We start from the raw sequence: 57,671 nt of genomic DNA on the forward strand, positions 1-57,671 counted from the left end.
CCGCGTACCGTCTGCTCGCCGGTACGCGTCACATGCGCTATCTCCTTGTAGGGCAGGCCCTGCACCTCCCGCATGATCCAGCAGACCCGCTGTCCGGCGTCCAGCTCGGCGAGTGCGCGGAACAGGGCGGCCGTGGCCGCGTCCTGCTCGGCGGTCCGGGCGGGCTGGCTCCACGCGTCGCTCGCCGCGGGTTCGGCCACGGTGTCCAGGGGCACGGGCGGCGGCCGGCGGTGGCACATGGTCTGACAGCGGTTGACGGTGATCCGGTACATCCAGGTGCGGAACTCCGCCCTGTGGCGGTATTCCGGCAGGTGGCGCCAGGCGCTGATGAAGGCGTCCTGAACGGCCTCCTCGGCGTCCTGGGGGTTGCCCAGCATGCAGCGGGCCAGGGACAGGAGGGACCGGCTGTGCCGCTGGACGAGAACGGCGAAGGCGTCCTCGTCTCCCTCGGCCGCCCGCACCGCCAGCAGACGGTCGGGCAGGTCGCACCCCAGTCGTGGGGAAGCAGTGCGTTCGATCATGGCGCTCCCACGCAGGCTCGGAACGACCGTGTACCCCCGAAAAGAAATGTGATGCACGTCACACATCAGGGCACGTGAGGACTCCGCCGCTCGATATGTCCAACTTTCGACGGGCATCATTCCGGTGTCCGGCCGACCGATCGAGGCGACCGCCATGACGGACAACATCACCAGCGTCGGCGGGGGCAGCCGGTCCGAAACAGGCGTGAGCGCGCTCAAGGGCCGCACCGGGGCCGGGGCTCCGGCCGAGACACGGGGCAGGACCACCATCGCGGACGGTGTGGTGGCCAAGATCGCGGGCATGGCCGCCCGCGAGGTACCGGGCATCCACAGCCTGGGTGCGGGGATGGCCCGCGCCTTCGGCGCCATGCGCGAACGCGTCCCCGGCGCAGGCGGAGGCGGAGCGGTCACCCGCGGCGTCAAGGTCGAGGTCGGGGAACGGCAGGCCGCGGTGGACCTGGACGTCGTCGTCGAGTACGGCGTCTCCATCGTCGACGTCGCGGGCGGCGTACGCACCAACGTCATCAGCGCCGTGGAGCGGATGACGGGCCTGGAGGTCGTCGAGGTGAACATCGCCGTCGACGACGTCCATCTGCCTGACGACGAGGAGGAACAGACCGAACCGAACGAGGGCCGCGTGAGGTGACCGCTGCCAGGAGCACCGCCGTGTCCTCGGGCCCGAGCGGATGATCACGGCGAGAGGGACGCTCGCGAGACGGGTGAGTGCGAGATGAACACAGCAACGACGGGACTCGCGGCCGGCATGGCCCTCGGCTTCGCCGGCTACTTCGGCGGCTTCTGGGCCTTTCTGCTGGTGCTGGTCCTCGGTGCGGCGGGGCTGATCGTCGGCCTCGTCGTACAGGGCGACCTGGACCTCCGGACACGGAGGCAGCGGTGAAGACCCGGCCCGGTTCCCCTGGCGAGGGGTCGGGCCCGCCGGCGCCGGCCGCCGGGCTGCCGCCCCCGGCCGAGCGGGGCGCCACCGTCATCCCCGACAGGGTGGTCGCCCGTATCGCCGCCCAGGCCGCACGCACGGCTCAGTCCCGGCGCGCCGCCGTACCACCCGACCGCGGCGGACCGGCGGCACCCCACGCCTCCGCCGCCGTCCGTACCGGATCGGTGCGCCTGCATCTGACCATGGACCTGCCCTACCCCACGGACATCCCCCGTGTCTGCGAGCGGATCCAGCGGGACGTCGCCGAACGGGTCGCCCAGCTGACCGGGCTGCGAGTGGGAGAGGTCCTCCTCACCGTCCGGCGGCTGGTGACCGCCACCGACTCGAGCCGGGGGCGGGTCCGGTGAGCGGCCGGGCGGCCCGGGTCATCGGGCACGCCGTGCAGGAAGGGCGATCGTGATGACATCCGGTCCACGTCCCCCGGGCCGCGGCTCCGCGTCGTCGGCGCACCGTGCCGCAGTGCCGCTGACGAAGGAGCCCGATCCTCCCGAACGCGACGTGTCCACCTCGGACCTGACAGCCGGTGAGCGCGGAGGAGGGCACCGAACCCGTCGCAAGTGGTCGGCGCGCAGCGTCACGGCGGCGCTGGTCGCCGCGGTGATCCTCGTGGCCGCGGTCGCGACGCTCGTCGACGTCGTCGCCGTACGGGCGGGACGTCCGGCCGCGGCCTGGCGACGGCACCTGGCCGACGAACTGGCGACCCGCCCGGTGGACGACGTGTGGATGTTGACGGGAGCCGCCGTGGCCGCCGCCGTCGGCGTCTGGCTGATCGTCCTGGCCCTCACCCCCGGTGAGCGCCGCTGGCTGCCCCTGCGCTCACCCGCCGGCTGCCCGCGAATGCGGGCCTTTCTGGAGCGCGACGGCGCCGCCGCCCTGCTGCGCGACGCCGCCATGCGGGTCCCCGGAGTCGGCGCGGCGCACGTCCTGGTGCGCCGCCACCGCATCAAAGCCCGCGCGGACGTCCGCTTCCGCGACCCCCGACAGGTGAAGGACGACCTCACCGCCGTCCTCGGCGAGGAACGCGACCGGCTGGCCCTCGCCCGTCCTCCCCGCATCGCCGTACGGGTGCGGCGACGCACCCGCTGACACAAGACCGCAGCACCGGAGCCCGCCATGACGCCGCGATCCGCACTCAACCGCACCCTGCTGGCCCTCGCCGGACTGGTCCTCCTCGGCGGCGGACTGCTCATCCTCTTCGCCGGGCTCGACCTCTACCGGCGGCACGATCTGGCCCCACCCGCCGGCTGGCCCCTGACCACCCCGGCCGACGTCCTGCTCGGCTCCGCCGACCGGGCCCGCTGGAGCAGCCAGGGCTGGTGGTGGTGGCCCGCGGTCATCGCCGCCCTCGTCGTCGCGGCTCTGCTCGCCCTGGGGTGGCTGCTCGCCCAGCTGAGCCGACGTCGCCCCGGCTCCCTGCCCGTCGGCGGCACACCCCCACAGGAGGGCGTCGAACTGCGCGACCGCGCACTCAGCGAAGCGATCGCGAACGAAGCCGGTGCCCTGCCAGGGGTAGGCCGTGCGGCCGTACTCATCACCGGCCGACCGGGCCGGTACCGCACCCGCATCAAGCTCACCCTCACCCCCGAGGGCACGCCCGGCGCCACTCTCGGTGCCCTGTGCGAAGGCCCGATCGGCACCGCACGTCGGTCCACCGGCCTCACCGACATGCCCACCGAGGTCCGGCTACAGGTCAGCCGCCACGGACCACACCGCGTGGAGTAAGGAGGAGAGAGATCGGCCGTTCCCGCCGACGCCCTTGCGGCCCACAGCAGTTCACGGGCGCGTCGGCACCACTCCCCGAAGGAGAAACTATGATCATCCTGGGCGTCATTCTGCTCGTCGTCGGCTTCCTCACCGGCCTGTCCATCCTGTGGACCATCGGGATCATCCTGCTGGTCGTCGGAGCCATCCTGTGGATCCTCGGCGCGATGGGACACGCCGTCGCCGGTCGACGCCACTACTGGTAGGCGGGATCGTTGCCCAGCAGGGCAGTGATCCATGCTGCGGGCAGGCCGGCAGACGGCGCGGACCCCACCCGGACGGCCACGGCGGCGGACGACGACGGCGGAGAGGTCGATCCGCCTGAGGCCGCCGCCGGTGCGGCCAGCCGCCGCGGCTCGGAGCGCGGGGCGGCCGGTGGCCGTTGTGCCGGTCCTCGCCGCACGAGCGCACGGCCGACTCGTTGGGGAGTCGGTGGATCGGCCCCCACGGTCCGGGCGGAAGTTCCCCACGCGTCGGCCCGTGAGTCTCCGTCGGGAGTTCGTATGCACAGCACCTTCGTGAGGATCCGCCCGAACGTCCCCCGGGGCCACGGCGATGGCGGACGGTGAGCGGCAAGGACCTGCGGAAGGCTCCACCCGGTCGGAGCGCTTCGGGGAGGAGTTTCTGGGAGTCCTGCTGGACCAGGGGCACGAGTTGCCGCCGCACCAGCTCGGTCCGCTCGTCGCACGGCAGACCGGCAGGCTCGACGGCCGCGAGACCTCGCTCTTCCTGCAGGACTACGGCCAGGTGTGGCTCGTCCCCCTGCCAGGTGACGGGCTGGTGGCCGGGGAACCGCAGCCGATCGACGGCTCCGATGCCGGTCGTGCCTTCCAGGAGGCGCGTCCCGTAGAGGTGCCGCGGGCCGGCGGTGTGCGGGTCTATCTGCCCCTGCTGGACGGTGGCGACCAGATGGGCGTCCTGGCCGTCACCCTGGACCGCCTCCACGACGACGAGCGACGGCTGCTGCGCAGGCTCGCCTCACTCGTGGCCGACATGCTGGTGACCAAGCACGGATACACCGATCTGTTCTTCCGGCTGCGCCGCAGGGAACCGATGAGTGTGGCGGCGGAGATCCAGTGGTCGCTGCTGCCACCGCTGACGATGTCCACGCCCCGGGTCGAGCTGGCCGGGATGCTGGAACCCGCCTACGACGTGGCCGGCGACAGCTTCGACTACGCCCTCAACGGCGATGTCCTGCATGTGGCCATGGTCGACGCGATGGGCCACGGACTGGATGCCGCCACGATGGCCACGGTGGTCATCGGAGCGTACCGGCATGCCCGGCGCATCAGCGTCGGCCTGTCGGAGATCTATGCGTTCATGGACCGGGCCGTCGCCGAGCAGTTCGGCCCCGACCACTTCGCGACCGCTCAGATGATGCGGCTCAACACGGCAACGGGCAGACTTCAGTGGGTCAACGCCGGACATCCCTCTCCTCTGCTGATCCGTGGACACCGTGTCGTAGGACGGCTGCAGGGCCCGACGACGCTGCCCGTCGGCTTCGGCGGTCACGATCCCCGGATCAGTGAAGTGGCTCTCACCCCCGGCGACCGGATCCTGTGCTTCACCGACGGACTGATAGAGGAGCGCGATGTCGGCGGTGAGGAATTCGGTGAGGAGCAGCTCATCGGGTGGGTGAACCGCCTCGAGCCCACGGCGCAGCAGATCCGGACGGTGGCGCGCTCCCTCTCCCACACGCTGCAACGGGCGCGGGGCGGGATCACCACGGACGATGCGACGCTCCTGCTGATCGAATGGCACGGGAGCACCACCGACCACCTCGCACTGCCGGAGTGAGCCGGCCTCCCACCCCCAGGGAAAGGCCGACGGCACGCAGCCTTTCCCCCACCGCCGATCTCTCACACTCCTGCTGCCGCGGTGGGCCCGTGACCGGTGACCGGTCCGTCAGGAGTGCGTGAGGCGGGGTGGGGGGCGTCGTGTCCGCCTTCGGAGTCCCAGACCGCCTCCCCGAGCGAGTCCGAGTCGGCCGCTGCCTCTGCCGCGGCCCGGAAACGTTCGGCCTCATGGATCAGGCCGGTCGCCGTGAGGCCCCGTGACGGGTCGGTGGCCGCGGCCATGAGCCGGGTCGCGGTGGCCGGGGCTGTCTCCGGTGGGATCACCAGCAGGTCCCAGCGGCCGAAGGTGTGGGCCAGCAGCAACAGCGTGTGCGGATCCTGCCCGGCGTTGGACCAGCCGACGCGCACCATGTGGCCGTGCGCGGGCACTTCTCCCGGAACGACCGGCCAGAACGTGCGGCTCACCGCTACCCGGGTGATCCGCCCCCACAGCCGGTCGAGACATTCGACGAGCGCCGGGAGCTGCTCCGTCAGGTTGCGCGAACGGGGCCACCAGGCACCGTTGATCAGGGCCGCAGGGGTGCCGGCCGGCGCCAGCGTGAGTCGGAGCGGTGACGAAGAAGGGGCCCGGCCTCCGACTGCGGGTGTGAACGGAATGGTCGCGGTCATGGCGGGGGCCCAACCCCGGGCCGGTCACGGCCGGCCCGGCTATCATGAATCGCCGAGAGCGACCCGGCGTGGAAGCCGATGTACGAGATACTCTCGGTAATCACCGGGATACTCCCCGCCCACGCCCGGCGGACCGATGCGGAGCGACGGGTTGAACGGAATACGAGGAAAACCTCCCGCGCACTACATCCGAGGAGTCCGGCCAGGGCATGCGAGCCGTCGGGCGTGAGACCGGTCCGGTAACCGGCGTACGACGTGCCCGGGCGCCCTCAGCCCACTTCCCGCCGGTATCGACAGCCGCTTCACCGAATGCGGCGGCGTCTCCACAACCGCCCCGGCGTGTGCGGAGTACCGTGGACAGCACCGAGGGCATTTCGCACACCGGCTTCCACGCCGGGTCGTTCTCGGCGAGAGACGAAACCCGGGTCGTCGCCAAGGCGGCCCGGAGACGGGTCCGCATCATGTCGGCGACCTTGCACCAAGCCCTGCCACACCACGAGCCCGTCGCAGCCCCGGCCGCGCGTCTCGCGCTGAAGACCGACGGCCCGTCGCGCGGCCTCCTGGACGGTGCCTGGGGGCCCCGTTCCCGGGACCTGCTGAGCGAGCTGCCCGCACTGACCGATGTGCTGGACCCTCTGTGGGGCCGCATCACCCGCATCGCCGTCAACCCGAAGTACTGGCCGGTCATCCCGCACGAGATCCCCGTGGGCGGTCACGTCGTCAAGGCCGGATGGTTCACCCCGGAGATCGACCCGCACAAGCTGCTGCTGCTCTCCTACGGCACCGGCCGCTGGGACCTGCTGGTCATCCCGCCCGAGACCGAGACGGAGTCGGCGGCCCGCCTGATGGCGGCTGCGTCCGACTACGACGGCCCACCGCTGACCGCAAGCGCTCTCATGGCCGCGGACGAGACCCGGCACGCCGTCTCCGCCGCCGACCGGCCACTCGAACCGGACGAGGCAGGGAAGTACGAGGAGGACGGCCCCGCCTCCACGGCCGTTCCGGCACGGACGGGTCGCGCCAGTCGCCTGGTCATCGGTATGTGAGACGGCCGCACGACCGGTGCCTTGCCGGGTTTCGGCCCTGCCTCGCGAACCGGCGCAGGCACATGCAGGAGGCTCGACCGGCGGATCCCCGCCCCCCGTGGTCCTCGTCCCCAGGAGCAGCACATGCAAGCACTGATCGTTCCCATCGTCGTGATCGGCCTCCTGGCCGTCCTGGCCCTCGCCCTGTCCGTGAAGGTCGTCAAGCAGTACGAGAAGGGAGTGCTGTTCCGCTTCGGCCGACTTCTCGGAACACGCTCACCGGGGCTGCGGTTCATCATCCCGTTCGTCGACGTCCTGCACCGGGTGTCGCTGCGGGTCGTCACCATGCCGATCCAGTCCCAGGGCATCATCACCCGGGACAACGTGAGCGTGGACGTGTCGGCGGTCGCCTACTTCCGGGTCGTCGACGCCGTGAAGTCGGTCGTCGCCGTGGAGAACGTCAACGCGGCGATCAACCAGATCGCCCAGACCACCCTGCGGAAGGTCGTCGGCCGGCACACGCTCGACGAGACGCTGTCGGAGACGGACCGTATCAACCTGGACATCCGCCAGATCCTCGACGTCACCACCGTCGACTGGGGTGTGCAGGTCACGCTGGTCGAGCTCAAGGACATCCAGCTGCCCGACACCATGAAGCGCGCCATGGCCCGCCAGGCCGAGGCCGAGCGGGAGAAGCGAGCGAAGATCATCAACGCGGAGGGCGAGTCCCTGGCCGCAGCCGCGCTCGGCGACGCCTCGGACACCATGATGGCTCACCCCCTGGCGCTTCAACTGCGCAATCTCCAGAGCCTGGTGGAGATCGGTGTCGACCAGAACACCACCGTCGTCTTCCCGGCCCCCCTCATGAGCACGATCGGCGAGCTCGGCTCCTTCCTCGCCCGGGAAACCGCGGCCGCCGCACCCGCCGCGGCAGCGCCACCGGCCGGCACCGGCCGCACCGACACGTCCCTCAGCCCGGCAGGCAGCGCACCCGGCACCGCGGCATGAAGCCAGACCACGGCCAGAGCGATCCGTGGCACCAGGGAGGATTCGTGACCGTCGCCTGTCGCGCGCGTCCTCCGGGCACCGGCTGATGATGGGGGTACGGCCGAACACGCGGAGCTGATCATGACGGGTTGGCGGGTCAGGGACTACACCCAGGACGATCTCGAAGCGGTGATCCGTGTCGACATGCAGAGCGGCACGACCGAGGAGCCGCCGCTCTTCCCGCTCTCGGACGCCGTGACGGCCCTCCAGACCCGCCACCCGGCCGTGGTGGCCACGGCCGACGACGTGCTGATCGGCGCCGCGGTGAGCAGGGTGGAGGGCGAACGGGCATGGATCCTGCGCATCTGCATGGCGCCCGGCTGGCGGCAGCGCGGGCTGGGGAGTGCCCTGATCACCGCCCTTGAGCAACGGCTCTTCGCCGCCGGCGTCCGCGCGGTGCACGCCGCCCTGCCCGAGGGCGAGACCGGTGCCACCGCCCTGCGCAACTGCGACTTCGGCGCCCGCCCCGGGCTGGTCTTCTTCGAGAAACGCGGACCGGTGACCCCGCAGTCGGCCGGCACGCTGTCCTCGCTCGGAGCGGAGCTGCCGCCAGGGGGGCTCTGGCAGAAGGTCGCGGGCATGCAACGGGAGAAGCGGCTCATCGAGCGGCGCCTGGTCCTGCCGCTGGCCCATCCCGAACTGGCCGCCCAGCACGGAGTGGAACCGCCACGGGCGGTGATGCTGTTCGGCCCGCCCGGGACCGGCAAGAGCACGTTCGCGCACGCGATCGCCAGCCGCCTGGGATGGCCCTTCCTCGAACTGTTCCCCGCCCGTCTGGCCGCCGAGTACGGCCTGGCGACCGGGCTGAACCGGCGCTTCGACGAGATCGCCCGGCTCGACCACGTCCTCGTCTTCATCGACGAGGTCGAGGAGGTCGCCGGCGAACGCGGCGGCGCGGACGCGACCGCTGTCGGCGTCGTCAACGAACTGCTCAAGGCGATCGTCCGGTTCCGAAGCCAGGACGGACGGCTGCTCGTCTGCGCCACGAACAACGTGACCACGCTCGACTCCGCGTTCCTGCGGCACGGCCGCTTCGACTACGTGCTGCCGATCGGCCCTCCCGACCACACCGCCAGGACCGCGCTGTGGGAGAGCTACCTGGCCCGAGCAGGCGCACGGGCCGACAGCGCGGTACTCGCGTCCGCCAGCGAGGGGTTCACCCCCGCCGACATCGCCCACGCGGCACGCACCGTCTCCCAGGCCCAGTTCGAGCGCACCTTCGACACCGGAACCCGGACCACCCCCACCACCGACGACTACCTGGACACGATCCGCGACACCAAGCCCACGGTCAGCGCCGCCATGGCCCGGGAATTCGCCCAGCAGACGGAGGAGTTCGCCCGCATCTAGCGTCCAGGCCGGTGGAGAGTCGATCTGCGACGGACGTGTCAGGCCGGCGCAGGTGGCCTGTCGCTGCCCGTTTCGATGAGGATCTGCCTGGCCTCGGTGACGTTGTCGGCCCGTACGGCCCTGGCCATCGCGGCGCGTGCCGCGTCGGGCTGCGTGTCCGGAGGTACCAGCATCAGGGAGAAGTGGTCCCGGTCGCCTCGGGTGATGAGGACGGTGTCGTCACCGACCGGGAAGGAGTCGATGTGCACGACCCGGTCATCGACCGTCACCCGGGTCGGCAGTTCGTCCCAGGCGCTGCCGTCCAGACCGACCCGGGTGATGGGCCCGAGATGCTCGGTCAACGCGGAGATCAGCGAGGGAAGCTCGGCACCGATGTCCCGGGACCGCGGCCACCATGCGCCGTCCAGGATTCCCTCGCGTGCGTGTGTGGTCTCCAGCCGCAGCAGGGCCGTCCCGGGGTGCACCGACCGGTGGACGGCGTCCGGCAGGAACCTGGGGAGGTGGTCGGGGGTGTCGGAGTCGGTCATGGTGTCCGCCCGTCCCGTAGAGAGCAGTGCGACCGCAGGGCGTGCGACCACGATACGACCCTGCTACCTCACGGTACTCCGCACGACGCGCCCGCGAGCGCTTCGCCGCAGGCGCGGTTGCGGAAACAGGCAACGGCTCCGGCGTATACCCGCCGGAGCCGCCCTTCCGGGTCATTGCACGTGAGCGTGCGCCGACCCGCTTTCCAGGTTACGTCAAAGGGACTAATCCGCCATAAGCAATCCTTGCGAGGGTTCACTTCGGTCCGAGAAGCCGACGCGGCGGTTCAGCCACGCCCTTCCTCTTCCGTCTCCATCTGCCGGATCCCCTGGTGCGTCAGCGTGATCATCCCGGGCGTGTTGCCCCTCTCCCAGTCCACGACGACCCAGCCTTCACCTGCCAGGTACATACAGGCAGCGGCCATGTCCTGCTCAGGGATACCCAGGTCCGTGCGGAGCTTCGCCCCATCGACACCCAGGAGGCGATTGCCCTCGGCGGCCTGGTACAGAGCCTGCATGATCCTCTCGCGGTACGTCTTCCGGTCCCGCAACATCGCCATGACGCGCCTTCCTCTACTGCCCACGGTCGGGCCGAAGCCGATGTCATCCGCGGTCGCCGTCGCGGTGGGGCGCGTCGGAACGGTCGCGTCCACCGACCGACGGTGTCTCCGGGGCCGACGCCCGATCCCCGGCAGAACATCGCTGTAGTGGAAGGCAGCGATCCGTTCGGCGTGCTGGCCGTTGAGCCGGTGGATCAGAACGACTCCGACGGCGATCAGGACGAGCAGCACGGCCACGGCGATGACGAGCATGGGATCTCACCTCCGCCGACCGGCGGGCGAAGGCCCTGCCGAGCCGATGGGCCGGGGCAGGGACGACGGTCGACCTGCTCCGCCGTCGGCTTCCCAGGCTTCTTCCCTGATTCGTGCATCGATCCTGTCTGCTGCTTGCTCCCGGGCCGAGGCATCGACGCCGTCGCCGGCCATCAGCTGCGCGGCAACATCCGCACCGGTTTCCGGCGGAATCACCAGCACGTCCCGGCGGCCGTCAGCGGAGAAAAGAGTGAGTCTGTGGGGATCCTGTTCCTCGGTGGACCAGCCCACCTGCACGGTGCGCCCGGCGTAGGACACCCAATGCGGCAGGACGGGCCAGTAGGCCGGGTGCACGGTGACACCCGTGATACGACCCCAGAGATCGCCCAATGCGGCCGTCAACGACGGCAGCTCACGGGTGAAGGCACGGGAGCGAGGCCACCACGTACCGTCCAGCCCGCCCGGCGCGGGCGTCAGGGACAGCCGGGCCGGCTGCGGCGGCGCACATCTGCTCGATGTCGTACGGTCAATGGTCACAGCCATGTCGCGGACCTGTCCCCGGGCTCGTGGGTGCGGCCCGGCGCTGTCGATCACCGGGAACGGCACCCGCGGCGGAGCCGGTGCGCGAAGAACTCCCGGTGTCTTCAACACTACTCCGCTCACCGGTCCGAAAAGCCCGGGATGACCAGGCAGTTTCCTGCCATCGGGACCTGGTCGCCGGTGCCGATGCCGGTCAGAGCCAGTCCTTGCGCTTGAACGTCAGATACAGCAATGCGGACAGGAGCACGATGACGGCGGCGGAGGTGACGAATCCCGACTCACGGCCGAAACCGGGATAGGGGAGGTTCTGGCCGTAGTAGCCGGTGATCGCGGTGGGTACGGCGATGATCGCGGCCCAGCTCGTCACCTTCTTCATGATCAGGTTCATGCGATTGGCCTGGACCGAGAGGTTCGTCTCCATGACCGAGGCCACCAGGTCCCGCAGTGACTCCGTCCACTCGGTGGCACGCAGCACGTGGTCGTAGACGTCCTGGTAGTACGGGGCGAGAGGGTCGTTGATCAGGTGCAGGCCGGGGCGCATGAGGGTGTTGACCACCTCACGCATCGGGAGCACGACGCGGCGCAGCTGGACGAGCGACTTGCGTAGTGCGAAAACCCGGCGCTGCACGGCTTCGATCTCACGGCGCCCGGCCGCGAAGAGCAGACCCTCCAGTTCCTCGATGCTGTCGTCCAACTGCTGGACCGCGGCGAAGTGGCCGTCCACGAGATGGTCGAGCAGACCGTGCAGCAGGAATCCGACGCCGTGGCCGGCCAGGTCCGGGCTCTCGTCCCAGCGGGCGACGACGTCCTCGATGTCGAGACCGTCGTCCTTGCGGACGGTGATCATGGCCTGGCTGGTGAGAAATACGGCGATCTCGCTGTACGTCAGTTGCGCACCGTCCGGGCTGACGGTCACGGCGTAGGCGCTGAGAAACTCGTGGGTGCGATAGCGGTCGAGTTTCGGCCGCTGTCCATGGTGAGCGGCGTCCTCCAGAGCCAGTTCGTGGATGCCGAACTCCTGACCGAGCATGGTGAGTTCAGCGGCTCCGGGCCGGTGCAGGTCCAGCCACAGGACCGACGCCGGATCAGCGAGATGCGCAGAGACGTCACTGGCGGGAAAGCCCTCCAGGACCAGAGTGCCGTCGTGATACAGCCGGGTACGCGTCACCATGGCCCGAGGCTAGTGTCTTATACCCCTGTCATGCCGCTTCGCCCCGATTGCCAGCGCGGCAGGTTCATCGACAGCAGCCACCCTCCGTGGGGGCCTTACGTCAAAGCCCGCGACATCCGGAGCTCCGACCGACGAGCATCGGGTGCCGGTCCGAAGGCAGGGATGTGGGTACCCGGCTGCCGCATCGCATCCGGCCTACACCGCACGACCGGATGCGGCCCGTCAGCCGGGAAGGACACTCCGAGACCATGACCACGCATACCCCGCGCCGTCGCCCGCCTCCCCCCGCAGGTGGCAGTGATTTCGCCCGCCTGTCGAAGAAGATCGCCGAGGCCGGCCTGATGAACCGGCGCCCCGGCTATTACACCGTCCGGTCCATCGTCGTGGCCGTCGCCTACGCCGGGGGCTGGAGCGCGTTCGTCGTCATCGGCGCCGGGTGGTGGACCCTGGCGCTCGCCGCGTTCCTCGCCGTGATGTTCGGGCAGGTGGCTCTGCTCGCCCACGACGTCGCGCACCGCCAGGTCTTCCGCCGGCGCCGGCCCAGCGAGACGGCCGGCCGCATCGCCGGGGCCGCGATCGGGATGGGCTACGGATGGTGGCAGGACAAACACACCCGCCACCACGCCAACCCCAACCACGAGGACCTCGACCCCGACATCGCCCCGGACCTGCTGGTGTGGTCCCAGGACCAGGCCCGCGCCGCGACCGGACTGCCGAGGATCATCGGCCGTCGGCAGGCGTTCCTCTTCTTTCCCCTGCTCCTGCTCGAAGGGGTCAACCTTCATGTCTCCAGCGCGCGAGCACTGGGCAACCGCGCCCTGAAGAACCGCGCCCTGGACGGCACGCTGCTCTACGGGCACACCGCCGCCTACCTGACCGCAGTGTTCATCGTCCTCCCGCCCGGCATGGCGATCGCGTTCCTGGCCGTCCACCAGTGCCTGTTCGGCCTGTACCTCGGTTGTCTGTTCGCCCCCAACCACAAGGGCATGCCGATCCTGACCGGCAAGGACCGCCCCGACTTCCTGCGCCGCCAGGTCCTCACCGCACGCAACGTACGCGGCAGTTGGTTCACCGACCTCGCCCTGGGCGGCCTGAACCACCAGATCGAACACCACCTGTTCCCCAGCATGCCCAGCCCGCACCTGCGCAGGGCCCGGCCCATCGTCCGCCGCTACTGCCAGGACTTGGGAGTCGACTACCTGGAAACCGGACTGATCGCTTCCTATCGGCAAGCGCTCGCCAGTCTCCACCGAGCAGGAGCGCCACTGCGACGAGCCCGTATCAGCAGCGCCCGAGCATGACGCACCGGCGCCGACGGTAGATGATCTCGCCGCCCTGTCTGAACCAGGAGGCAATCCCGTCGAACCGCTTGCATGAGTCGGCAGCTGTAACGCATCCAGATGCCCTTGCCGTACTCCAGCGCCTTTTCCCGGTGCCCGGCTGAAGTGATCCGGTGAGACCCAGCGGCTGGAACAGCCCCGTCGGCTTCCCGGCGCGGCTGCGTCGTCTTACGGCTCCCCTCCCAGATGGGCGCAATCGCAAATCCAGCGTCCCGCGAGCATCGCAGGAGCGCGCACTGTGTGCGGAGCCGAACGCGGTCATGCGCGCAAGCACAGTCGAGATCACGGCGAAGCCCCGCCGGAGCGCTCCGGCGGGGCTTCGTCTCATGGCTCCGAGCAGAAGCCCCGTCGGGGGATGGTTCCCGGAAGGGCTTCACTGCTTCGCCCTCTCACAGACGCCCCTATAACGCGGGATCGGTAGATGCCGTCCTGACCAGGTTGAAGACCTCTCGGGCGGCATATCGCTTGAGGCATCGGATGATCTCACGTCGGGCCGGTCGCCGCCGTGGTTGAGCCGGCGCGTGCTCCGCCGGCCAGAGGAGTACTCGACGGGGCTGACTCCGCAAAGGGCAGCAGAGGACGCCTCGGTGTTCAGCCGCTCGGGGTTGTCCCCCATGGTGTAGTGAGGCTGGTCAGCCACTGGGGCCGGGCGGGCGGTGCGCCCGAACCCGGTCAGCCACAGTCCGGTGTCAGAGGCGTCGGTCGTAGCCGACCGGCAGGTGATTGGTGCCGCGGCCGAGGACGGCCGGGATCCACCCGATGTCCCCGGTCGCTTCAGCGGGTGTGGCTGGTCGTGCGAGACGCGGGCCTGACGGATCGGCAGGTCGGCGACTCGTGGTGGAACGCTCCCTGTCAGCCGACCTGCTGCACCTTGATCGCGTCGCTCACCCGAACCATCCCGGCTGCGCGGACGTCCAGGTAGACACCGAGCACGATGCCGGGATCCGCCGGGAGTTCGTGGACGGTCGAAGGACGCGTCAACTGACCCGAAGACCGACCGCCAGCGTCAGTTCAAGGACCCGGTGTGGCGATGCGAGATCCGGAAACAGCTCCCGCAGCTGCGACATCCGGTACCGGACGGTCTGGGGATGGACGAACAACGCCGCCGCCACCTCGTCCCGCCTGCCCTGGTGCAGCAGCCACGCCCGCAACGTCTCCTCCAGCCGCCGTGCGGTCGCGACAGGCAAGGTCCGCAACGGTGCGAGGGCTCGGACACGCAGGTCTGCGAACGCGTCCACGTCGGCGCTCAGCACCAGCTCGGGCAGGTGCTCCTCGGTGTCGCGGATATCGGAGGAGAGGGAGCGCGCGCGTACGGCTCGTGCGTACGAGGCGGACGCACGAGTCCATGGCCGGGCCGGGCCGACCACGGCGGTGCGGTCGGTCAGCTGCCGCAAAAGATGTGATCGGTCGGCATCGGGGACGAGCAGCACACCGGTGGCGTCCGGCAGATCCTCGAGGACGAGGGTGCTCGGGTCGAGCGCGCGGTAGGCAGGCCGGGCCTGGGCGGCGGGCAGCAGGACCGCCGTCAGCGTAACCGGAGGCTGCCATCCGGCCCGTTGAGCAGAGGCCAGCAGCACGTCCGGGCTCGCGCCGGCGAGGAGGTCGCGGGCCAGGTGTTCCAGGTGGCGTTCGTGGGCCCTGCCCCGGGCGGCCAGTTCGTCGGCGTGGCCCGCGGCGCTCGCGGCGGAGAGCTCGTCGATGTAGGCGAAGGTCAGCTCGGCGAACTTGGCGACCTCGGCGGCGGGCAGACCTGCGGACACGGCGCCCGCTGCCAGGCATCGCCAGGCCACGCGGGCGCCGACGCGGTAGGCGCTGAGCAGGGCGTCCATCGAACGGCCGTCGCGCACCTCGCCGCGGCCCAGCTCGTAGGCCGCGTCACCGCCGTCGCCGCCCGTGGCGTTTCCGCTCGCGAGGTCCAGGTAGTGCCCCAGCGCGGTGCGGACGGCTCGGCGGATGGTGCCGCCCATGCTGCCCGAAAGGGCGTTGGCGTAGGAAGGGACCTCGTCGATGATCGCCTGGACGACCTCGTCGGCGGTGGTCTTCAGCGCGGCCCGAAGTGCGGTGACCGTCGTCTCGTCCAGGGCCAGTTCGCTGGCCCTCCGGATTGCATGGCTCACGTCCTTGTTCCCTGCGAACAATTCAACCGACCAGATTCACGTCCTGCGGTCAGGACTTTACGCCCTGAGACGCAGCAAGCTGGAGTCATGACGAGTGCAACCCTCCGCAGCAGGGCGTGGAAACTGCTGGAGATGGTCACGACGCCGCTGCTGCCGTCGGACTACCTCGACCTGGTCAGTCCACTGCGCGCGGGCGCTGACCTGCGGGGGCGCATCGAGGCCGTGCACCCCGAGACGGATGACGCCGCGACCATCGTGATCAGACCGGGTCGGGGCTGGCGCGGCCACACGGCCGGTCAGTACGTGCGGATCGGGGTCGACGTCGACGGGGTGCGCCTGTGGCGTGCCTACTCCATCACCTCGCCGACGAACCGCCAGGACGGCCGCGTCACGATCACCGTGAAGGCGATCCCGGACGGCAAGGTCAGCAACCACCTGGTCCGCAGGGCGAAACCGGGCACCCTGATCCAGCTCGACCAGGCGGCGGGTGACTTCGTGCTGCCGCAGGCCAAGCCCGCCAAGGTGCTCTACCTGACGGCCGGCAGCGGCATCACACCCGTGATGGGCATGCTGCGCGACATCGAGTTCGACGACGTCGTCATGGTCCACTGCGCGCCACGGCCGCAGGACGTGATCTTCCGCAACGAACTGCACGATCTGGTCGCGGACAAGAAGCTGCGACTCATCGAGGTGCACACCGCCACAGACGGCATACTCGACATCGCCCGTCTCGACGAACTCGTGCCCGACTGGGCCGAGCGCGAGACCTGGGCTTGCGGGCCCACGGGCCTGCTCGACGCCGCCGAAGAGCACTGGAGCGGGCACGGCGTCCAAGAGCGCCTGCACACCGAACGCTTCCGCCCCGGCATCGTCGTCGCCGGCGACGGATGCGACGGTGGCGAGGTCACGTTCAGCGCCACCGGCAAGACCGTCGACGCGGACGGCGCCACGCCGTTGCTGGACATCGGCGAGGAGGCCGGCGTACTCATGCCGTCCGGGTGCCGCATGGGCATCTGCTTCGGCTGCGTCACGCCGCTCAAGGCGGGCGCCGTCCGAGACCTGCGTACCGGCGAGATCACCGAGGCCGAGCCGGGCGTCCTCATCCAGACCTGTGTGTCCGCCGCGGCGGGCCCTTGCGACATCGACCGGTAGGAGCACCTTGACCGCCATCGACCCCACCGCCCATCTGACGGCCGAGCAGATCGAGGAGCTCGGCCGCGAGCTGGACGCGATCCGTGACGAGGTGATCGCCGGACGCGGCGAGAAGGACGCCGCCTACATCCGTAGGGTCATCTCGGCGCAGCGCAAGCTCGAGCTGGTCAGCAGGGGCGTGCTGCTGTTCTCGATGTTCCCGCCGGCGTGGCTGCTCGGCACCGCCGGTCTGTCCGTGGCGAAGATCATGGACAATATGGAGATCGGCCACAACATCCTGCACGGCCAGTGGGACTGGATGCGGGACCCGAAGATCCACTCCACGACCTGGGAGTGGGATCACGTCTCGCCGGCCGACCAGTGGAAGCACTCGCACAACGAGCTGCACCACACCTACACCAACGTGATCGGCAAGGACAACGACCTCGGCTACGGCATCATGCGCGTCGACGAGGACCAGAAGTGGCACCCGTTCCACCTCGGCCAGCCGCTGTGGAACTTCATCAACGCCTGCTTCTTCGAGTACGGCATCGCGGCGTACGACCTGGAGCTCGGCAAGAACCTGAACAAGCGCCGCCGCAAGAACCCCGAGTTCCGCGCGCGGGCCAAGGCCGTGGGCCGCAAGATCCGCAAGCAGGTGCTCAAGGACTACGTGATCCACCCGCTGCTGTCGGGTCCGTCGTTCCTCCCCACGCTCGCCGCCACGTTCACCGCGAACCTGGTCCGCAACATCTGGTCCCACTCGGTGATCATGTGCGGGCACTTCCCCGAGGGCGTGCAGGTCTTCGAGCGCCGGTCGATCAAGGGCGAGACGCGCGGCCAGTGGTACCTGCGCCAGATGATGGGCTCGGCGAACATCAGCGGCAGCAGGGCCATGCACTTCATGACCGGCAACCTGTCGCACCAGATCGAGCACCACCTGTTCCCGGACCTGCCGAGCAACCGGTACGCCGAGGTCGCGGTGAAGGTGCGCGCGCTGTTCGAGAAGTACGAGCTGGAGTACGTCACCGGACCGCTGCCCAGGCAGGTGTTCTCCGCGTGGCGCAAGGTCTTCCGGCTCTCGCTGCCGAACAAGAAGCCCGAGGTCAAGACGCCGGACCGTGAGCAGGAGCTCGTCGCCGCCTGATTGTTACAAGCGCCTGGCTCACGAACCCGAGGTCAGGCGCCCTTGTCCGCAGGCTCCAGAATCGCCACACGCTCCAAGGACCTGGACGCTGCCGCCACCGAACTCAACAGCCGCCCACGCAAAACGCTCGACTGGGAGACCCCAGCCGAGCGTCTGTCCAAACCGCTCGCGGCTTGATCAACTCACCGCCTGGAATTCGCCCACGCCGATGGGGCCTCACGGTTCGGTTCGGCTCACGCCTGTCCGTACGTGAGGCGGACAGGGGCAGCGCCGAGCGTTGCGGAAGCCGGCCCGGACGGGTCGGCCAGGGGCGCGGTTGCGGCGGTAGGGCGGGTGCGGCAGGTGAAGCCGAGTCGGGTCATGGCCCTGAGGACTTCGCCGGTGCTGAAATCACGGCGGTCCTGGCGGGTGATGACCTGGCCGACCTGCTTGGCGGGGTAGTGGCGTCGTCCGATGATGACGAACTCACCGGTGACCAGCTCAGGTGTGACGCCCTTCATCGATTCCACCACGCCGCTCTTGGTCAGGTCGAACGGGAAGCGGGCGATGACACAGCGCATGGTGACTCCAGGGAGAAGAGAAGACGGGGCCGGGGAGGGACGACGGCGGTTCAGCGAGAGGGGGCGAGGACGCCCAGAGCGTTGCCGTGTCCGTCGACCACGGGCGGGGCCCCGAGCCGGCGGCAGCGCAGCGCACGCTCGGCTTCGGCCCTCGTGGCCAGCGGTGGGGCGAAGGGCCCGATGACGTCGGCGATGTCACGCAGGCGGATCCGGTCCGTGTATCCGGAGCCGTCACGAACGGCCGTGAGCCCGGCCCGGGTGACCAGGCCGGTGCACATACCGTCCTCGTCGCAGACGACCAGGTGACCTGTACGGGCAGCGGCCATCACGGACAGTGCCACCTCCACGGTCATGGCCTCCCAGACCTGCGGTCCGGCCGCGTCCGCGGGATCGGCCTCCGTCTGCACGGCGTTGGTACGTGTTGAGCGGAACTGCGTCTGGTCCAGCGTCAAAGGGTGCCTCCTGCGAAGTTGGGCGGGCTTCCTGACACGAAGGTTCTATGCAGCCGCACCCGCGGTGGACTGCCGTACGGGCGCGCGGCGGGCCGCCGGGACGGGGCGGCGCCGACCGCGTGAGGTGGCGCCGCGCTTCTTGGGGCGTTCGACCACCGGTGCGGTGATGACGACCGGGATGCCGGAGGGGGCCTGGGCGCCGGTGATGCGGTGCAGGGCCTCTTCGCCGACGCGGACCTGGGTGGTCTGCGGGACGATGCCGGCCGCTGCCATGAGGCGGGTCATGCCGCGGCGCTGGTTGGGGGTGACCAGGGTGACGACGCTGCCGGACTCTCCTGCGCGGGCGGTACGGCCGCCGCGGTGGAGGTAGTCCTTGTGGTCGGTCGGCGGGTCGACGTTGACGACGAGGTCGAGGTTGTCGACGTGGATGCCGCGCGCCGCGACATTGGTCGCCACCAGCACGTTGACGTGCCCGCTCTTGAACTGTGCCAGCGTGCGGGTGCGCTGCGGCTGCGACTTCCCGCCGTGCAGGGCGGCGGCCCGCACCCCGCTGTTCAGGAGGTGCTCGGTGAGGCCGTCGACGGCGTGCTTGGTGTCGAGGAACATGATCACGCGGCCGTCGCGTGCGGCGATCTGGGTGGTGGCCGTGTGCTTGTCGGCGCCGTGAATATGGAGCACGTGGTGCTCCATCGTCGTGACCGCACCGGCCGAGGGGTCGACGGAGTGCACGACGGGGTCGCTGAGGTAGCGGCGCACGAGCAGGTCGACGTTGCGGTCGAGAGTGGCGGAGAACAGCATGCGCTGGCCTTCAGGGCGGACCTGGTCGAGGAGGGCGGTGACCTGCGGCATGAAGCCCATGTCGGCCATCTGATCGGCCTCGTCGAGGACGGTGATGGAAACCTGGTTCAGTTGGCAGTCGCCACGGTCGATGAGGTCTTTGAGGCGTCCCGGCGTGGCGACGACGATCTCGGCGCCGGCGCGCAGCGCGCTCGCCTGCCGACCGATCGGCATTCCGCCCACCACCGTGGCCAGCCGCAGCCTCACGGAGCGGGCGTACGGGGCGAGCGCGTCGGTGACCTGCTGCGCCAGCTCACGGGTGGGTACGAGGATCAGCCCCAGCGGCTGCCTGGCGTCGGCGCGCTGCCCGGCCGTACGGGCCAGCAGCGCCAGCCCGAAGGCGAGGGTCTTGCCGGAGCCGGTGCGGCCACGGCCCAGTACGTCCCGGCCGGCGAGGGAGTTCGGCAGGGTCGCAGCCTGGATCGGGAAGGGTACGGTCACGCCTTGCGAGCTGAGCGCGCCCAGCAGCGCTCCGGGCATGTCGAGATCGGCGAAGCCCTCCACGGCGGGAAGCGCGGGAGTGATCGTCTTGGGCAGCGCGAACTCCCCCTGGACCGCGGCGGGCCGGCGGCCATAACCACCGGAACGGCTCGGCCCGCCGGAGCGGCTCCTGGCCGACGAACCGAATCGGCTGCCGCCCCTGCCGGAGTCCGTACTGCCGTTACGGGTGCGGGTGAAGCGGTCGTTCGTGCGTGTGCGGTTCATGCGGAACCTTCCTCGATGCGGCACATATCAAGGAATTCCCGCAGCGATCAGCAGCACAGAGAATTGCAAGAATGGACCGGTGGAATGCGAAAGCGAATCTGACCGACGGAAAATCCGTGCGGGCACAGGCGCTGGAATGAGTGGCGCGAAGCGGACGCAATGTTCGGGCGTCCGCCGCTATGAAGCTATGAAGCTATGAAGGGTGCGTACACCCCTGAAGGATGCTCCGTATGCGCTGAGCCTACGGGTTTCCTGGTTGTCGTCCGCAGGTGAAACCACTGCGGGAAAATGCGAGTAGCTGGGACCCGCACCCCGAAGGACGCGGGCCCCAGCTACAAGTACGCGACAGTCAGCGTTAGGCGAGAACGATGTTCTCGGCCGTCGGGCCCTTCTGGCCCTGCGCGATGTCGAAGGTCACCTTCTGGCCCTCGATCAGCTCACGGAAGCCCTGGGCGGCAATGTTCGAGTAGTGGGCGAACACATCAGCGCCGCCACCGTCCTGCTCGATGAAGCCGAAGCCCTTTTCCGCGTTGAACCACTTGACAGTACCAGAAGCCATGTCATTTCTCCTTTGGGGCAGTGCATCGGGATCCGCACTGTGCGGACCCTGTGTCGCCGCGATGATCACCCCGCCCGGAAAAAGACGGATAACAAAAGTGCTTCCAGCGGCACAGGCGCCGACCGGAGGGCACTTGAAGTTTTGGGAACCACAACTGCAACTGAGATCGACAGTAGCACGCCGAAGCGGCCTGTGTACGGTGAAGTATCCCACCCCACTTAATGCAGTAGAGAATCTGTCTGCCTGTCCCGTTGAAACCTCAGCTCGCGGGCACAGATTTTGACCCAGCCGGAGCGCAACGTTTCGGGAAGTTTTGGGGCGCGCCCAGCGTAAGCGGCAACGCCGTGATAACGGGGAAATGGCGGCTGACGGATCAGTACCTGACCCTCGACGGTGCAGCTGGTCTTCAGCCATGCCTTCGTGGGAGAGACGGTGCTGCGGCACGCCGTACGAGCCTCAGGCCCGGACGGCGAGGAACTGACGACAGCCGCAGTCGTTTTTCACAGCGATACGGGGGCACGCAAGGCGCGCAACACCGGCCGCGTACTCGGACAAGGCAGTGCCCTCATCCCGGAATTCCAGTTCGGCGGCGCCACCGACCCGAACCAACCGCATCTGGGCCATTCCCCCAGGCGAGTCCGCCGGCTACGCCCCGCCCGCGACGCGCGCACGCGCATGCGCACGTCGCGGGCCACTGCACGGGACGCGCGAGTGGACAGCGCGAGTGCCGGTGAAGCGGTTAGATCGCGGGACTCATCGACTCAGCCGCCGCTCTTGCGCCGGAACGACCGCTGGCTCGCAGCCGGGCCGTGCGCCGAACGCACCTTCGACGCATCGGACTTGGCGGCAACATCAGCGGCATCCGCCTGCGCACCGCGCTTGCGCGCCAGGGCTTCGCGGAACTTGCGCTTGAGGTCGTAGTTGCCGTCGCTGTCCGGCTCCAGAGGGGACGTCTCCGGGGCGGCCGGCTCCGAACCTTCCGTAGATACGGGCTCTGCGGTCATGGTGACCTCCTGGGTTCGGGGGTGGGCAAGCACAGCTTGTCATGCCGGGCGCAGTGCGAGGCGCCCGCAACATCATTCTGCTCCGTTTCGGCGGGTACCCCTCTCGCAGCCAAAGGCGTTGACTTCGTAGGTGAGGCGCACATGACGGCTTCGGGCCGGGCCGAGGTTGCCGATCCCGTGGCCGGGAGATTCGCCGCCGGGGCAACGGCTCTCAGCCGTTGCGACGCACGAGGGCGGCCTTGCGGGCCTCGGCGAGCTTGCGGGCCTCGCCGGCCTTTCGGGACGTGCCGCCGGCGCCGCGGGAGGTGCCCTTGCTCGTGCCGAGGCCACGGAAGGGAGCGTTGCTGTTCTTGGGTCGGGGGACGGCGGGCCCGCCGTCGAGCGGAGCCCCGGAGGGAGTCCTGGCGCCGGTGATCCGGCTCAGCTCCGCCTCGCCCGAGCGCACCTTGGTGACGGTCGGCTCGATACCGGCCCCGGCCATCATGCGGGGGCCGCACCGCCCGCGCACCGTCCCCCGCTTGCGGGCGCACACGAGCAGCTGCCGATAGCCGGCCGCCGTGGCCGGAAACGACTCGTTACCCAGGACCTTCCCCAGCGGGGAGGTCACGGCGGCGACATGCATCTCGCCGTGCGTGTCCACGCCCAGTACGACCTCTCTCCGCACGGGCGGGTCCGTGTTCGAGGAGGTGCTGCGCTGTCTGGTCGTCATGGTGGTTCGCCTCCCGCGTGGTGACGTGCTGGGTGGATGGCACCGGCCCGCATGGGCGGTCTGAACCGTGATGGCGCCTGAACTCGGCAAGGCCCCTATTGGGACACGCCCTGGAGCCCGGTGACAGCAGAAAACATCCCGCAACGACGGTCGACAGGTCTGTGACTGGACACTTCGGTCATAGATCTCACGAGTCAGACCTCCACCTGGGACGGCACTGCACAACCGTCCCCTCGATCCCGGTACAGCGGCATGACTCGTTCACTGCCGGACAACTTCGGCCGAACCGATACTCAACCTGACTGAGCGGGCCGACAAACGTTGACTCCTGACCGATATTGACAGGGAGACGTTACGCAAGGAGGTAGTGCTCACCGGCTACGGCACGTCACGGACGACCCGGCCCGCTCCGGGACCGGCGCGGCCGGCAGGCCCGCACCGAGGGCCGGCGCCACGGCGGCCGGGGCCCGGTGCCGGGTGGAACTGTCAGCGGATGGCATGGATCGCGCCCTCAATCCTTGAGTAGCGGGGTCCGACAGGCCCGCCTCGGCCAGTTGCTCGTCTGCATGCCGTTACCAGTGAGTGAGGGCCGAGCTTTCAATGCGGCTGCCGGAAGGATCGCTTGGTCGAACCGGTTCGCAGGAAATTATCATCGGCGAAATCTCGCAGCAATACCCCTGACGGGATCGGGCGGGACGGAGTACCCAGATCTCCGGGCTGTTACAACAAGTGGCGTTTCGCGTATTGACAGCCGCCTGGCTTGTTCCTAACTTCACTTCACGCGAACCGGTTCGACAGCCGGTGGACGTTCTTTCCTCACCCCAGGATCCGCGCGATCGAACGCGATGTCCCGCACGGGGCATCGAACCGGTTCGACCAAGGAGTCGCCGTGAACATCGGTGAGATCGCCCGGCGGGCCGGTGTCTCGCGGAGCACCGTGTCCTACGCCCTGAGCGGCAAACGACCGGTGTCGGACGACACGCGCCGGAAGATCCAGCAGGTCATCGACGAACTGGGCTACCGCCCGAACGCCAGCGCCCGTGCCCTCGCCAACGGCCGGACCAACGCGATCGGCCTTGTCTTCCCGCCGGCCGGCAACCACTACACCGGCATGCAGCTGGACTTCATCGGCAGTGTGGTGGAGGCCGCCGCGGCCTACGACTACGACGTACTGCTCTCACCGAGCGGCGTGGACAGCGACCACTCGTTCCAGCGGCTGCTGGGAGAGCGGCGGGTCGACGGCGCGATCCTGATGGAGATCAGGCTGGAGGACGACCGGGTCGCCCACCTCGCCGACCTCGGCTTCCCCTCCGTCGCCATCGGCCGTACCGCCCACCCGGAGGGCGGCTGGTGGGTGGGCCTGGACCACACCGGGCTCGCGGCGGCCTGCGTGCACCACCTGGCGGACCTCGGCCACACGAGGGTCGCCTTCGTCAACCGCCCCGAGCAGCTGCTGCGGGCCGGATACGAGTCCGCGCACCGCGGCCTGGACGGCTTCACCAAAGCCGCGGCCGAGCGCAGCCTGACGGTACGGACGTACTGCTGCGGGGACGATGCCGCGTCGGGTCAGGAATGCCTGGAGCGGGTCCTGCACGACGACCCGGCCACGACGGCCCTCGTCACGCTGAACGAGGCCGCGCTGGGCGGCCTCTACCGAGGGCTCGCCCAGGCGGGCCGCCATGTGCCGCGCGACTTCTCCGTCACCGGGGTCGTCGCCAGCCGGTGGGCGGAGACGGTGACCCCGCAGCTCACCGCCGCCGACGTACCGGCGGCGGAGATGGGCCGACGCGCCGTCGACCTGCTGGTGGAGCGGCTGGACCACCCCGAAGCATCGCCCCGGCACCACCTCCTCGCGCCCCCGATTTCGCTGCGGGCCAGCACCGGGCCCGCCGGGACCGGTACCACGCCCTGATCACCACCAAGCCCTGACCGAGCCCTGACCGCACCCGCACAGCTCTCCAGACTTCACTTCACCGAACGCCCGAACTGCTCTTCACCACCCCATGCCCTCGGCACCGGCATGCCCAGAGACAAAGGAACCCTCGCGATGAACAGCTCCTCCAGACAGCGCCGGCTGACCGCCGCAGCCATCACCGCGCTCGCCGTGGCCGTCACGGCCACCGCCTGCTCCTCCAGCTCGGGCAGCACCGACACCAAGGGTGCCGGCAGCGGCACGTACACCATCTGGGACCCGTACCCGCAGTTCGACAAGACCTCGGACTGGGTGAAGCTGCTGGACCAGTGCGGCACCAAGGCCGGAGTGAAGATCAAGCGGACCGCCTTCGACACCAGCGACCTGGGCAACAAAACGCTTCTGGCGGCCCAGCAGGGCAACTCCCCGGACCTCCTCATCGTCGACAACCCGGTGGTGTCGACCCTCGCTGAGGCGGGCGTGCTCACCACGACCGACGACAACAAGCTGGACACCTCGAAGGTGGACCCCAACCTGCTCGCGGCCGGCCAGTCGGGCGGCAAGACCTACGGCACGCCCATCGGCGCCAACACCCTCGCCCTCTACTACAACAAGAAGGTGCTGAAGGAGGCCGGGGTGGACATCTCCTCGGTCAAGGACTGGAAGTCGCTGACGGCGGCGCTGGAGAAGGTCAAGAAGGCGGGCAAGAAGGGCATCACGTTCTCGGCGATCGGCACCGAGGAGGGCAGCTTCCAGTTCCTGCCGTGGTTCTGGGGCGCGGGCGCGAAGCTCACCCAGCTCGATTCATCCCAGGCCGTGTCCGCCCTCTCCCTGTGGAAGGACTGGCAGAAGAACGGCTACGCCCCGAACTCGGTGCAGAACAACACCCAGACCACCAGCTGGCAGGAGTTCGCCAGCGGTGACTACGCGTTCAGCGAGAACGGCACCTGGCAGCTCGCCAACGCCAAGAAGGCCGGCTTCGACTACGGCGTCCTGCCCATCCCCGGCACCGACGGCGGCAACGCCGCGGCCCCGACCGGTGGCGAGTTCGTCACCATCCCGGTCCAGCAGGACACGGGCCGCTACGCCACCTCCCAGAAGCTGGTCACCTGCCTGACCAGCACCGACAACCTCTACAACACCGACACCACCCTGTCCTACGTGGCCCCCACCAGCGAGGTCCAGGACAAGCAGGTGGCCGCGAACGCCGATCTGAAGCCGTGGGTCGACGCGGTCAAGGCGGCCGAGGGCCGCACCAGTGACGACCTGGGAACCAAGTACCCCAAGATCTCCGAGCAGATGTGGAAGGCCGTCCAGTCCGCTCTCAGCGGGTCCAAGTCGCCGAAGGACGCGCTCACTTCGGCGCAGGCCGCCGCCAAGTGACGTGAGTGCGATGAAGCAGACGACACATCCGCCGGACCACCGGTCCGCGGGCGTCCGGCACGGGGCGGCCACCGTCGCCCCACCCCCGGGCCCCGGCCCGAAACGCCGCCGGCCCACCTCCACACAGTGGGCCGCCTGGGCCTTCCTCGCCCCGGTGACCCTTTATCTCACCCTCTTCTATGCCTATCCGCTCTACCGCAACCTCGACCTGAGCCTGCGCAACTACACTGTCCGCTCCTTCGTCCAGGGCGACGCGCCCTTCACGGGCCTGGCGAACTACCGCAAGGTCTTCGACGACCCGACCTTCGCCCCCGCCTTGCTCCACACCGCGGTCTTCACCGCCGTATGCCTGGTCTTCCAGTACGCCATCGGGCTCGCCCTCGCGGTCTTCTTCCACCAGAACTTCCGGCTGTCGGCCACTCTGCGCGCCCTGTTCCTCGTACCGTGGCTGCTGCCGCTGATCGTCTCGGCCTCCACCTGGTCGTGGATGCTCAACAGCGAATCGGGCATCGTCAACGCCGCCCTGCACGCCATCGGCATCGGGCCGGTGAACTGGCTGACCTCACCCTCCTGGGCGCTGACCTCGGTGATCACCGCGAACATCTGGATCGGCGTCCCGTTCAACCTGGTCGTGCTCTACAGCGGCCTGCAGTCCATCCCCACGAGCCTGTACGAGGCCGCCGCCATCGACGGCGCGAACGCCTGGCAGCGCTTCTGGCGCGTCACCTTCCCCCTGCTGCGCCCGGTCTCCGCAATCACCCTGCTGCTCGGGCTGATCTACACGCTCAAGGTCTTCGACATCATCTGGATCATGACCAAGGGCGGCCCGGCGGACTCGTCCACCACCTTCGCCACCTGGTCCTACCAGCTCGGCTTCGGCAACCTCCTGCCCGCCTTCGGCCCGGGCGCGGCCGTCGGGAACCTGCTCGTGGTCGCCGCCCTGGTCTTCGGTCTGGTCTACGTCCGGGTACAGAGAAAGCAGTCGCTGTGATGAGCCGAAGCCGCAGGCGTACGTGGGGAAAGACCACGATCGGCGTTGTGCTGACCGGGATCATGCTCTTCCCGGTCTACTGGATGCTCAACGTCTCCCTCACCCGCGACCAGGACATGCGCAAGAGCCCGCCGGACCTGCTGCCGATCCACGGCACCCTGGCCGGCTACCGCACCGTCCTCGACGAGCAGCTGCCCTACCTCGGCACCAGCCTCGTCATCGGCCTGGGCACCGTCGTCCTGACCGTCGCCCTGTCCGCACCCGCCGGCTACGCACTGGCCACACTGCGCCCATGCGGCGGCGGCATCCTCAACTTCGTCCTGCTGGCCGCCCAGATGATCCCCGGCATCATCATGGCGATGGGCTTCTACGCCGTCTACCTCCAACTCGGCCTGCTCCAGTCCGTACCCGGCCTGATCGTCGCCGACTCCACCCTCGCCGTCCCCTTCGGCGTCCTCATCTTCACCGCGTTCATGTCCGGCATCCCCGGCGAACTGCTCCAGGCCGCGACGACCGACGGCGCCGGGCCGCTGCGTACCTTCTGGTCCATCGTCCTGCCGATCAGCCGCAACGCCGTCGTCACGGTGTCCCTGTTCGCGTTCCTGTGGTCCTGGTCCGACTTCGTCTTCGCCGGCACCCTCGTCAACGGCGGTGCCCACGAGCCGATCACCCTCGGCATCTACCACTACATCGGCAACAACAACCAGCAGTGGAACGCCATCATGGCCACCGCCGTCGTCGCCTCCCTGCCGGCCGCGGTCATCCTCGTCCTCGCCCAGCGCTATGTCGCCGCAGGCGTGACCGCCGGCGCCGTCAAGGACTGAGCCGCCCACCCTTGCCACGCCGGCCGACCCTCTCGCGCGTCGACCGGCCGCCGTCTACCGCTCCAGAAACGAGTCACGCCACATGACCGCCGCCCGACCCGGCCCGGCATTCTCCGTCCACGACATCCCGTTCAGCACATACGGATCCTGGTTCGACATATCCCCCGTGATCGCGGAGAAGACGTACGCCGAGGACCTCCACCTCGTCTCGCACCAGAACGGCATGCACGGCGTCCTGCGTCTGGTCCCCCTCAACGCGACGGGCGACCGTGCCGAGACCCGTGTCGAGGCGACACCGGACCTGCTCAGCTGGATCGGCGACAGCGGACGCATCGACCTCGCCTACGAGTCGCCGGACACCGTACGACTGCGGGGAAACGGGCTGGGCATCGGCGTCTTCGCCGCCGCGCACACGCTGACCCCGTTCAGCGGGACGTACTTCTTCCACGACCCGGCGGCGGACGCGCACGTGTTCACCTCGTACGAGACGGGACGCCGGTACCGCGTCACCGTGCTGAACGGAACACTCGCCGAAGCTGCCGGAGCCCAGGCACTGGGCAGCGCCGACCGCGGTGTCGCCGCGAGGACGGAGGCGGACGGAACCTGGGAGATCGCGGTCGAGGAACTCGACACCGCGCGACCGCCGTACGCGTCCTCGGCCGCCTTCGACGACATCGTGGAGTCCGCACGGGGCGCGTTCGCGGACTTCGTCGACGCGGTCGCCCCATGGCGCTCGGCCGCCACCCCGGCCGCCGAACTCGCCGCCTACGTCGTCTGGTCGGCGACCGTGCGGCCGACCGGCCTGGTCACCCGGCCTGGGGTCCTCATGTCCAAGCACTGGATGGACAAGGTCTGGAGCTGGGACCACTGCTTCAACGCCCTTGCTCTGGCGCCAGGTTCACCGGAGCTGGCCCTGGACCAGTTCCACCTGCCCTTCGACCACCAGGACGCCGCCGGTGCTCTGCCCGACTCCGTCACCCACTCCGAGGTCCTGCACAACTTCGTCAAGCCGCCCATCCACGGCTGGGCCTTCGGCCACCTGCGCCGTCGGCTGCCGACGCCTCCCAGCCGGGCGGAACTGGCCGAGACGTATGATCGGTTGGAGCGCTGGACGGACTTCTGGCTGACGGCGAGGCGTGCCCCCGGGGCCGAACTGCCCTACTACCAGCACGGCAACGACAGCGGCTGGGACAACGCCACCACCTTCGACCCCGAACGGGTGGTCGTCACCGCTGACCTGGCCGCCTTCCTCGTTCTCCAGCTGCGTGAACTCGTCGGCCTGGCAACGGAGTTGGGCCTCTCCGACGAGGCGAGCCGGTGGACGCGTACGGCCGAGGAGATGCAGACGGCCCTGCTCGACCAGCTCTGGACCGGCGACCGGTTCGTCGCCCGAGGAGTCGGCACCGGGGACACCTGGAGCAGCACCAGCCTCCTCGACCTGATGCCCGTCGTGCTGGGCGAGCACCTGCCCGACGAGGTGGTCAGTGCGCTGGCCGACCGCATCAAGGCCCACCTGACGTCGCACGGCCTGGCCACCGAGCTGACCACGTCGCCGCACTACCTCGCCGACGGCTACTGGCGCGGCCCGATCTGGGCCCCCGCCACCGTTCTCGTCGAGGACGGCCTGCGCCGCGCCGGGCACCACCGGCTGGCCGACGACATCAGCGCCCGCTTCCGCGCCCTGTGCGAGACCCACGGCTTCGCCGAGAACTTCGACGCCCTCACCGGAACAGGCCTGCGCGACCGCGCCTACACCTGGACCGCCAGCAGCTACCTCCTCCTCGCGGAAGCGCACGCGCACCGAGACGGCCGCTGACCGGCTGTCTCCCCATGGCCCCGGGACCGTTCGGGCCCCCGGTCATCATCCTTTCCCAGGAGCCGCACATCGACCTGGCCACCACTGGCTGTGAACCAGAAACGGACTTAACGCCCACTCAGAGCCCACTGCTGGTTCGATGCGCCCGAGCAACTCCACAGTTGGATCTTCGTTCCGTTGGCGGTGCTCACGTCGCCGGCCTCAAGACACAACCCCGACTGCACTCCTGTGATCGTGCCGTTGGCGTTGACGTTCCACTGCTGGTTCGTCTGCCCGTTGCAGTCCCAGATGATCGCGGCAGTGCCATTGCCGGTCCCCCGCCCGGAGGCGTCCAGGCACTTGCTGCCGTAGATCATGAGTTGCTTGGAGGCGGTGTAGGTCCACCGCTGGTTGGTGCCGCCGTGGCAGTCCCACAGCTGCGCCTGGGTCCCGTTGGCCGTGGTGGAGTTGGGGATGTCGATGCAGCGGCCCGACTGCCCGCCGACGATCTGCCGGCCGGTGGGCGGGGGCGGGGTGGTCGAGTCGAACTGGGTGAAGAACTTCCACACCTCTCCCGATGTCCAGGTCTGCCAGCCGCTGCCGCCGCTGTCGATGGGGCCGGGGTCGTGCCCCCCGTCGAACGCGGCCCATACGAGGGGATGCCCGGACGAGCACCCCGAGTAGGCCGTGATGATGTGCGTGTGGCTGCCGGACGACGGCTCGGGCGGGTTCTGGGGGGTGCAGCCGTTGTTCCGTACGAACGTGTCGCGCAGCGCCCGTCCCGACGAGATGGGCAGGACGTTGTCATTGATGCCGTGGAGCCCCATGTACGCGATGGGCTGGGTGCCGCCGCTGCAGCCGCTGAGGTTCGCGCCGGAGTAGACCGCGACCGCGCGGAAGACCGTCGCCCGGGAACAGGCCAGGGCGTACGTCATCGCCCCGCCGTAGCTGAAGCCGCCGGCGAACAGCTGCGCCGTGTCGACGCACAGGCCCGCCTCGATCTGCCGGACCATGTCGTCGACGAAGGTCACGTCCTGGCCGCCGGAATTGGCCCAGCCGTTGTTGATGCCCTGGGGCGCCACGAAGATCGTGCCGTTGTTCGCACTGTCCGCCAGCCGCCTGAGGCCGTAATAGGACCAGTTGTATCCGTCGGTTCCGCCCGAATCGACATCGTTGGCGGTGCCGCCCACCCAGTGGAATCCGAAGACCAGCCGGTAGGCGCGGGTACTGTCGTAGTTCGCCGGGACCCTGAGGATGTAGCTGCGGCTCTGGCCGCTGCTCGAGATCGTGTGCGTGCCACTGTTGAGCGCCGGAGCCTTGCCGCATCCGTCACTGGCGGCGGCACTGACACTGGTGGGCGACGTGCCTGCGTCGGGACCGCGGCCCAGCGCCGTACCGGCACCGGACATGACGAGAAGTGCCACGGCCACAAGGGGCATGAAGAGGTACCTCTTCTTCTTCACTGCTTCTCCTTCTCCTTCTCCGTCGAGGGCGCAGGCGGCTCAGACGCCGGCGATGGTCCACGCGTTGTTGGTGCTGGAATTCGGCGTCCACATCACCGTCGTCGAGCCGGACGTGGTGCTTCCCGCGCCGTCGAGGGCGGTGCCGGTGCCGCGGTTGACGATCTGGTAGCGGTTGTTGCCGAGACTCTTGAGCGACCACTGCTGGTTGTTGCCGCCGTTCCACGCGCTCTGCCGGGCGGGAGCGCCGTTGGCGGCGTCGCCCCAGCTGTCTGCGGCCATGCCATTGGTGCGGTTCATGATCCGGTAGTAGCCGTTGCCGAGGTCGATCAGCTGCCACTGCAGGTTGCTGCTCCCGTCGTAGGTCCACTGCTTGAGGTTGGAGCCGGAGGCGACGTTGCCCCCGCTGTCGAGTGCCAGCCCGCTGGCCACATTGGTGATCTCGGCCCAGCTGGTGGGAACGCCCGCGCCGTTCAGGGCGGGGATCTGGCCGGAGAAGGTGAGCTTGATCGTGTACGCCAGGGCGGGGAACGGCGCGCCCGACGAGGGCATGGCCAGGTGCAGGCCGGAGGTGTCCTGGGTCGGTGCGGGCAGGCTGATGTATTTGCCTGCGGTGTTGTCCAGCAGTTGTGCGCCGGTCAGGCTGCTGAGGTTGATCCGGTTCGAGCTCAGCGTGGCGATGGTCATGGTGCCGCCCTGCCAGCCCAGCGCGGTGGCGTACAGGACCTTGTTGTCCTGGCTGCGGGTGAACCGGATGTCCTTCGCCGTGCCGGCCACCGGGCCGCTGAACGAGCCTCCGCCCATCTGGGTGGGGCCCTCGCCGTAGCTGGTCCAGGAGCGGGTGCCGTAGATCGCTTCTCCGAAGCGGCCGAGCCAGTCACCCATGGCGAGCAGGATCGACTGCTGCCCGGAGGGGATGGTGCCGTCGGCCATCGGGGCGATGTTCAGCAGCATGCTGCCGCCCTTGCTGACGCGGTCGATCAGCGCGTGCAGCAGGGCCTGCGTCGAGTAGTAGCCGATGCCCACCGTGTAGCACCAGCTGGAGGAGGAGATGCTGTCGTCGGTCAGCCAGTACGGGGTGAGCAGCCCGGCCGGGCCGCCGCGCTCGAAGTCGAAGACCTCGCCCTTGTCGTTGAAGCCGTCCTTGTAGGTCGCGGCCACGTCCTTGTTCCAGGCGACCGCCTGGTTGTAGTAGTGCGCGAGGAACTGGAGCCGGTAGGACTCCTGCACCTGACCCAGGTTGAAGTCCTGCCAGACCAGGTCCGGCTGGTAGCCGTCGACGACCTCGATCAGCTTCTGGTACCAGAGCTGGTTCTCCGCGGCCGCACCCTGCCGGCCGTAGAGGATGCGCAGCGTCGGGTCGGACTGGTACGGCACGTGGTCGTAGTAGCCGGTGAAGTGGTACGCGTGGTGTAGCGCGGCCATGAACTTCAGCCCCTGGCCGCGGATGGCCTTCGCGTGCAGCCCGACGAGGTCGAGCTTCGGGCCGCGCTGGACGGAGTTCCACGGGTTGGCGTGGCTGTCCCACATGGAGAAGCCGTCGTGGTGTTCGGCGACCGGGCCGGCGAACTTCGCGCCCGCGGACTTGAACAGCCGCGCCCAGGCGTCCGGGTCCCACTTGCCGCCCTGGGAGGCGAGCTTGGGGGCGAACTGGACGAAGTTCCCGGCCTTGTCGCGGGCGCCGTCGATGAAGTTGTGGTACGGCCAGGCCGACGGGTCGCCGTAGGTGGCGATGTGGTGCTTGTTCTCGTTCGAGCCGCCGACGTACATGTTGCGCGGATACCACTCGTTCCCGTACGCGGGGACGCTGAAGACGCCCCAGTGGTAGTAGATGCCGAACTTGGCGTCCTGGAACCAGGCCGGGGCCGGGGGGTGCTGGTCCACCGAGGACCAGCTCGCGGTGTAGCTCTGCGGGCCGTCGGTGGCGGCGGCCTCGGGGGCGAAGCGCAGCAGGCCGAAGGCCGTGGCCGCGCCCGCCGCCGCGATCAGCCGACGCCGGCTGATCGGAAGGGATGAGGAAGTCATGCGGGGCCTCTCTGCGTGAGTGGCGCGGGTGGATTCAGGAGGTCAGCCGTGCGTCCACTTCTGATTGCTGCCGCCGTTGCAGGTCCACAGCTGCAGCAAGGTGCCGTTCGCCGTTCCGCCGCCGGTGGCGTCCAAGCACAGGCCGGACTGGACTCCGGTGATCGTGCCGTTGTCGTGGATCGTCCACTTCTGGTTGGCGCCGCCGCCGCAGGACCAGATGTCCACCTTGGTGCCGGGGCTGGTGCCCTGGCCCGAGGCGTCCAGGCAGGAGCTGCCGTAGACCCGCAGCTCGTCTGCCGCGGTCTTCGTCCACTGCTGGTTGCTGCCGCCGTTGCAGTCCCACAGCTCCACCTGGGTGCCGTTCGTCTGCGACTGGTTCGGCACGTCCACGCACCGGCCGGAACCGGTCCCGGTGATCGGGGCCGTTATGCCGCCGGATCCGCCGGACCCGGGGGTGAGGGACAGGTTGTCGAACTGCGCCGTCTCGGTCTGGCTGGTCGCGTAGCCGACCTGGCCGCCGGCATAGGTGTTGTCGTTCACGGAACCGACCTTCGTATCGTCGATGACGGCGGTGATGCTGCTGCCGGAGAAGGTCAGGCCCAAGGTGTGCCACCGGTTGGTGCCCAGGGCCGCGGTCGTGCCCTGGGCCAGGGTGGTGACGTTGCCGTTGGTGTTCGAGCGCTGGATCGACCACGCGCCGGTGTCGCTCACCCGCAGGTGGTAGGCGTTCAGCTGACCGGTGCTGCTGTAGTCCTGCGCGTTCGCGCGTCCGATCAGCTCGGCGTATCCGGACTGTTCGAGCAGCACGTCGGAGGAGACGGTGTAGTTGCTCCAGCCCACGTCGCCGAGCAGGGCGTGCGGATCGGACAGCACGTCCCAGGTGATCGGCTTCTGCGGGCTCATCTGGCGTACGCATTTGCCGGAGCGGCCGCCGCCGCAGCCGGCCACCTCGAAGGCGCCCTGCCAGTCCATGAGGTACTTGGCCTCGGTACCGGTGGCGTAGCTGTCGAAGGAGTCGCTGTACGGCAGGCCGAACGTGCCCCGGGCGGGACCGGTGGCGGTGCCCTTGCCCTGTCCGGTCGTGGTGGTGAGGGTGTACACGCGGCCGGGCTGCACGGTCAGGCTGAAGGCGCCGCCGGACGGGGTGATGTCCGTGGCGTGCACGAAGTGGTCGGACGTGTTGTTGGACCGGACGTCGGTCGACCAGACGTGGACGGTCTCGGTCGAAGCCAGCCCTCCGGCGACGTTGAAGTTGAGGGTCTGGGCACCGCCGGCGTCCATCGTCTCGATGACCGTGGAGTAGTCGGAGTTGTTCGTGGACTTCAGGGATACGTAGCTGCCGTTGTTCCGGTTGCCGCCGATATAGCCGCTGGAGTCGTCGAGGTAGTGCCACCCCGGGGCGGTGAACTGGCTCGTCTGCGCCATCACCCAGGCGTTCTTGCCGATCGCGTAGTAGCCGGACCACGGCTCCGGTGCCAGGGCGAGCCCCATGGTGGGGTAGGGCAGGTTGGGCGTGAGCGCGGCGACCACAGGCCAGTTGAGATACGCGGTCATCCGGCCGTCGATGTATCCGCGGTTGATGCCGCGGGCCACGGCCGTCGCGCCCGCGTTGTAGTCGTCCGACCCGTTCTCGCTCGCCCACAGCTGCTTGCCGGACGAGGTGGCGGCCGACGGCACCGAGCAGTTGGTCTGTGCGGAACGGTAGCCGCAGGGGTAGTGCGTGCCGATGATGTCCACCGACGCGCGGAACGCGGCGTTGGCGTTGATGTCGTCGGCCACCGCCCAGTCCGAGTCGGCTGCGACGATCTTGACGTTGCCGTAGCCGTTGGAGTTGAGCGTGCTGCGCAGTTGCTGGTACCAGGAGACGTTGTAGCCGCGCTCGTTCCACCCGCCGAGGTAGTCGATGGCCAGCCCATGCTTTTTGGCGCAGCCGAGCCACGAGACCAGATAGTTGATCATGTCGGTGGACCAGAAGTTGCCGTTGCCGATCCAGCCGGGTGCGCCCCAGGCGAGTCCGTACAGCTTGATGTCCGGATTGCGCGCCTTGGCCTGCTCCATCAGCCACCACTCGTAGCCCCGGTTGCAGTTCAGGTCGGACCGGGTGTGCTGGTGGCTCGGCTCGGCCCCCGAGGTGGAGTTGGTGTCGCCGCCGACCTCGGCTTTGAGGATCTGCAGGGAGGCGCCGTAGCCGGGCTTGAACAGGTAGTCCAGGACCTGGCCGCGCTGGGGCTCGGGATAGTCGATCAGGAGTCTGCTGTTGCCGCCCCCGCCGCTGATCGCGCCGACACCGTCAAAGGTGCGGCCGCCCGACGCGCCGTTGATGGTGATCGAGGTGGCGGCCTGGGCCGACGTGGCGGTCGTGCCCACGATGCCGCCGACGGCCAGGACGAGGCCCGTGACCATGGCCGTCGGCACGCGCAGGCGCCGGAGTAACCGGCGGAATGCTGACACGATGGATTCCTTTCGCAGGTCAGAGGTGCCCCGTGGCCGGTGCGGTGGTCAGCGGAGGATGAAGTTCTGGTTGGTGCCGGGTGCGTTCTTGCACGGCCACTGGTCGAGTTGCTGGCCCGCAGTGCTGGAGGCGCCGTAGACGTCCAGGCACAGGCCGCTGTTCTTGTTCTGGAACTCGTAGGAGCCGTCGGACTGCCGTACGGGCAGCCAGAGGCCGCTTGCCGCCGTGCCGGTGGCCTGCTGGACGATGTCCGGGGTGCCCGCCGTCGTGGAGCCGCCGGCCACCGCCACGTCGAGGCCCGAGTTCTGGGCCCGCAGTTCGCCGTAGCCGCCCGAGGCCGGCACGAACTGGAACTGCTGGTTGCTCTGCCCATTGCAGGTCCACTGGTCGATCGCGGCGCCCGCGCTGCCGGAGTTGCCGTGTACGTCCAGGCACAGGTTGTTGTCGGCGACCACGAGCTGTTGGTATCCGCTCGGGAAGCCGGCGCCGGACGTGGCGGGTGTCAGATAGACCGCGAACGCGTCGTGCGAGGCCTGGAACGACAGCGGCACCGTGATCGAGCCGCCCGAGGTGCTGACGTTCTGGTCGTACACGGTCTGCGGCGCGGTGAGCGGCGCCTGGTCCGGGATGCGGTGCACGGTGACGTGCACGCTGCCGGCGTCCGCCAGCCAGGGCACGGACGCCAGCCCGTTGAAGGCCACGGACGCGGAGCCGGTGTAGCCGTTCGCGTCGCCGATCACCGCCACGGCGCGCTTGTTGACGGAGTCCTGGGAGGCCGAGACCGCGGTGGAGCCGACCTGGCCGGAGGTCTCCACGAGGGTGCCGGTCATGTCGGCGTAGTCCCGCAGCGCCCACCAGTTGCCGGTCGGCTGCCAGCTTCCCCCGCTCTGGGTCAGGACCCCGGTCAGGTTCGGGGTCATGCAGCACACCCAGTTGCCGCGCATCGCGTTGGTGTACCCGGACTGCGCGAACCGCGCCAGGTACCACGCCGTCACCCCGGCGGTCTGCCGGTCGGCCGGCTGGTACTCGTTCGAGGACAGCGGCAGCGGACCGATGCCCGCCGCGTTCAGGCTGCTGTTGAGGGACTGCGAGACGGTGACCGGGTCGTCGACATCGCCCTCATTGTGGTTGGCGATCACGTCCGGCACCGTCCCGGCCGCCTTCACGTGCGCGAGCCAGGTCTGCCATTGGCCCGGACTACGCTGCGGGGTGAAGGCGAAGGACGGCCCCACGATCTTCGCCGAGGGTGCGAGGCGCCGGATCTCGCGGTACGCGGTGTCCCACATCTGGAAGTACTGGGCGCTGTTCACGCCCCGGGTCCAGAAGTAGGAGATGTCCGGCTCGTTCCAGATGTCGTACGCGAACGTCAGCCCCGAAGCCTGCAGCGCTCCCACCGTGGAGTCGATGAAATTGATCCAGTTGGAGCAGTCGCCGTTGTCGCACGGGTACCTGGTGTTCGACGGCTGGCCGCCGTTGGCGCCGTAGATGTCGCTGACCAGCACCTGGTACTGCGCGTGATAGGGCGCCTGGGTGAGCCGTTTTCCCTGCGCGGTGATCGAGTCGAGGTCTGCCCGGGTGGCGGAGCCGTTCTGGTAGTTGTCCTTGATCCAGCCGCCGGAGAACCAGCCGCCGCCGCGGAACGCGTTGATCCCCAGCGGCTTGAGGAACTGGTCCGCCGGCTGGCTGCCGTCCGCCGTGAACCCGTAGAGGAACCCCTCGCCGACGCCGGTCGACGGGCCCCGATTCGACGCCAGGTTCACGCTCAGCGCCTCGCCCGCGGCGGCCCGGCTCTCGGCCGTCGCGAGCAGCTGCAGCACGAACGCCAGGACGATGCCGATCGCGAGTACCAGACGGCCGTGCCGTGCTCTCGTCCTCATGCGATCCTCCGGGTCAGCTCATCGACCATTGCTGGTTGGATCCGCCGTTGCAGGTCCAGAGGTCGACCAGGGCCCCGTTGGCGGTGGAAGCGCCGGTGACGTCCAGGCAGAGGCCGGACTGGGCGCTGGTGATGGTGCCGTTGGTGTTGACGTTCCACTGCTGGTTGTTCTGGCCGTTGCAGGTCCAGGTGATGACCTTGGTGCCGGGGCTGGTGCCCCGGTTGTAGGCGTCCAGGCACAGCCGGCTGCCGCCGCTGTAGACGGTCAGCTGGTTGGCGGACGTACGGGTCCAGGTCTGGTTGGCGCCGCCGCCACAGGTCCAGATCTGCGGCTGGGTACCGCTCGTGGTGGACGAGTTCGGCACGTCCAGGCACTTGCCCGCACCCACCGCGTGCACCGCACCGGTCGTGCCGCTGCTGCCTCCGCCCCCGTAGCCGGCCGCGGTGATGGCGGCTTGGACGGCGTTCTCGGTGGCGTCGGAGGGATAGCCCGACGTCATCGCGCCTTCGAAGAACTCGCCGACGCCCGAGACGCTGTTGTCTCCCCCCGTCCCGAGCAGGACCGAGCTGTCGACCTTCATCGGTGAGTAGCCGTTCGGCAAGGGGCCGGAGAAGGTGGTGGTCAGGCCGCCGCTGGTGGCGTTGCCGTATTTCAGGGCGAAGTTGCTGGTGCCGTTGTTCTTCTCCCACGCGCTGACGAAGGGGTAGTGCACGCCGCTGTTGCCGGGGTCTTTGTTGGAGCCGGTGTTGGTGTGGAACATGCCGTTCTCCAGGTCGGCCTCGACCCACGGGCCGCTGCCGGTGCAGCCGCCGAACCAGCAGGCATTGCCCCAGTAGACGGCGTTCATGGTGGCGTTGCCGGTGTCGGTGTGGGTGTTCTCGCCGAGGCCGTAGTCGAAGCAGCACCACTGGTTCGTGTAGTTCGACGACGTCACCATGTAGATGCCGCCGGGCTGGGAACCGGTGGGGACCCCGCTCGCGTGGTCGTGGCGGTAGCCGACACCTTGGGTGACCTTGACCCCGAAGACCTGGTGGCCGCCGGCGGTCACGGGCAGGGCCATGGCGTCCGCCCCGATGTCGGAGCCGTTGGGTCCTGGCCCCTTCCAGTAGCCGCCCCAGGAGATCGGCAGGTCGTTGTGCTGGGCGGTCTGGTCGTAGATCTTCGTGATCGTGCACGACGTGCCCGAGCAGAACGACACCTGGGACGCGGCGTCCGCGTAGCCGCCGGGACTGAGCACCCCGATGTCGCGGTAGCTGCGATCGGAGGCCCGCTGGATCTGGTACAGCGGCCCGTCGTACGACGCGAAGAGCGCCCTGGTCGTGGCGTGCGCCGTCACACACGGCGTACCGCCCGCGGCATAGATGTCGCACGGAAGCGAAGCGTCGGCCGCGAGCGCCGGTGTGCTGAACGCGGCCACGATCATCGCCAGGGCAACCATGATCATGGCTGCGCATCGTGGGGGGAGCGCGGGGGGCCTCATGCCAGCGTCCACTTCTGGTTGCTGCCGCCGTTGCAGGTCCACAGCTCGGCGAGGGTCCCGTCGGCGGTGGCCGCTCCCGTGACGTCCAGGCACAGGCCGGACTGGACGCCGGTGATCGTGCCGTTCGAATTCAGCGTCCACTGCTGGTTCCGTTGACCGTTGCAGGGCCAGGTCACCACCTTCGTTCCGGGCGCGGTCTGGTTGTTGTACGCGTCCAGGCACATCTGGCTGCTGCCGGAGTAGACGGTGAGCTGGCTGGACGTGGAGTGCGTCCATCGCTGGTTGGTGCTGCCGGTGCAGCTCCAGATCTGCACCTGGGTGCCGGCGACCGTGCTCGAGTTCGGCACGTCCAGGCACTTGTCCGCGCCCACCGCGCGCAGCTCGCCCGTCACGTCGGTGCCGCCGCCGCTGGTGCCGCCCGCGACCCGGTACATCACCGTCCCGTGCGCCGGCACCGAGGCGCTGATCGTGCCCGAGGTGGTCGAGGTCGCTCCCGACCACAGGTCGGTCAGGGCGTAACTGGACGCCCCGGTCTTGCCGATCGCCGCCGCCGTGGTGGAGATGGTCGCGGTCGAGCCCGTCTCGTTGAACAGCACCACCGACACGTCCCCGCCCGCCAGCGGCTTGGCCAGCACGTCCAGGCCGCCCGCGGACGACACCAGGGTGCCCTGCTTCCCCAAGGGGTCCTGGTCGACCGCGATCACCCGGGAGTTGGTCAGCGTGGCCAGGGTGTCCGCACTGGCCTGGGGGATGTTGGTGCCGGCGATCAGCGGCGCGGCCATCTCCGCCCACAGGCTGAACTCGCTGCGGCTCTCGGTGGCCGTCAGCGAGCCGTTGCCGACCTCCAGCATGTCCGGGTCGTTCCAGTGGCCGGGGCCGGCGTAGGAGGCGAGTCCCACATTGCTGTGGAAGATCGACAGCATGCTGGCGAAGTTCGCGCTGATGTCCCCGGTGGTACGCCAGCTGTTGCCCACGTTCGCGCCCCAGGTCCACACGTTGTCCTGGCCCCAGTTGCACAGGCTGTAGAGGATCGGCCGGCCGGTGGCCGCCAGGGCGTCCCGCATCGCGGTGTACCGGGACTGCGCGGACACCCCGTTGTTGTTGCAGTTGTCGTACTTCAAGTAATCCACGCCCCAGGACGCGAACGTCTGCGCGTCCGTGGTCTCGTGCCCCAGACTGCCCGGATACCCGGCGCAGGTCGCGGTGCCCGCGTCCTCGTAGATCCCCAGCTTCAGCCCCAGCGAGTGCACATAGTCCGCGGTGCCCTTGATGCCGTCGGGGAACTTGACCGGATCCGGCACCAGGCGGCCGGCGGAATCGCGGCTGTGGGTCATCCAGCAGTCGTCGATGTTGACGTACTCGTAGCCCGCCGCCTGCATGCCGTTCGTATGCATCGCCTGCGCGGTGGACTTGATCAGCGACTCGGAGACGTTGCAGCCGTACGCGTTCCAGTCGTTGAAGCCCATGGGCGGGGTCCGCGCAAGCCCGTTGTCCAGCGCGGCGGCGGGCTGCGCGGTGCCGGCCGAGACGACGGAGGCCGCCGCGATGAGCAGCGCGACCGAGGTGAGCGCCACCGCCCTGCGCAGGAGCGGTCGCGGGAGCAGGGACAGAAGTCGTCTAATAATGACCATGTCAATGACTCTCCTGGGCGGGTCTCTCGTGGCCGTGGGTCGGGTGTGCTGGAGGAGACCGGCCTCCTCCAGCACGGAGGCGAACCTCAGCGGTAGCCGGCCGCGGTGACGTTGGCCTGCACCGCGTTGTCCGTCACGTCGGAGGGGTAGCCGGCGACGATGGCCCCCTCGTAGAAGGTGCCGGCGCTCAGGTTGGCGCCGCCGCCGGGCTTGCAGCAGTCACCGCCGCTTCCCAGGACGATGGCACCCTGTTTCTTCATCGGGCTGTATCCGTTCGGCAGGCCGCCGTCCCACAAGGTGGTCAGGCTGCCGGACTGCGCGTTGGCGCCCTTGAGGGCGAATCTGGACGTCCCGTTGTTCTTCAGCATCGCGGTGACGAATGTGCCGCTGAACGCCCGCTGGTTGGGGTTCCAGGACTGGTTGCCTCCGGAGTACAGGCCCCATTCGAGATCGGCCTGCACCCAAGGGCCGCTGCCCGAACAGCCGCCGAACCAGCACTGGGTGCTGAAGTTGATCGCGTCCATCGCCCCGGCGGCGTCGGCGCTCCTCGTCGTCTCGCTGTTGCCGTAGTCGAAGCAGCAGCCGCCGTTGACGTGGGTGCCGCTGGTCACCATGTACGCCCCTTCGGGCGCGCTGCCGGTCGGCACGCCCGTCAGGTGACCGTCCCGCCAGTAGCTGTTCCCGGGATTGATGTAGAGCGAGTACGCCTTGGTGCCCCCGGCGGTCAGCGACTCGGAGGTCGCCTTGGCGGGGCTGCTCTGGCTCGATCCCGGGACCTGGGCCGAACCCTGGTACCACAGGTCGTTTCCGTGTCCGGACTGGTCGTAGACGACCGTGATCACACACGAGGTGCCCGCGCAGAACGCGTCCTGCGCCGCCGCGTCGGCGAAGCCGCCGGCCGCAAGCACACCAATGTTTCTGGTCGCGTTGTCCGAGGAGCGCCTGACCTGGTAAAGGTTGCCGTTGTACGAGCCCAGGAGGGCCCGCACCGTGCTGTGCGCGGCCACGCACGGCGTACCGCCCGCCGCGTAGATGTCGCACGGGCCCGATCCGTCGGGCGGCGCAGTCGACGGCGTGCTCCACTTCTGGTTGCTCTGGCCGTTGCAGGTCCACAGGATGACCGCGGTGCCGTTGGCCGTACCCGCCCCGTTGACGTCCAGGCACAGGCCGGACCGGACGCCGGTGATGGAGCCGTCGGCGTTCTGCCGCCACTGCTGGTTCTGCTGCCCGTTGCAGGACCAGATGATCACCGCGGTTCCCGGAGCGGTCCGGTCGCCGTAGGCGTCCACGCACCGGGTGCCGCCCATCGTCCTCAGCTCACCCGCCGACGTGAACTCGAACGCCTGGTTCGCCTGACCGTTGCAGTCCCAGACGTCCAGCGCCGTGCCGGCCGTGTCGACACCGCCCTTGACATCGAGGCACCGCCCCGACGCCGCACTCACCAGGGGCGCCGGCGCCGATGCCGACCGCGCCGGCGCGATCGACAGCAGCATGGCCAGCAGCGCCGTCACACAGACGGCGGCGGCCGTCGTCAAGCGGGAGCTCCGGAACGAAACCGATGAAGGCTGCATGGTGTTCCTCGGGTACGTGGAGGGCGAGGGTCTGGGAGCACTCCGACTTTGCGAAACACGCTCTCCTTCGGGTGGCATCGGGGCCGTGTGGCGCCCCGGTGGCGAAGCCACCAGGGGCCGGAGCGGGTCAGGTCAGCTGAGGTTCCACTGCTGGTTGGAGCCGCCGTTGCAGGTCCAGAGTTCGGCCAGGGCGCCGTTGGCGGTGGAGGCGCCGGTGACATCGAGGCAGAGTCCGGACTGGGTGCCGGTGATCGTGCCGTTGGAGTTCAGCTGCCACTGCTGGTTGGCGCCGCCGTTGCATGGCCAGGTCTCCACCTTGGTGCCGGCGGAGGTCTGGTTGTTGTACGCGTCCAGGCACATCTGACTGCTGCCGCTGTAGACGGTCAGCTGGTTGGAGGACGTGCGGGTCCAGGTCTGGTTGGCGGTGCCGCTGCAGTCCCAGATCTGCGGCTGTGTGCCGGCCGTGGTGGACGAGTTCGGCACGTCGAGGCACTTGCCCGCGCCCACCGCGTGCAGCGCGCCGGTGCTCGTCCCGCCGGACGCATTGCTGTATCCGGCCGCGGTGATGTTGGCCTGAACCGCGTTCTCGGTGGCGTCCGACGGGTAGCCGGAGGTCATCACGCCCTCGTAGAAGGTGCCTTGGGCGCCCTTGCTGTTGTCGCCACCGATGCCCAGGATGATGGCGCCCTGCTTCCGCATCGGGTTGTAGCCCGCGACGTTGGGACGTGGTCCGTCGTAGAAGGTGGACAGGCCGCCGGACTGCGCGTTGCCCCCACGGATCGCCCAGTGGTTCGGGCCACCCTTGATGATGGCGGTCGTATACCGGTGGTTGATGGTCGGGTCGCCCGCGTTGTAGTGCTGGTTCACTCCGGAGAACAGGCCGTTCTCCAGGTCGGCCATGATCCAGGGGCCGTTGCCCGCACCATAGCCCCAGACCTTGATGTTGCCGAAGTAGATGGCCTCCATGGTGCCGTTGCCGTCGTCGTTGTTGGACGTCTCGGCGTTGCCGTAGTCGAAGCAGCAGCCGCCGTTGTAGTGCGTGCCGTCGAAGATCGCATACATGCCTTCGGGGTTGTCCCCGGTCGCGATGCCGTTTGTGTGGTTGTTGCGGTACCCCGTGCCGGGCGCCACGAAGAGGCCGTAGGCCTTGTGACCGCCCACCGTGGTGGGCGCGGCGGTCGCGTTCGCGAGGTTGTCGGGACCGCCGGCGGCACCGCCGCCGGGCGCCTGGGTGAGATGGTTGCCGCGGCCGGACTGGTCGTAGAGGATCGTGATCAGGCAGGTCGTCCCCGCGCAGAACGAGTCCTGGGCGGCGGCGTCGGCGTACCCGCCCGCACTCAGAACGCCGACATCCCGGGTGGTGTTGTCCGAGGCACGCCGGACCTGGTAGAGCGGCCCGGTGTATGAGGCGTACAACGCCCGCGTCGTACTGTGCGCCGCCACACAGGGCGTACCGCCCGCCGCGTAGAGATCACACGGCCCGGACGTGGCGGCCCGGGCCGTCTCTGCCGTGGCCGTGGCACCGGCCAGCGCGCCGACGACGAGCACGGCCGCGGCCCCCGCCCGGACGAACGTTCTCGGCAGGGAGCGGTGGGAGCGCTCCCATTGTTGTACAGGTGCCTGATCCGGCACATTTTCCGGCCTGCCGCGGCGCCGTAGCGCGGCGAGCAGCCGTTGGACGCCACCGCGCCCGGACAGCAGGTGGCGTCTCGTACGTGTGGTTCCCATCCGATCTCCCTACTGTGCCGGCGTAACCCAGTCCGGGTTTTGTAGGTGGCGCTGACATATGCGGATGCGCTGTCACATGCCGTTCGTGCAGTGAGATTGCAGAGAGGTTTCGGGGGGAGACGGTGCTCCCGATTCCGCAGGGCTGTCAAGGGTGCGGAGCCTTCTTCCTCGGCTCTTGTCGCGGAATCGATTCGATGGCCGATTCCTGCGGATCGGCCATCGACCGGCGCGCTTGAGCACGTTCGGCGAGGCGGCGGGCAAGTGTGGTGCGCCCCCCGCCGGCGCGGCGCGGCGGATCGCGTGGGTTCGCCCGACGGCCGGGCCCGGATCACCCGGGCGACCCACCATCACGTCACTGAGCGGGGATGCAGCCACCGAACCCCGGGTGGTGAGAGGCCGGTGCGATGGCACGGGCCGAAGCGGCGGGCCTCGGCCCGTGCGTCGGAGCCGCCCTGGTCTTGTGGCACGCCATTGACCCCACCCTCCGCTGGTCGTAGCCTCCCGTCGAAGCGCTTGCATGGAATCGATTCGCTACGTATTCGCTGTCTGCCCTCCCGCAACGCGTGAGACGCGGAACGCGTGTCTGTGCCCGGCAGCCCGACGCAGTTCCCCACGTACTCATGGCACTCGGGCATTCTTCGGCCGCCGCCCTGGCCCACGGCGCGCGGGCCATCTGCCTGGCACCAGGGCGCTCGTCCGGCACCACCCATGACGAGTCCCTCGGGGGTGGCTGCGCCGCCGTATGCACGGCCCGCCGCCGCGGACTCATCACCCTTGCGCCGCACGTCCACAGCGAAGTGGCGCCGAAGCCGAGGAAGACGCGATGAGACGAGACCCGGCCGCTTGGCCACGGCCGCCATGACTCCATCGACAACGGCGATCATGCTGACGGCACCGACACGAGGCGAGGCGGGCACCTCGCCGGCAGCTGGATCGGCGACGGGCTCCGCGACGGCTCCGCCCCTCCCCGCCACTCCATGCCCCGCCGGCGAGCCGATTCGCGCGAGGTATTCTGCCGGCTGGCCGGCAGGTTCTTGGGGAGTCGCATGAACATAGGGGAGATCGCCCGGCGCGCCGGCGTGTCACGTAGCACTGTGTCGTATGCGCTCAGCGGCAAGCGACACGTCGCGCCCAGCACCCGCAGACGGATCCAAGACGTCATCGACGAATTGGGATATCGCCCCAACGCGGCGGCGAGGGCTCTCAAGGAGGGCCGGACCCGGACGCTCGGTCTCGTGATCCCACCGGCCGGCAACCGGCTCACGCACATGCAGCTGGACTTCGTCGCCAGCGTGGTCGACGCCGCCGCCCGGGTGGACCTGGACGTACTGCTGTCCTCCTCCGGCGGGGATCACGACCGTTCCTTCGAGCGCCTGGTCTCGGAGTACCGGGTGGACGGCGTGATCCTGATGGAGATCCGCCTGGAGGACCCTCGCGTGGGCCGCCTGCAGAAGGCCGGGCTGCCCTTCGTCGGTATCGGGCACACAGCCGGCGACCAGCAGATGTCCTGGATCGACATCGATTACGCCGGCTTGATCCAGCACTGCGTGCGGCACCTCGCCGATCTGGGGCACCGCCGGGTGGCTCTGGTCACCCGTTCCCCGGAACTCATCGCGGCCGGCTACGGCCCCGCCCGCAGGGCCAGGGAGGGCTTCGAGACCGCTCTGACCGAACGCGGTCTCGACGGCATCGAAGTGTCGTGCGGGGACGATGCCCGCTCCGGCAAGGAATGCGTCGAGGCGCTCCTGCGCAGCCATCCGGACCTCACCGCGGTCACCACCATCAACGAGGCCGCCCTGCCCGGCATCCAGCGTGCGCTGGCGGACACAGGCCTCGAAGTGCCGTACGACTTCTCCATCACCGGAGTGGCGGCCAGGACATGGGCCGAGGACTTCCATCCGCCGCTCACGGCGGCGGACGTACCGGCCCAGGAGATGGGCGAGAAGGCCGTTTCCCTGCTGGTGGAACGTATCGCCTCGCCGGACACTCCGCCTCGGCACATCCTGTTGACGCCCCCGATCTCACTGCGCTCCAGCACAGCCGCGGCACCCACCGCCCGGCCGTCGCGAGTCGATCGCGCGGCGCACTGACGCTCTGAGCTTGTCTTTTGACCTCCGTGCGCTTGGGTGTGCAGGCGCGCCTCTGCAACGGCGGTGGCCCATGCAAGTTCTGGAGCGGACGGGCCTCCGCACGGCTGCCTTCCATGCTGGGCCGCGGTCCCCTCGACGGCCGAAACTGCCATGATATCGGCGGCCGTGTGGTATTCGGCTTGCTGGTGAACGGGAGGAAGTGACCAGTGCAGCCGCCATACGCCCGGTGCGGGCTTCGCTGACGGTGACAGGATCTCCATACGCTTCGGCTGTGTGACGCCGGTGGCGGCCAGCGCACTGAGCGGGCCTTGGGTACTGTGGCGGATCTGCGGAATGCAGGAACGGTACTCCGGTGGAACGCAGATCTGCGGGGCGGTACCGGCACACACGGGATGAACGGCACGGACCGTTTCCGGGTTGCCGTAGCCCCATCCGCTGACTGCGGCGTATCCGGCGTCGGCTGCGGTTGACGGGCACGAGGCGTACCGCGATCGATCCGATGTGTGGGCCCGGGACTGGCAGGTAGTGAAACCTACAAGCCCTAGCTAGTCGATCCGCCGAATTGCTCCCGCCCCCACATGACCGACCGTGCCACGAGGATCGCGCACCTCTCTTACGGACGAGTGGGCAAGGTGCGATCGCAAATCCGCGCGCCCCCGAAAGCGTCACAGGCACACAGACGCATGAGGCGCCAACCGCATCGTGCGTGTCGGCGCAGCTGGTCTCGTGACGAAGCTGCACCGGAACGCTCCGGTGCAGCTTCGTCTCAGACCCGGGCACGCACCCATCATGGACTGACGTGGACGCCCATTGACGGTCTCTACAACCTGTGCCAGGTCGTGCCCGGTGAGGGACCCAGGATCAGAACGGGTGCGTCTTCTCGCCCGTCGAATCGGTATTGCAGACGCTCCGCGCATTGAGGTACGCCCGGGACGCACTCCCGGCTCACGCTCCGACCGGCCCTCGAACGCGTGGCTTTGGCGGCTTGTCACCAATCAACCCACATCCACTGGTGTTTGCTGCTTGAGATGTCATGGGCATTCTGTATGGGTCTGATCGTCGGCGTGGGTGCAACCTTGGGGGGCCGATGGCAAGAGGGGACGTCTGGGCGGGAAAGGGCACGACCGGATCGGTAGCGGACCTCGTCGCCCGGTTCGGCGAGGAGGTCAGGGCCAAGCTGCAAGGTCCCGCAGGGGCGGTCAGCAGCAAGGAGGACAGTCTGACCGCGCCGGTGGAGCATCTGCTGCGCGGCATGGCCTCGCGGCAACGCCTGAAGCTCATCGTCCACGGTCAGAGTCGCATCAAGGAACTCGGGATCCGGCCCGACTTCGCCATCGCCTGCGGCGGCAGGACCATAGGGCACGTCGAGCTGAAGCAGCCGGGCTCGGGGGCCGATCCGCAGAAGTGGTCGGTGAAGAGCCACGACCGCAAGCAGTGGGAGAAGATCAAGGCACTCCACAATGTGCTGTACACCGACGGATACCAGTGGGCGGTCTACCGTTTCGGCGTACAGGTCGGCCCGACCGGGATCCTGGTCGGAGACCTTGATTCCGGTAGTCGGCAACTCGTCGTCGCGGACACCGGGTTCGAGCGTGCCCTCACGCACTTCTTCCTGCCGGCGCCCATCGTCCACGACAGCATCAACGAACTGGTCAAGCGCATCGCGGGAATCTGCGCCCTGCTGCGTGACGAGGTCACCGAGCGTCTCACCCGTGAAGAGCACGGGGAGGCTGACGCCGCGTTCTCGATCCTGGCCGACAACTGGAAGGACCTGCTCTTTCCCGATGCTCGCCCGGAGGAGTTCGCGGACCAATACAGTCAGACGCTGACGTTCGCCATGCTGCTGGCTCGCCTTGAGCGCATTGATCTGGGCAGGCTCACGCTTCCCGAGGTCGCGATCCGACTGGGCAAGCGGCATTCCTTGATGGGCAAGGCGCTGGCGGTGCTGACGGACGACGCCCTCGACGATCTGCGGGGCATCATCGACCCGCTGATCGACGTCTTGTCGGCCGTCGACCCCGAGATGTTCAAGGACGAGACCGGAGACGCCTACCTCCACCTGTACGAGGGCTTTCTGGGCGCCTACGACCCGGAACTGCGACGGCGGACGGGTACGTATTACACGGCTGGCGAGGTCGTCCGATTCATGGTCAGCTTCACCGACGAGGTGCTGCGTGACCGGCTCGGCCAGGAGGACGGCTACGGAAGCGAGGACGTCACCGTCGTCGATCCGGCCATGGGCACCGGGACCTTCCTCATCAACATCATCGACCACGTCGCCAAGTCCCTGTCACTGAAGTACGGCAGCACGCTCAAGGCCGGGCTTCTCCGGGAGCTCTCGGGCCGACTGGTCGGGCTGGAGAAACAGACCGGGCCGTACGCCGTCGCCGAACTCCGTGTGCACCACGCCTTCCGGTCCCACGACGCCGACATCACGCGCCGCCCGCCGAGGCTTCTGGTGGCCGACACACTCGACGATCCCGCCGTCGAACACCACCTGGGCTTCATGTACGAGGCGATCGCCCGCCACCGCCGAATGGCGAACAAGATCAAGGCGGACGAGAAGGTCATGGTGGTCATCGGCAATCCGCCCTACCTGCGGGGTGCGAGACAGTCGGGCGTCGGACGCTGGATCACCGAGGGCAACCCGAACGGCCAGGGCCCGATCCTCGCCCGCTTCCACCCAGAGGACAACGGACGCGTCGGATACGCCCTCGACAACCTCTACGTCTACTTCTGGGCGTGGTCCACCTGGAAGGTATTCGACCAATTGACTGCCTCGGGAGCGCCGAAGGCCCCCAGCGGGATCGTCGCCCTCATCACCAACTCCGGATACCTGGACAGCGAGGGATCGGCCGGCATGCGCCACTACCTGCGCGAGGCCGCCGACGAGGGCTGGGTCATCGGTCTCTCTCCCGAGGGCGCCTACTCCGACACGCGCACCCGTGTCTTCCAGGATGTGAAGCGGGAGATCTGCATCGCCGTCTTCGTCCGTCACGGCGCCCCGGACGCGGGCACACCGGCGCGGATCTGGCGACTTGACGTCCCCGCGGGCACACGCGAGGAGAAATTCAACTGGCTGGAAGGGCTTGGCCTCGACGGTCATCGCGACGGGACCTCCTGGCAACTATGCCCCACACGGTGGACCGCGCCTTTTCATGTCCCGTCCGATTCCGAGTGGCCGGCAATGCCACCGGTGGACGCCCTGCTGCCCTGGACGAGCTCCGGCAACAAGAACAACCGCAGCTGGCCCGTCTCACCCAGCCGGGAGGTCCTGGAGAGCCGGTGGCGCAGGCTCGTCCAAGCCCCAGCGGAGGACAAGGCCGCACTGCTGAAAACCACCAGGGACCGCCGTCCGGACAAGCGGGAACCGCCACTGCCCGGGCAGCAGGAAAGGGAAAGCCTTGCCGTGGAGAAGGAGACGTTGCCGGTCACTGTTCCCTACGGCCGGATGACCTTCGACAGGCAGTACATCATCGCGGACAGGCGAGTGATCGACTTTCCGCGACCGGCCTTGTGGTTCGCCCACAACGCCCAGCGTCAGATCTACCTGTCCGAACTCCACACGGAATCAGGCCGTCCGGGGCCGGCGGTGAGTTTCACGGCCCTGCTGCCCGACATGCACCACTTCAAAGGCACCGAAGGCGGCCGCGTCGCCCCGCTGTACCGCCACCCTCACCAGGCTGAACCAAACGTCACCCCTGGCCTGCTGCGTCTTCTCAGCAAGACGCTCGGCGTGACGGTCACCGCCGAGGACCTCTTCGCGTACATCGCGGGAACAGCCGGCCACAGCGGCTACACCCGCCGCTTCGCCGCGAATCTCGCCGAACGCGGTGTCCGTATCCCTATAACACGCGACCCGGCTCTATGGGCGGAGCTCGTGGAAGTGGGCAGGCGCACCGTGTGGATCCACACGTACGGCCAGCGCTTCGCCTCCCACCACGACAGTTCACCTGGCTCGTCCCCTAGGCTTCCCCCGGAGGAACAACCGGAATGCGTCGTCGTGATCGGAGAGGACGACGGGTTGCCTGCGGACATCTCTTACGACGCGTCCACGCGAACCCTCACGGTGGGCACGGGCTGCATACGTCCGGTGGCGCCGGAAGTCTGGGACTACCGGATCGGCGGGGTGCAGGTGATCCGCAAGTGGTTCAGCTTCCGCAAGCGCAAGCCGGACGTGGAACGACAGACTCCGTTGAACGACATCCTGCCCGCGACCTGGCCTGCACGGTGGACCGTTGACCTGCTTGACCTCATCAACGCGCTCGGGCTCCTCGTAGCCCTCGAACCCCGACAGGCCCGGCTGCTGGACGCAGTGACCAGCGGCCCGCTCATCAGCACCGACGACCTACGGGGCGAGGGCATACTGCCTGTACCTGCCTACGCAACCAAGGAACCGAAACCGCCGCGGACGTCTCGACGCGCCCCCGGTCCTGGTCAGGAGAGCCTCGACTTCTCGGACTGACACCCGTCCGGCCTGAGTGCCTGACGCCCGCGACATCAACTACGTGCACGACGACGCCCCGCCGCAGCAGGCCAGCGGGGCCTCGCCGTATCACTCGCCTCTCACACAGCCATCACCAACTGGGCGGACCCTCTGGACCAGTGTCCCCATGGCCTCGGCGGCGAGCTTGTCGATGTCGCCGGACTCCCCCTTGCCGCCATCTCCGTCTGGTCGGCGAGGGGATCCGAGGGAAACGGTTCAGGAGGTCAGGTCCAGGGGCTGCAGGGTGCTCCAGTAGCTGTGCAGGATCTCTCGGGGCCCGGCCGGCTCGGGGGCCTGCCGAGGGGGCAGGGGCCAGGCCGGCGGTCGGTTCGGTGTGCGTCGTGCCCACCAGCGGACGGCGCATGCGCTCATACAGCTGCCGGCGAGCGCGGCTGCGGCGATGGTGAGTACGCTTCGAGTGTCGGTGGGCATGCGCATCCCCGGTCATGTGGTCTGTCGGAGTCGTGTGTGCGTCCGGGTTGCCCGGCAGGCCGGCTTCACACCCGCGGGCGACGCACGCGGCCGGTGTCGGTGGGCTCGCAGGCTCACCGACACCGGCCGGTCGTCCGGGTCAGACCTCGCCGCGCCAGGCGCCCGTCTCGGCGCCGCCGCGGGACTCGATGAACTCCTTGAACCGCTTCAGATCGCCTGTGGCCTGCCGTTTGACGAAGCCGAGCTTGTCGCCGACGGTCTCGGCGAGACCCTGGGGGTCGTAGTCCAGCTGGAGCATGACCTTGGTGCGGGCGTCGTCCAGGCGGTGGAAGGTGACGACGCCGGCCTGCTTCGCCTCACCGTTGACGGTTGTCCAGGCGACCCGCTCGTCGGGGATCTGCTCGGTGATCTCCGCGTCGAACTCGCGCTGGACTCCGCCGATCCTGGTGACCCAGTGGGTGAGGGTGTCGGTGCGCTGTTCGATGCGTTCGACACCGTCCATGAACTGCGGGAAGTCCGCGAACTGGGTCCACTGGTTGTAGGCGGCGCGGACCGGGACGTCGACCTCGATGGACTCTTCTACCTGCGACAACAGTGATCTCCCTTCTGGGGAAGCGGGCAGCGGACCGATCGCACGGCGCCGGTCTGCCTGCTTTGCTGCGATCATCGCTGTCCGGGTTGCCACCAGTTGGTGATTGATGCGTCGCCGAGCCGCTCGAACCGTTGAGGCGGACGCCCCCGGCCCGCCCGGCTGCTTGGCCGGGCGGGCGGGCACGGGGCTGGGGCGCGCGTGGTCGGCTCTGTAGCGGGGCGGTCAGGACGCTGCGGTGACCGCCGTGTCAAGGCCACGAGCGGCGACGAACTGCGCGCTTCCGTCGGCCAGTCGGTAGGACAGGCCCACCACGCCCAGGCGGCCGGCGGCCACGCGCTCGGCCAGGACGCGGGAACGTTCCAGCAGCAGGTCCACGGTGTTCTCGATGTGCTCGGCCAGGACGTCCTCGGCCGTCTCACGTCCCGCGGCGCGGGCTGCCAGCACGCTCGGGGTCACCCGTTCGACGACGTCCCGGACGAAGCCGCCCGGGGTCTGCCCGTTCTCCAGGGCGGAGCATGCCGCGGCGACGGCGCCGCACGAGTCGTGGCCGAGGACGACGACCAGCGGCGCGTTCAGGACGCTCACGCCGAACTCGATGGATCCGAGCACTTCCACACCGGCGACGTGCCCGGCGGTGCGGACCACGAACAGGTCGCCCAGGCCACGGTCGAAGATGATCTCGGCGGCCAGCCGGGAGTCGGAGCACCCGAAGAGCACGGCGAAGGGCCGCTGGGACGGTGCGGTCTCGGTGCGGCGTGCGGCGTCCTGGTTCGGGTGCTCGGGGGCGCCTGCGACGAAGCGCTGGTTGCCGGCCATGAGCAGTTCGAAGGCATCGCGGGGCGTCAGGGAGTGCGTCTCGGTCATGGGGTCAGCCTACGAGGCGGCACCAGACGTCGCACCGCATGGTCCCACTGTCCGGCACCGGGCCGGAGGCTGCGCGGTGCGCCACATGTTCCGGCCGCCCGACAGTCCCGGCGGATTGCGGTCGTGCGGGCGGCTTCCGGCGGGGCGCCCACCTGTCAGGCCGCTGCGCGGTCACGATGAGCTATGACGCACGACGACCAGGAGTGGTGGGAGACCGACGTGCCGGGGCTGCACGTGCGCACCAGCGACGGGCTCCGTGGGATGCGGCTGCTTGGATGGGAAGGCGTACTGCCACTGTCCGTTGTGCGTGCCCTCATGCCCCCGCCGCTGGCCGCCCCGCGGAAGGGCGGCGACGGCGCGGCTTGTCCTTCTCCCGCCTCCGCCGGCGATGGGGCGACCATGGCGGGCGCTGACACCGGTACGGCACGGGAGAGGCTGTCCCGTAACAGCTGGCCACAGCTGTGAGACTCAGCCGACCCACCGCTTCGCGGGCCGGCCGGGTGGTCGCCCGGCTCGCCCGGCGTCGGAACGAGGCCGCGGAACCCACACCCGCAGCGCCCGAGGACTGATGCGGCACCGCACGGGAGCCGGCAGGCTGACGGCTTCGCCGTCCAGCCCGGCGGGGAGGACCGGGACGTCGGCGTGGACGACGACGTCGTCGGGCGTGGCCAGCCGGGTGAGACCGTGCGGTCGCCCGCCGCGCGGCCTCGCGGCGTCGGCGGGCGTCTCCGCCCTGGCGGCCAGTACCCCCAGGAGGCCCGAGTCGAGGTGCGCCCGCCTGCCGAGCCCGACCGGGTCGTCCCACTGGTAGGGGTTGTTGCTCACCAGCACGGCATCCGGCCCGTGAACGGTGAGCAGCCCGGTGCGGACCACCAGCTCCGGGCCCTCGTGGCGAGCCAGGAACTCCGGAAGGACGCGCGCTGCCGTGCCAAGCTTGTCATCCCGATAAGCCGGGTCGTGCACCAGAGCGGCATAAGCACCGAACGAGACGTTGTTGACGAACACCCGCTCGCCTGCGTATCCCAGATCCACGCGCAGCTCGACGCCGTCGGTGAGGGCCTCCAGCGCGGCCGAGGGGTCCTCGCGGTCCAGGCCGAGATCCATGGCGAAGTGGTTGCGGGTACCCGCCGGAATGACCACGAAGGGCAGGCCGCACTGCGCGGCCACCTCGGCGACCAGCGCCTGGGTACCGTCCCCGCCGGCCACGCCCAGCAGATCCGCGCCGTCGTCGACCGCGCGTCGGGCGAGCGTCGCGAGGTCCTGGCGGAGGGAATGATCGATCAGGTACACCTGGGCTCCGAGCGTGCGGGCGTGTTCCGCGATCCGGAACCGTCTCGCCTTCCCTCCCCCCGACCGCGGATTCACGATCAGCCAGGGTCGCCGCGCGCCGGTCGCCGGCCGCGGCGCGTTCTCGGTCACGGTGCGTCCCCCGCAGCAGCGTGCATCGGCCGAGCGCACCTCACGGACGCCAGCGGGTTTGCCGCGATCACGCCCGCAGCCGACGGCTCCGTTCCCCACCGGACCGGCGGTCCGGCGACTGCGCCTGCGGCCACCTCCACCATGACACTCCTTCGGCAGTTACGGCCTACGGCATCAGCTTGCAGCCCGGCCTGGGGATGCGCACCTGGATGCGGCGGTGCCCATGACGCCCCCGCCACCGCCGAGCCGACGTCGTCTCCCCGGGGACGTGACGGACGCGGCAGCCACGGGGGCCGGTCCCGTGGGACGGGGTCAAGGACGGCAGTGCCGGCACATCTCGCCCACCGGGCGGAAAGGTCTCCTCGTTTTCCCGTGACCGGGGCTGGGCACCCGGTGCTCATGGCGACGCGTCCGGTTCCGGTGCGAACCATCCTCGCCACCATCGGCCTGGTGCTCGCCACCTACGTCGTACTCGAGCTGGTGGTCCAGGCTCGCCGGGTGCTGATCTGGGCGGTCATCGCGTTGTTCCTGGCCGTCTCGCTCCATCCGGCGGTCGAAGCCCTGCAACGACGGGTGCCGCGGTGCCGGCGGTCGGTGGCCGCCTTGCTGGTCTTCCTGGCCACGGCTGCGGCCGTCGGCGCGGTGGTCGCCCTGTTCGTCATCCCCCTCGCCCAGGAGGCAACCCGGTTCGCCGGTCGTCTGCCCGCGTTGATCAGGGACGCCCAGACCGGCCGCGGGCCAGTCGGCAACCTGCTGGAACGGACACACGCTCTGCAGTACGTCCAGCACCACCAGGCGCAGATCCACGCGTTCGCCACCGGGCTGAGCACGCCCGCCATGAGGTTCCTCCGCGGTGCCGCGAGCACCGCGGCAGGCACTGTCACGATCTTCGTCCTGGCCTACCTGATGGTGCTGGAGGGCCCCAGGGCCATAGACCGGTCCCTGGCCCTCGTGGACGAGGCGCCCGCGGCCCGCATGCGCCGCGTCGGAGCCGCGTGCGCCCGTACCGTCAACGGCTATCTGACCGGGAACTTGCTGATCAGCGTCATCTGCGGACTTCTGACCTACGTCGTACTGCTGGTTTCCGGCGTGCCGTTCGCCGGCCTGCTGGCTCTCTTCGTCGCCGTGACCGACCTCATTCCCCTGGTGGGAGCCACCATAGGAGCCGTCGTCGCCTCCGCGGTCGCGTTCGTCCACTCCTTGCCGGCCGGCATCGGGGCCATCATCTTCTTCATCGTCTATCAGCAGGCCGAGAACCACCTCCTGCAACCGGTCATCCTGTCCCGGACGGTGAAACTCAACCCCCTCACCGTGCTGCTGGCCACCCTGATCGCCGCCGAAGTCGCCGGGATCCTCGGTGCCCTGCTGGCGATTCCCGTCACCGGCATCGTCCAGGTCGTCCTCGGTGACATCTGGGCTCACCGCCGCGGTCGGCCACTGGTGCGGCCGGCACGGACGGACGACGACCCCGAGAACGCCGACCGGCCCGACGCCCCCGAATAGGGACCTACGCGGTCCGGTCGGTCCGCTCCGTCGGTCAGTGCTGGGGGTGTGGGCCTACGTGGAACAGGCTGCGCCGCTGGGCGGTCGTGCCCGCGGGCAGATGGCCGATCTCGACGCGTGTCCTGATGGCACGGACCACTTCGGTCAGACCGACGACGATGGCCATGACGCCCACCACCAGCGTGAGGGTCGCGAGGGAGGCGAACGGCATGACGATCATCACGATGCCGGCCATGGTGCCGATGACGCCGAAGGCCACGTGCCAGCCGCGGGCCGGCATGGTCTCATCGGAGGCCGCCGCGACCGTCTCCAAGGTGCCCCGGAGCAGCCAGCTGAAGCCGATCCACAAGGCGAGCAGGAAGACCGATTCGAGGGGGCCCCGGAAGCAGACCAGGCCCAGCAGGACGGAGGCCGCGCCGGTGATGAAGTGCAGGACGCGAAGATGCCGGGGGACGTGGGTGCCGAACGCGGCGGCGAGTTCGAAGACACCGGTGGCCAGCAGGTAGACGCCGAAGAGCACGCCGACGACACGGAGCGTCTCACCCGGCCAGACCAGGGCGATGACGCCCAGGGCGATGGTGGCGAGGCCCATGGTGAGCAGGATCTGCCAGCCCGCGTTCGCCAGGGCGGCGATGCCTTCGGCCGCAGGACCCTCTTGTGGTGCGGTACTCCGTGGCGGAACGGAACCGGGGGATTCGGAAGGAGATGTCATGGCACCTACCTCCTTCTGTGAGCAGCGTGGTCACGTCACTACCTGTCCATCGTCACCCGATCAGCCTCATGCCGCTCGGCGAGAACCGCACAGGGCCGTGGCGCATGAGGTAGTCGGGCAAGCTCCTCCGTCTTGCGGAGGCCGGGGGCGTTTCCGCCGGGCCGCCCGACGCCGGCGGCCAGGCACAGTCGTGTCGTGGTGTCCCGTCCGGGTCGACGACGGCATTCACGCGTGAGGGGTGACGACGGCGCGTCCCTGGACCCTGCCGTCGTGCAGGAGCCGGTAGGCCTCGTCGGCGCGTCGCAGGGGAAAGTGCTCGACCAGCATCCTGATCTTGTCCTGCTGGGCGAGGGTGATCACTTCCATCAGTTCGGTGAGGGAGCCCCAGTAGGGCGAGGCGACCGAGCACTCGTGCGGCGGGCTGGAGAAGTCGACGGGCAGGGCGCCGCCCCCGAGGCCGACGATGGTCAGGTGGCCGAGCACCCTGGCCACCTGTGCGGCCATCCGCAGTGTCGGGTCCGTGCCGACCATGTCCAGCACGAGCTGAGCGCCCTGCCGCGCCGTCATGTCCTTGATGCGGGTGATCGCCCCGTCGCCCGAGAGCAGCGCCTCGTCGGCGCCCATGCGCTTGGCGGTCTCCAGCTTGCCTGCGTCGGTGTCCACGGCGACGACGGTGGTCGCCGCGCTGAGCGCGCGCAGGATCTGGATGGTCATCTGACCCAGACCGCCGGCGCCGATCACGACCGCGGTCGAGCCCGGTCCCAGCAGGTGCAGCGACCTCTTCACCGCGTGATAGCCGGTCAGTCCCGCGTCGCTGAGCGGGGCGGCCTGGCGGGGGTCGAGGGTGCCGAGCGGAATCAGGTGGCGCGCGGCCGGGACGAGCAGGTACTCGGCCATGCCGCCGTCGTGGCCACCGCCCAGGCCCGGGCCCTGACCACCGAGGTCCTGGCAGTAGTTCTCCCGGCCCTGACGGCAGTCGACGCACACCCCGCAGCCCCAGGAACCGTAGACGATCACAGGCTCCCCGGGTGTGAACCCGGTGACGCCCGGTCCCAGCTGCTCCACCCACCCGGCGTTCTCGTGCCCGAGCGTGAAGGGCAGACGGGTGAAGCCGGGCAGCGGTCCGGGTGCCTGCATGATGTGCAGATCGGAGTGGCAGGCACCGGCCCCCGCGACCTTCACCAGGACCTGGCCCGGGCCGGGCGCGGGTACCGGCACCTCGCGCAGTTCGGGCGGTTGCCGCCAACCGACGAGTTGAAAGGCCTGCATGGCGTTCCTCTGCCCGACGCCGGTCAGTCACGGATGCCGTCGATGTCGACGAGGACGTGCCGCGGGCCGCGGAAGATCTGGTTGTGCCGGTACGGCGGCGGGTCCTCGACCAGCCGGGGGTTCTCCACCCGGCGGACGAACTCGCCGACCGCGACCTGGACCTCGAGTCGGGCGAGCGGGGCGCCGAAGCAGAAGTGGATGCCCTGGCTGAATCCGAGGTGCTGGTTGTCGGGGCGTTCGAAGTCGAGTTCGTCGGGGTCGGTGAACCGTTCCGGGTCGCGGTTCGCCGAGCCGTACGCCAGGAAGATCGGCGCCCCCTTCGGGATGGTGGTACCCGCGATGTCGATGTCCTCCAGTGCGGAACGGGTGTGCCAGAACTGCACCGACGACTCGAACCGCAGCAACTCCTCCACCGCGGGCACGATCAGCTCGGGCCGGCTGCG

The 57,671-nt window shown here is 69.2% G+C and carries 48 protein-coding genes and 3 pseudogenes (2 of these 51 cut by a window edge); 21 read left to right on the forward strand and 30 right to left on the reverse strand.

Going from position 1 to position 57,671, the window contains the following annotated elements; all coding sequences use genetic code 11:
- Positions 1–521, reverse strand: partial view of an RNA polymerase sigma factor gene (locus IEZ20_RS30870; RefSeq protein ID WP_189304756.1) — the 5' portion only. 55 nt of this gene lie to the left of the window's left edge; 521 of the gene's 576 nt are visible here — the first part of the coding sequence; it begins with the start codon at positions 519–521; its stop codon lies off the left edge, out of view.
- Between the two features lie 154 nt (positions 522–675).
- Here IEZ20_RS30870 and IEZ20_RS30875 point away from each other — a divergent pair, with 154 nt between their 5' ends.
- From IEZ20_RS30875 to IEZ20_RS30905, 7 genes are all read left to right on the forward strand, one after another.
- The gene (locus IEZ20_RS30875; RefSeq protein ID WP_189304758.1) at positions 676–1,167 is read left to right on the forward strand and encodes an Asp23/Gls24 family envelope stress response protein; all 492 of its coding nucleotides are present in this window, start codon (positions 676–678) and stop codon (positions 1,165–1,167) included.
- 84 nt (positions 1,168–1,251) lie between these two features.
- Positions 1,252–1,419, forward strand: coding sequence for a hypothetical protein (locus IEZ20_RS30880; RefSeq protein ID WP_030645371.1), 168 nt, complete (start codon positions 1,252–1,254; stop codon positions 1,417–1,419).
- Complete coding sequence (locus IEZ20_RS30885) at positions 1,416–1,823, forward strand: Asp23/Gls24 family envelope stress response protein (protein ID WP_189304760.1); 408 nt, start codon at positions 1,416–1,418, stop codon at positions 1,821–1,823. The genes IEZ20_RS30880 and IEZ20_RS30885 overlap by 4 nt, the downstream gene beginning before the upstream one ends.
- 112 nt (positions 1,824–1,935) lie before the next feature.
- Entirely contained in the window at positions 1,936–2,562 is a 627-nt protein-coding gene (locus tag IEZ20_RS30890) for a DUF6286 domain-containing protein (protein ID WP_308434706.1), read from the forward strand.
- A gap of 27 nt (positions 2,563–2,589) precedes the next feature.
- Positions 2,590–3,198, forward strand: coding sequence for an alkaline shock response membrane anchor protein AmaP (locus IEZ20_RS30895; protein WP_189304765.1), 609 nt, complete (start codon positions 2,590–2,592; stop codon positions 3,196–3,198).
- Between the two features lie 89 nt (positions 3,199–3,287).
- Entirely contained in the window at positions 3,288–3,443 is a 156-nt protein-coding gene (locus tag IEZ20_RS30900) for a DUF6131 family protein (RefSeq protein WP_099054839.1), read from the forward strand.
- Positions 3,444–3,792: 349 nt separating this feature from the next.
- Entirely contained in the window at positions 3,793–5,034 is a 1,242-nt protein-coding gene (locus tag IEZ20_RS30905; protein WP_189304767.1) for a PP2C family protein-serine/threonine phosphatase, read from the forward strand.
- Positions 5,035–5,096: 62 nt separating this feature from the next.
- Here IEZ20_RS30905 and IEZ20_RS30910 read toward each other — a convergent pair whose 3' ends face one another.
- Positions 5,097–5,702: a DUF5994 family protein gene (locus IEZ20_RS30910; RefSeq protein ID WP_189304769.1), complete on the reverse strand. Its 606-nt coding sequence runs from the start codon at positions 5,700–5,702 to the stop codon at positions 5,097–5,099.
- A gap of 353 nt (positions 5,703–6,055) precedes the next feature.
- Here IEZ20_RS30910 and IEZ20_RS30915 point away from each other — a divergent pair, with 353 nt between their 5' ends.
- From IEZ20_RS30915 to IEZ20_RS30925, 3 genes are all read left to right on the forward strand, one after another.
- Entirely contained in the window at positions 6,056–6,748 is a 693-nt protein-coding gene (locus IEZ20_RS30915) for a DUF5994 family protein (protein ID WP_189304771.1), read from the forward strand.
- A gap of 123 nt (positions 6,749–6,871) precedes the next feature.
- Positions 6,872–7,735 (forward strand): slipin family protein, encoded by an 864-nt coding sequence (locus IEZ20_RS30920; RefSeq protein WP_229896351.1) that lies wholly within the window; start codon positions 6,872–6,874, stop codon positions 7,733–7,735.
- Between the two features lie 120 nt (positions 7,736–7,855).
- Positions 7,856–9,124, forward strand: coding sequence for an ATP-binding protein (locus IEZ20_RS30925; protein WP_189304773.1), 1,269 nt, complete (start codon positions 7,856–7,858; stop codon positions 9,122–9,124).
- 38 nt (positions 9,125–9,162) lie between these two features.
- Here the strand turns inward: IEZ20_RS30925 and IEZ20_RS30930 are convergent, their stop codons facing one another.
- The 4 genes from IEZ20_RS30930 to IEZ20_RS30945 all read right to left on the reverse strand — a co-directional run bounded on the left by IEZ20_RS30930 (position 9,163) and on the right by IEZ20_RS30945 (position 12,171).
- Positions 9,163–9,651, reverse strand: a complete 489-nt coding sequence (locus IEZ20_RS30930) for a DUF5994 family protein (RefSeq protein WP_189304775.1) — start codon at positions 9,649–9,651, stop codon at positions 9,163–9,165.
- Between the two features lie 284 nt (positions 9,652–9,935).
- A complete protein-coding gene (locus tag IEZ20_RS40815) occupies positions 9,936–10,460 on the reverse strand; it encodes a hypothetical protein (RefSeq protein WP_373304000.1) in 525 nt (174 codons plus the stop codon).
- Between the two features lie 6 nt (positions 10,461–10,466).
- Positions 10,467–11,003: a DUF5994 family protein gene (locus IEZ20_RS30940; protein WP_189304777.1), complete on the reverse strand. Its 537-nt coding sequence runs from the start codon at positions 11,001–11,003 to the stop codon at positions 10,467–10,469.
- A 190-nt stretch (positions 11,004–11,193) separates the two neighbouring features.
- Positions 11,194–12,171, reverse strand: coding sequence for a magnesium transporter CorA family protein (locus IEZ20_RS30945; protein ID WP_189304779.1), 978 nt, complete (start codon positions 12,169–12,171; stop codon positions 11,194–11,196).
- 248 nt (positions 12,172–12,419) lie between these two features.
- On the opposite strand from IEZ20_RS30945, the gene IEZ20_RS30950 reads away from it, so the two are divergent.
- The gene (locus IEZ20_RS30950) at positions 12,420–13,472 is read left to right on the forward strand and encodes a fatty acid desaturase family protein (RefSeq protein WP_189304781.1); all 1,053 of its coding nucleotides are present in this window, start codon (positions 12,420–12,422) and stop codon (positions 13,470–13,472) included.
- A gap of 440 nt (positions 13,473–13,912) precedes the next feature.
- On the opposite strand, the pseudogene IEZ20_RS30955 reads toward IEZ20_RS30950, so the two are convergent.
- The 3 genes and pseudogenes from IEZ20_RS30955 to IEZ20_RS30960 form a co-directional block, all read right to left on the reverse strand.
- Positions 13,913–14,130: pseudogene (locus tag IEZ20_RS30955) on the reverse strand (transposase); the annotation flags it as partial.
- A 233-nt stretch (positions 14,131–14,363) separates the two neighbouring features.
- Positions 14,364–14,492 carry a hypothetical protein gene (locus IEZ20_RS40495; protein WP_268253087.1) on the reverse strand — a complete coding sequence of 43 codons (129 nt, stop codon included), beginning with the start codon at positions 14,490–14,492 and terminating at the stop codon, positions 14,364–14,366.
- Entirely contained in the window at positions 14,489–15,628 is a 1,140-nt protein-coding gene (locus IEZ20_RS30960) for a PucR family transcriptional regulator (RefSeq protein ID WP_189304783.1), read from the reverse strand. The genes IEZ20_RS40495 and IEZ20_RS30960 overlap by 4 nt, the downstream gene beginning before the upstream one ends.
- 87 nt (positions 15,629–15,715) lie before the next feature.
- Here IEZ20_RS30960 and IEZ20_RS30965 point away from each other — a divergent pair, with 87 nt between their 5' ends.
- Both IEZ20_RS30965 and IEZ20_RS30970 read left to right on the forward strand, forming a co-directional pair.
- Complete coding sequence (locus tag IEZ20_RS30965; protein ID WP_189304785.1) at positions 15,716–16,780, forward strand: ferredoxin reductase; 1,065 nt, start codon at positions 15,716–15,718, stop codon at positions 16,778–16,780.
- Positions 16,781–16,787: 7 nt separating this feature from the next.
- On the forward strand, positions 16,788–17,906 hold the full coding sequence (locus IEZ20_RS30970) for a fatty acid desaturase family protein (protein ID WP_189304787.1): 1,119 nt from the start codon (positions 16,788–16,790) through the stop codon (positions 17,904–17,906).
- Positions 17,907–18,139: 233 nt separating this feature from the next.
- On the opposite strand, the gene IEZ20_RS30975 is transcribed toward IEZ20_RS30970, so the two are convergent.
- The 6 genes and pseudogenes from IEZ20_RS30975 to IEZ20_RS31000 form a co-directional block, all read right to left on the reverse strand.
- On the reverse strand, positions 18,140–18,466 hold the full coding sequence (locus IEZ20_RS30975; protein WP_189304789.1) for an SCO5918 family protein: 327 nt from the start codon (positions 18,464–18,466) through the stop codon (positions 18,140–18,142).
- 50 nt (positions 18,467–18,516) lie between these two features.
- Positions 18,517–18,918: a CBS domain-containing protein gene (locus IEZ20_RS30980; RefSeq protein WP_189304791.1), complete on the reverse strand. Its 402-nt coding sequence runs from the start codon at positions 18,916–18,918 to the stop codon at positions 18,517–18,519.
- Between the two features lie 45 nt (positions 18,919–18,963).
- The gene (locus IEZ20_RS30985) at positions 18,964–20,460 is read right to left on the reverse strand and encodes a DEAD/DEAH box helicase (protein WP_189304792.1); all 1,497 of its coding nucleotides are present in this window, start codon (positions 20,458–20,460) and stop codon (positions 18,964–18,966) included.
- Positions 20,461–20,815: 355 nt separating this feature from the next.
- Entirely contained in the window at positions 20,816–21,019 is a 204-nt protein-coding gene (locus tag IEZ20_RS30990; protein ID WP_043505040.1) for a cold-shock protein, read from the reverse strand.
- A 761-nt stretch (positions 21,020–21,780) separates the two neighbouring features.
- Positions 21,781–22,023: a DUF5302 domain-containing protein gene (locus tag IEZ20_RS30995; RefSeq protein ID WP_053663526.1), complete on the reverse strand. Its 243-nt coding sequence runs from the start codon at positions 22,021–22,023 to the stop codon at positions 21,781–21,783.
- 211 nt (positions 22,024–22,234) lie between these two features.
- Positions 22,235–22,510: pseudogene (locus IEZ20_RS31000) on the reverse strand (DEAD/DEAH box helicase); the annotation flags it as partial.
- A 1,111-nt stretch (positions 22,511–23,621) separates the two neighbouring features.
- On the opposite strand from IEZ20_RS31000, the gene IEZ20_RS31005 reads away from it, so the two are divergent.
- From IEZ20_RS31005 to IEZ20_RS31025, 5 genes are all read left to right on the forward strand, one after another.
- Positions 23,622–24,644 (forward strand): LacI family DNA-binding transcriptional regulator, encoded by a 1,023-nt coding sequence (locus tag IEZ20_RS31005; protein WP_189304795.1) that lies wholly within the window; start codon positions 23,622–23,624, stop codon positions 24,642–24,644.
- A 135-nt stretch (positions 24,645–24,779) separates the two neighbouring features.
- Positions 24,780–26,027 carry a sugar ABC transporter substrate-binding protein gene (locus IEZ20_RS31010; protein ID WP_189304797.1) on the forward strand — a complete coding sequence of 416 codons (1,248 nt, stop codon included), beginning with the start codon at positions 24,780–24,782 and terminating at the stop codon, positions 26,025–26,027.
- A 10-nt stretch (positions 26,028–26,037) separates the two neighbouring features.
- Positions 26,038–27,018 carry a carbohydrate ABC transporter permease gene (locus IEZ20_RS31015; protein ID WP_189304799.1) on the forward strand — a complete coding sequence of 327 codons (981 nt, stop codon included), beginning with the start codon at positions 26,038–26,040 and terminating at the stop codon, positions 27,016–27,018.
- A complete protein-coding gene (locus IEZ20_RS31020) occupies positions 27,018–27,842 on the forward strand; it encodes a carbohydrate ABC transporter permease (protein ID WP_189304801.1) in 825 nt (274 codons plus the stop codon). Before IEZ20_RS31015 ends, IEZ20_RS31020 begins: the two co-directional genes overlap by 1 nt.
- Positions 27,843–27,924: 82 nt before the next feature.
- A complete protein-coding gene (locus IEZ20_RS31025) occupies positions 27,925–29,658 on the forward strand; it encodes an amylo-alpha-1,6-glucosidase (protein WP_189304803.1) in 1,734 nt (577 codons plus the stop codon).
- A 107-nt stretch (positions 29,659–29,765) separates the two neighbouring features.
- Here the strand turns inward: IEZ20_RS31025 and IEZ20_RS31030 are convergent, their stop codons facing one another.
- From IEZ20_RS31030 to IEZ20_RS31065, 8 genes are all read right to left on the reverse strand, one after another.
- Positions 29,766–31,076: a ricin-type beta-trefoil lectin domain protein gene (locus tag IEZ20_RS31030; RefSeq protein ID WP_189304805.1), complete on the reverse strand. Its 1,311-nt coding sequence runs from the start codon at positions 31,074–31,076 to the stop codon at positions 29,766–29,768.
- 63 nt (positions 31,077–31,139) lie between these two features.
- Positions 31,140–33,122, reverse strand: coding sequence for an alpha-L-fucosidase (locus IEZ20_RS31035; protein ID WP_189304807.1), 1,983 nt, complete (start codon positions 33,120–33,122; stop codon positions 31,140–31,142).
- Positions 33,123–33,164: 42 nt separating this feature from the next.
- The gene (locus IEZ20_RS31040) at positions 33,165–35,573 is read right to left on the reverse strand and encodes an RICIN domain-containing protein (RefSeq protein WP_229896352.1); all 2,409 of its coding nucleotides are present in this window, start codon (positions 35,571–35,573) and stop codon (positions 33,165–33,167) included.
- A 48-nt stretch (positions 35,574–35,621) separates the two neighbouring features.
- The gene (locus IEZ20_RS31045; protein ID WP_189304809.1) at positions 35,622–37,451 is read right to left on the reverse strand and encodes an RICIN domain-containing protein; all 1,830 of its coding nucleotides are present in this window, start codon (positions 37,449–37,451) and stop codon (positions 35,622–35,624) included.
- Between the two features lie 13 nt (positions 37,452–37,464).
- The gene (locus IEZ20_RS31050; protein ID WP_189304811.1) at positions 37,465–38,895 is read right to left on the reverse strand and encodes an arabinofuranosidase catalytic domain-containing protein; all 1,431 of its coding nucleotides are present in this window, start codon (positions 38,893–38,895) and stop codon (positions 37,465–37,467) included.
- Between the two features lie 32 nt (positions 38,896–38,927).
- On the reverse strand, positions 38,928–40,562 hold the full coding sequence (locus IEZ20_RS31055) for a glycoside hydrolase family 27 protein (protein WP_189304813.1): 1,635 nt from the start codon (positions 40,560–40,562) through the stop codon (positions 38,928–38,930).
- 86 nt (positions 40,563–40,648) lie between these two features.
- Entirely contained in the window at positions 40,649–42,055 is a 1,407-nt protein-coding gene (locus tag IEZ20_RS31060) for a lectin (protein ID WP_229896365.1), read from the reverse strand.
- A gap of 210 nt (positions 42,056–42,265) precedes the next feature.
- Positions 42,266–43,861, reverse strand: a complete 1,596-nt coding sequence (locus tag IEZ20_RS31065; protein ID WP_229896353.1) for an arabinofuranosidase catalytic domain-containing protein — start codon at positions 43,859–43,861, stop codon at positions 42,266–42,268.
- A gap of 1,046 nt (positions 43,862–44,907) precedes the next feature.
- Here IEZ20_RS31065 and IEZ20_RS31070 point away from each other — a divergent pair.
- Positions 44,908–45,951 (forward strand): LacI family DNA-binding transcriptional regulator, encoded by a 1,044-nt coding sequence (locus IEZ20_RS31070; protein WP_189304818.1) that lies wholly within the window; start codon positions 44,908–44,910, stop codon positions 45,949–45,951.
- A gap of 47 nt (positions 45,952–45,998) precedes the next feature.
- Here the strand turns inward: IEZ20_RS31070 and IEZ20_RS40890 are convergent.
- Positions 45,999–46,340 (reverse strand): annotated as a pseudogene (locus IEZ20_RS40890) (DUF7224 domain-containing protein); the annotation flags it as partial.
- A 698-nt stretch (positions 46,341–47,038) separates the two neighbouring features.
- Here IEZ20_RS40890 and IEZ20_RS31075 point away from each other — a divergent pair.
- Positions 47,039–50,416: a type ISP restriction/modification enzyme gene (locus IEZ20_RS31075; protein WP_189304820.1), complete on the forward strand. Its 3,378-nt coding sequence runs from the start codon at positions 47,039–47,041 to the stop codon at positions 50,414–50,416.
- Between the two features lie 592 nt (positions 50,417–51,008).
- Here the strand turns inward: IEZ20_RS31075 and IEZ20_RS31080 are convergent.
- The 3 genes from IEZ20_RS31080 to IEZ20_RS31090 form a co-directional block, all read right to left on the reverse strand.
- Positions 51,009–51,461, reverse strand: coding sequence for an SRPBCC family protein (locus tag IEZ20_RS31080; protein WP_189304822.1), 453 nt, complete (start codon positions 51,459–51,461; stop codon positions 51,009–51,011).
- Positions 51,462–51,683: 222 nt separating this feature from the next.
- Complete coding sequence (locus tag IEZ20_RS31085; protein WP_189304824.1) at positions 51,684–52,325, reverse strand: carbonic anhydrase; 642 nt, start codon at positions 52,323–52,325, stop codon at positions 51,684–51,686.
- A 468-nt stretch (positions 52,326–52,793) separates the two neighbouring features.
- Entirely contained in the window at positions 52,794–53,744 is a 951-nt protein-coding gene (locus IEZ20_RS31090; protein WP_308434708.1) for a diacylglycerol/lipid kinase family protein, read from the reverse strand.
- Between the two features lie 399 nt (positions 53,745–54,143).
- On the opposite strand from IEZ20_RS31090, the gene IEZ20_RS31095 reads away from it, so the two are divergent.
- Positions 54,144–55,247, forward strand: coding sequence for an AI-2E family transporter (locus IEZ20_RS31095; RefSeq protein WP_189304826.1), 1,104 nt, complete (start codon positions 54,144–54,146; stop codon positions 55,245–55,247).
- A 34-nt stretch (positions 55,248–55,281) separates the two neighbouring features.
- Here IEZ20_RS31095 and IEZ20_RS31100 read toward each other — a convergent pair whose 3' ends face one another.
- From IEZ20_RS31100 to IEZ20_RS31110, 3 genes are all read right to left on the reverse strand, one after another.
- A complete protein-coding gene (locus tag IEZ20_RS31100) occupies positions 55,282–55,959 on the reverse strand; it encodes an HdeD family acid-resistance protein (protein ID WP_189304827.1) in 678 nt (225 codons plus the stop codon).
- 225 nt (positions 55,960–56,184) lie between these two features.
- Positions 56,185–57,228, reverse strand: coding sequence for an NAD(P)-dependent alcohol dehydrogenase (locus IEZ20_RS31105; protein ID WP_189304829.1), 1,044 nt, complete (start codon positions 57,226–57,228; stop codon positions 56,185–56,187).
- A 23-nt stretch (positions 57,229–57,251) separates the two neighbouring features.
- Positions 57,252–57,671, reverse strand: the 3' portion of a protein-coding gene (locus IEZ20_RS31110; RefSeq protein ID WP_189304831.1) for a cytochrome P450. Its footprint extends 849 nt past the window's final position; only the last 420 of its 1,269 coding nucleotides appear in the window; its start codon lies beyond the right edge, outside the window; the stop codon is at positions 57,252–57,254.

Source organism: Streptomyces cinerochromogenes (genome assembly GCF_014648635.1).
GTDB lineage: Bacteria > Actinomycetota > Actinomycetes > Streptomycetales > Streptomycetaceae > Streptomyces > Streptomyces cinerochromogenes.

Coding starts and splice junctions, on each gene's coding strand:
- IEZ20_RS30875 (WP_189304758.1), top strand. CDS start 676: ATGACGGACAACATCACCAGCGTCGGCGGGGGCAGCCGGTCCGAAACA.
- IEZ20_RS30880 (WP_030645371.1), top strand. CDS start 1,252: ATGAACACAGCAACGACGGGACTCGCGGCCGGCATGGCCCTCGGCTTC.
- IEZ20_RS30895 (WP_189304765.1), top strand. CDS start 2,590: ATGACGCCGCGATCCGCACTCAACCGCACCCTGCTGGCCCTCGCCGGA.
- IEZ20_RS30900 (WP_099054839.1), top strand. CDS start 3,288: ATGATCATCCTGGGCGTCATTCTGCTCGTCGTCGGCTTCCTCACCGGC.
- IEZ20_RS30905 (WP_189304767.1), top strand. CDS start 3,793: ATGGCGGACGGTGAGCGGCAAGGACCTGCGGAAGGCTCCACCCGGTCG.
- IEZ20_RS30910 (WP_189304769.1), bottom strand. CDS start 5,702: ATGACCGCGACCATTCCGTTCACACCCGCAGTCGGAGGCCGGGCCCCT.
- IEZ20_RS30920 (WP_229896351.1), top strand. CDS start 6,872: ATGCAAGCACTGATCGTTCCCATCGTCGTGATCGGCCTCCTGGCCGTC.
- IEZ20_RS30925 (WP_189304773.1), top strand. CDS start 7,856: ATGACGGGTTGGCGGGTCAGGGACTACACCCAGGACGATCTCGAAGCG.
- IEZ20_RS30930 (WP_189304775.1), bottom strand. CDS start 9,651: ATGACCGACTCCGACACCCCCGACCACCTCCCCAGGTTCCTGCCGGAC.
- IEZ20_RS40815 (WP_373304000.1), bottom strand. CDS start 10,460: ATGCTCGTCATCGCCGTGGCCGTGCTGCTCGTCCTGATCGCCGTCGGA.
- IEZ20_RS30940 (WP_189304777.1), bottom strand. CDS start 11,003: ATGGCTGTGACCATTGACCGTACGACATCGAGCAGATGTGCGCCGCCG.
- IEZ20_RS30945 (WP_189304779.1), bottom strand. CDS start 12,171: ATGGTGACGCGTACCCGGCTGTATCACGACGGCACTCTGGTCCTGGAG.
- IEZ20_RS30950 (WP_189304781.1), top strand. CDS start 12,420: ATGACCACGCATACCCCGCGCCGTCGCCCGCCTCCCCCCGCAGGTGGC.
- IEZ20_RS30965 (WP_189304785.1), top strand. CDS start 15,716: ATGACGAGTGCAACCCTCCGCAGCAGGGCGTGGAAACTGCTGGAGATG.
- IEZ20_RS30975 (WP_189304789.1), bottom strand. CDS start 18,466: ATGCGCTGTGTCATCGCCCGCTTCCCGTTCGACCTGACCAAGAGCGGC.
- IEZ20_RS30985 (WP_189304792.1), bottom strand. CDS start 20,460: ATGAACCGCACACGCACGAACGACCGCTTCACCCGCACCCGTAACGGC.
- IEZ20_RS30990 (WP_043505040.1), bottom strand. CDS start 21,019: ATGGCTTCTGGTACTGTCAAGTGGTTCAACGCGGAAAAGGGCTTCGGC.
- IEZ20_RS30995 (WP_053663526.1), bottom strand. CDS start 22,023: ATGACCGCAGAGCCCGTATCTACGGAAGGTTCGGAGCCGGCCGCCCCG.
- IEZ20_RS31010 (WP_189304797.1), top strand. CDS start 24,780: ATGAACAGCTCCTCCAGACAGCGCCGGCTGACCGCCGCAGCCATCACC.
- IEZ20_RS31015 (WP_189304799.1), top strand. CDS start 26,038: ATGAAGCAGACGACACATCCGCCGGACCACCGGTCCGCGGGCGTCCGG.
- IEZ20_RS31020 (WP_189304801.1), top strand. CDS start 27,018: ATGAGCCGAAGCCGCAGGCGTACGTGGGGAAAGACCACGATCGGCGTT.
- IEZ20_RS31025 (WP_189304803.1), top strand. CDS start 27,925: ATGACCGCCGCCCGACCCGGCCCGGCATTCTCCGTCCACGACATCCCG.
- IEZ20_RS31030 (WP_189304805.1), bottom strand. CDS start 31,076: ATGCCCCTTGTGGCCGTGGCACTTCTCGTCATGTCCGGTGCCGGTACG.
- IEZ20_RS31035 (WP_189304807.1), bottom strand. CDS start 33,122: ATGACTTCCTCATCCCTTCCGATCAGCCGGCGTCGGCTGATCGCGGCG.
- IEZ20_RS31045 (WP_189304809.1), bottom strand. CDS start 37,451: ATGAGGACGAGAGCACGGCACGGCCGTCTGGTACTCGCGATCGGCATC.
- IEZ20_RS31050 (WP_189304811.1), bottom strand. CDS start 38,895: ATGATCATGGTTGCCCTGGCGATGATCGTGGCCGCGTTCAGCACACCG.
- IEZ20_RS31055 (WP_189304813.1), bottom strand. CDS start 40,562: ATGGTCATTATTAGACGACTTCTGTCCCTGCTCCCGCGACCGCTCCTG.
- IEZ20_RS31060 (WP_229896365.1), bottom strand. CDS start 42,055: ATGCTGCTGTCGATCGCGCCGGCGCGGTCGGCATCGGCGCCGGCGCCC.
- IEZ20_RS31065 (WP_229896353.1), bottom strand. CDS start 43,861: ATGGGAACCACACGTACGAGACGCCACCTGCTGTCCGGGCGCGGTGGC.
- IEZ20_RS31070 (WP_189304818.1), top strand. CDS start 44,908: ATGAACATAGGGGAGATCGCCCGGCGCGCCGGCGTGTCACGTAGCACT.
- IEZ20_RS31075 (WP_189304820.1), top strand. CDS start 47,039: ATGGCAAGAGGGGACGTCTGGGCGGGAAAGGGCACGACCGGATCGGTA.
- IEZ20_RS31085 (WP_189304824.1), bottom strand. CDS start 52,325: ATGACCGAGACGCACTCCCTGACGCCCCGCGATGCCTTCGAACTGCTC.
- IEZ20_RS31095 (WP_189304826.1), top strand. CDS start 54,144: ATGGCGACGCGTCCGGTTCCGGTGCGAACCATCCTCGCCACCATCGGC.
- IEZ20_RS31100 (WP_189304827.1), bottom strand. CDS start 55,959: ATGACATCTCCTTCCGAATCCCCCGGTTCCGTTCCGCCACGGAGTACC.
- IEZ20_RS31105 (WP_189304829.1), bottom strand. CDS start 57,228: ATGCAGGCCTTTCAACTCGTCGGTTGGCGGCAACCGCCCGAACTGCGC.